Origin of the sequence: Vibrio sp. Y29_XK_CS5, from assembly GCF_024181835.1 — a bacterium.
Classification (GTDB): Bacteria; Pseudomonadota; Gammaproteobacteria; order Enterobacterales; family Vibrionaceae; genus Vibrio; species Vibrio harveyi.
In genome coordinates this window covers 115,343-173,013 of record NZ_JAMZAM010000002.1, presented here as the reverse complement: position 1 = coordinate 173,013, position 57,671 = coordinate 115,343, and the positions used below count along the sequence as shown (strand labels likewise).

Annotated in this window: 45 protein-coding genes and 1 pseudogene (2 of these 46 running past the window's edge); 13 read left to right on the top strand and 33 right to left on the bottom strand. The window is 45.7% G+C overall.

The window, feature by feature from the left end; translation table 11 throughout:
• Nucleotides 1-328: the start of a Tim44 domain-containing protein gene (locus NL647_RS11030; protein WP_005446611.1), read on the bottom strand. Its footprint begins 545 nt before the window's first position; the window shows 328 of its 873 coding nt (coding positions 1-328); its start codon is at nt 326-328; its stop codon lies off the left edge, out of view.
• A 256-nt stretch (nt 329-584) separates the two neighbouring features.
• On the opposite strand from NL647_RS11030, the gene NL647_RS11025 reads away from it, so the two are divergent.
• The 3 genes from NL647_RS11025 (at nt 585) to NL647_RS11015 (ending at nt 4,129) form a co-directional block, all read left to right on the top strand.
• Nucleotides 585-1,175 (top strand): TetR/AcrR family transcriptional regulator, encoded by a 591-nt coding sequence (locus NL647_RS11025; protein ID WP_005446609.1) that lies wholly within the window; start codon nt 585-587, stop codon nt 1,173-1,175.
• Nucleotides 1,176-1,188: 13 nt separating this feature from the next.
• Nucleotides 1,189-3,063: an MFS transporter gene (locus NL647_RS11020; protein WP_253650153.1), complete on the top strand. Its 1,875-nt coding sequence runs from the start codon at nt 1,189-1,191 to the stop codon at nt 3,061-3,063.
• A 160-nt stretch (nt 3,064-3,223) separates the two neighbouring features.
• A complete protein-coding gene (locus NL647_RS11015) occupies nt 3,224-4,129 on the top strand; it encodes a YeiH family protein (RefSeq protein WP_047513154.1) in 906 nt (301 codons plus the stop codon).
• Here NL647_RS11015 and NL647_RS11010 read toward each other — a convergent pair.
• Both NL647_RS11010 and NL647_RS11005 read right to left on the bottom strand, forming a co-directional pair.
• On the bottom strand, nt 4,115-4,315 hold the full coding sequence (locus NL647_RS11010) for a hypothetical protein (RefSeq protein ID WP_253650152.1): 201 nt from the start codon (nt 4,313-4,315) through the stop codon (nt 4,115-4,117). The genes NL647_RS11015 and NL647_RS11010 overlap by 15 nt on opposite strands.
• Before the next feature lie 355 nt (nt 4,316-4,670).
• Nucleotides 4,671-5,555, bottom strand: a complete 885-nt coding sequence (locus NL647_RS11005; RefSeq protein WP_005446602.1) for a LysR substrate-binding domain-containing protein — start codon at nt 5,553-5,555, stop codon at nt 4,671-4,673.
• A gap of 156 nt (nt 5,556-5,711) precedes the next feature.
• Here NL647_RS11005 and nagE point away from each other — a divergent pair, with 156 nt between their 5' ends.
• A complete protein-coding gene (nagE, locus tag NL647_RS11000) occupies nt 5,712-7,166 on the top strand; it encodes an N-acetylglucosamine-specific PTS transporter subunit IIBC (protein ID WP_253650151.1) in 1,455 nt (484 codons plus the stop codon).
• A gap of 50 nt (nt 7,167-7,216) precedes the next feature.
• On the opposite strand, the gene menE is transcribed toward nagE, so the two are convergent.
• From menE to NL647_RS10970, 6 genes are all read right to left on the bottom strand, one after another.
• Nucleotides 7,217-8,650 (bottom strand): o-succinylbenzoate--CoA ligase, encoded by a 1,434-nt coding sequence (menE, locus tag NL647_RS10995; RefSeq protein ID WP_110415482.1) that lies wholly within the window; start codon nt 8,648-8,650, stop codon nt 7,217-7,219.
• On the bottom strand, nt 8,635-9,624 hold the full coding sequence (menC, locus tag NL647_RS10990) for an o-succinylbenzoate synthase (RefSeq protein WP_253650150.1): 990 nt from the start codon (nt 9,622-9,624) through the stop codon (nt 8,635-8,637). Before menC ends, menE begins: the two co-directional genes overlap by 16 nt.
• 128 nt (nt 9,625-9,752) lie before the next feature.
• Nucleotides 9,753-10,619: a 1,4-dihydroxy-2-naphthoyl-CoA synthase gene (gene menB / locus NL647_RS10985; RefSeq protein WP_005446595.1), complete on the bottom strand. Its 867-nt coding sequence runs from the start codon at nt 10,617-10,619 to the stop codon at nt 9,753-9,755.
• A 26-nt stretch (nt 10,620-10,645) separates the two neighbouring features.
• Nucleotides 10,646-11,440 carry a 2-succinyl-6-hydroxy-2,4-cyclohexadiene-1-carboxylate synthase gene (gene menH, locus NL647_RS10980; RefSeq protein ID WP_253650149.1) on the bottom strand — a complete coding sequence of 265 codons (795 nt, stop codon included), beginning with the start codon at nt 11,438-11,440 and terminating at the stop codon, nt 10,646-10,648.
• Complete coding sequence (gene menD, locus NL647_RS10975; RefSeq protein WP_253650148.1) at nt 11,427-13,145, bottom strand: 2-succinyl-5-enolpyruvyl-6-hydroxy-3-cyclohexene-1-carboxylic-acid synthase; 1,719 nt, start codon at nt 13,143-13,145, stop codon at nt 11,427-11,429. The genes menH and menD overlap by 14 nt, the downstream gene beginning before the upstream one ends.
• Nucleotides 13,142-14,449, bottom strand: a complete 1,308-nt coding sequence (locus NL647_RS10970) for an isochorismate synthase MenF (protein ID WP_017188355.1) — start codon at nt 14,447-14,449, stop codon at nt 13,142-13,144. The genes menD and NL647_RS10970 overlap by 4 nt, the downstream gene beginning before the upstream one ends.
• Nucleotides 14,450-14,666: 217 nt before the next feature.
• Here NL647_RS10970 and NL647_RS10965 point away from each other — a divergent pair, with 217 nt between their 5' ends.
• The 3 genes from NL647_RS10965 (at nt 14,667) to NL647_RS10955 (ending at nt 17,887) form a co-directional block, all read left to right on the top strand.
• Complete coding sequence (locus NL647_RS10965; RefSeq protein ID WP_005446588.1) at nt 14,667-15,881, top strand: pyridoxal phosphate-dependent aminotransferase; 1,215 nt, start codon at nt 14,667-14,669, stop codon at nt 15,879-15,881.
• 83 nt (nt 15,882-15,964) lie between these two features.
• On the top strand, nt 15,965-16,549 hold the full coding sequence (yfbR, locus tag NL647_RS10960) for a 5'-deoxynucleotidase (protein ID WP_069218874.1): 585 nt from the start codon (nt 15,965-15,967) through the stop codon (nt 16,547-16,549).
• Nucleotides 16,550-16,552: 3 nt separating this feature from the next.
• Nucleotides 16,553-17,887 (top strand): anti-phage deoxyguanosine triphosphatase, encoded by a 1,335-nt coding sequence (locus NL647_RS10955; RefSeq protein WP_253650300.1) that lies wholly within the window; start codon nt 16,553-16,555, stop codon nt 17,885-17,887.
• 20 nt (nt 17,888-17,907) lie between these two features.
• Here NL647_RS10955 and NL647_RS10950 read toward each other — a convergent pair whose 3' ends face one another.
• Nucleotides 17,908-18,525 carry a tRNA-uridine aminocarboxypropyltransferase gene (locus tag NL647_RS10950; RefSeq protein ID WP_253650147.1) on the bottom strand — a complete coding sequence of 206 codons (618 nt, stop codon included), beginning with the start codon at nt 18,523-18,525 and terminating at the stop codon, nt 17,908-17,910.
• A gap of 3 nt (nt 18,526-18,528) precedes the next feature.
• On the opposite strand from NL647_RS10950, the gene rrtA reads away from it, so the two are divergent.
• Nucleotides 18,529-19,080, top strand: coding sequence for a rhombosortase (rrtA, locus tag NL647_RS10945; RefSeq protein WP_005446582.1), 552 nt, complete (start codon nt 18,529-18,531; stop codon nt 19,078-19,080).
• 152 nt (nt 19,081-19,232) lie between these two features.
• Here rrtA and NL647_RS10940 read toward each other — a convergent pair whose 3' ends face one another.
• The 8 genes and pseudogenes from NL647_RS10940 to NL647_RS27245 all read right to left on the bottom strand — a co-directional run bounded on the left by NL647_RS10940 (nt 19,233) and on the right by NL647_RS27245 (nt 28,575).
• Complete coding sequence (locus NL647_RS10940) at nt 19,233-19,532, bottom strand: helix-hairpin-helix domain-containing protein (protein WP_005446580.1); 300 nt, start codon at nt 19,530-19,532, stop codon at nt 19,233-19,235.
• Nucleotides 19,533-19,677: 145 nt separating this feature from the next.
• Nucleotides 19,678-21,537 carry a peptidylprolyl isomerase gene (ppiD, locus tag NL647_RS10935; protein WP_253650146.1) on the bottom strand — a complete coding sequence of 620 codons (1,860 nt, stop codon included), beginning with the start codon at nt 21,535-21,537 and terminating at the stop codon, nt 19,678-19,680.
• A 215-nt stretch (nt 21,538-21,752) separates the two neighbouring features.
• Nucleotides 21,753-22,025 carry an HU family DNA-binding protein gene (locus tag NL647_RS10930; RefSeq protein WP_005430934.1) on the bottom strand — a complete coding sequence of 91 codons (273 nt, stop codon included), beginning with the start codon at nt 22,023-22,025 and terminating at the stop codon, nt 21,753-21,755.
• 191 nt (nt 22,026-22,216) lie between these two features.
• Nucleotides 22,217-24,568, bottom strand: coding sequence for an endopeptidase La (gene lon, locus NL647_RS10925; RefSeq protein WP_005446574.1), 2,352 nt, complete (start codon nt 24,566-24,568; stop codon nt 22,217-22,219).
• A 130-nt stretch (nt 24,569-24,698) separates the two neighbouring features.
• Nucleotides 24,699-25,979 (bottom strand): ATP-dependent protease ATP-binding subunit ClpX, encoded by a 1,281-nt coding sequence (gene clpX, locus NL647_RS10920; protein WP_005430932.1) that lies wholly within the window; start codon nt 25,977-25,979, stop codon nt 24,699-24,701.
• 71 nt (nt 25,980-26,050) lie between these two features.
• Complete coding sequence (clpP, locus tag NL647_RS10915) at nt 26,051-26,677, bottom strand: ATP-dependent Clp endopeptidase proteolytic subunit ClpP (RefSeq protein WP_005430931.1); 627 nt, start codon at nt 26,675-26,677, stop codon at nt 26,051-26,053.
• Nucleotides 26,678-26,782: 105 nt separating this feature from the next.
• Nucleotides 26,783-28,087, bottom strand: coding sequence for a trigger factor (gene tig / locus NL647_RS10910; RefSeq protein WP_009698344.1), 1,305 nt, complete (start codon nt 28,085-28,087; stop codon nt 26,783-26,785).
• 302 nt (nt 28,088-28,389) lie between these two features.
• Nucleotides 28,390-28,575, bottom strand: a pseudogene (locus tag NL647_RS27245) (hypothetical protein).
• Between the two features lie 39 nt (nt 28,576-28,614).
• Here NL647_RS27245 and NL647_RS10905 point away from each other — a divergent pair.
• The 3 genes from NL647_RS10905 to NL647_RS10895 all read left to right on the top strand — a co-directional run bounded on the left by NL647_RS10905 (nt 28,615) and on the right by NL647_RS10895 (nt 32,022).
• Entirely contained in the window at nt 28,615-30,408 is a 1,794-nt protein-coding gene (locus NL647_RS10905; RefSeq protein WP_253650145.1) for an ATP-binding protein, read from the top strand.
• Between the two features lie 15 nt (nt 30,409-30,423).
• Complete coding sequence (locus tag NL647_RS10900) at nt 30,424-31,761, top strand: sigma-54 dependent transcriptional regulator (RefSeq protein WP_009698346.1); 1,338 nt, start codon at nt 30,424-30,426, stop codon at nt 31,759-31,761.
• Nucleotides 31,762-31,839: 78 nt separating this feature from the next.
• Nucleotides 31,840-32,022 (top strand): hypothetical protein, encoded by a 183-nt coding sequence (locus NL647_RS10895; RefSeq protein ID WP_026000132.1) that lies wholly within the window; start codon nt 31,840-31,842, stop codon nt 32,020-32,022.
• A gap of 57 nt (nt 32,023-32,079) precedes the next feature.
• On the opposite strand, the gene NL647_RS10890 is transcribed toward NL647_RS10895, so the two are convergent.
• From NL647_RS10890 to NL647_RS10855, 8 genes are all read right to left on the bottom strand, one after another.
• Entirely contained in the window at nt 32,080-33,441 is a 1,362-nt protein-coding gene (locus tag NL647_RS10890) for a TRAP transporter large permease (protein ID WP_253650144.1), read from the bottom strand.
• Between the two features lie 3 nt (nt 33,442-33,444).
• Complete coding sequence (locus NL647_RS10885; RefSeq protein WP_253650143.1) at nt 33,445-34,116, bottom strand: TRAP transporter small permease; 672 nt, start codon at nt 34,114-34,116, stop codon at nt 33,445-33,447.
• Nucleotides 34,117-34,236: 120 nt separating this feature from the next.
• Nucleotides 34,237-35,232 carry a TRAP transporter substrate-binding protein gene (locus NL647_RS10880; protein ID WP_253650142.1) on the bottom strand — a complete coding sequence of 332 codons (996 nt, stop codon included), beginning with the start codon at nt 35,230-35,232 and terminating at the stop codon, nt 34,237-34,239.
• 214 nt (nt 35,233-35,446) lie between these two features.
• Nucleotides 35,447-36,916, bottom strand: coding sequence for a protein adenylyltransferase SelO (locus tag NL647_RS10875; protein WP_253650141.1), 1,470 nt, complete (start codon nt 36,914-36,916; stop codon nt 35,447-35,449).
• Nucleotides 36,917-37,132: 216 nt separating this feature from the next.
• On the bottom strand, nt 37,133-40,126 hold the full coding sequence (locus tag NL647_RS10870; protein WP_253650140.1) for a M6 family metalloprotease domain-containing protein: 2,994 nt from the start codon (nt 40,124-40,126) through the stop codon (nt 37,133-37,135).
• A gap of 231 nt (nt 40,127-40,357) precedes the next feature.
• Nucleotides 40,358-41,725, bottom strand: a complete 1,368-nt coding sequence (locus NL647_RS10865; protein WP_005446560.1) for a TrkH family potassium uptake protein — start codon at nt 41,723-41,725, stop codon at nt 40,358-40,360.
• A complete protein-coding gene (locus tag NL647_RS10860) occupies nt 41,722-42,384 on the bottom strand; it encodes a TrkA family potassium uptake protein (RefSeq protein WP_253650139.1) in 663 nt (220 codons plus the stop codon). Before NL647_RS10860 ends, NL647_RS10865 begins: the two co-directional genes overlap by 4 nt.
• 338 nt (nt 42,385-42,722) lie before the next feature.
• The gene (locus NL647_RS10855; RefSeq protein ID WP_253650138.1) at nt 42,723-43,958 is read right to left on the bottom strand and encodes a DEAD/DEAH box helicase; all 1,236 of its coding nucleotides are present in this window, start codon (nt 43,956-43,958) and stop codon (nt 42,723-42,725) included.
• Nucleotides 43,959-44,155: 197 nt separating this feature from the next.
• Between NL647_RS10855 and NL647_RS10850 the strand changes: the two genes are divergently transcribed.
• Nucleotides 44,156-45,478, top strand: a complete 1,323-nt coding sequence (locus NL647_RS10850) for a hemolysin family protein (RefSeq protein ID WP_020480884.1) — start codon at nt 44,156-44,158, stop codon at nt 45,476-45,478.
• A gap of 62 nt (nt 45,479-45,540) precedes the next feature.
• On the opposite strand, the gene NL647_RS10845 is transcribed toward NL647_RS10850, so the two are convergent.
• Nucleotides 45,541-47,502, bottom strand: coding sequence for a TonB-dependent receptor (locus tag NL647_RS10845; protein WP_253650137.1), 1,962 nt, complete (start codon nt 47,500-47,502; stop codon nt 45,541-45,543).
• On the opposite strand from NL647_RS10845, the gene NL647_RS10840 reads away from it, so the two are divergent.
• Nucleotides 47,471-48,349, top strand: coding sequence for a 4'-phosphopantetheinyl transferase superfamily protein (locus NL647_RS10840; protein ID WP_367618294.1), 879 nt, complete (start codon nt 47,471-47,473; stop codon nt 48,347-48,349). The two genes, NL647_RS10845 and NL647_RS10840, sit on opposite strands and share 32 nt — an antisense overlap.
• Before the next feature lie 15 nt (nt 48,350-48,364).
• Here NL647_RS10840 and NL647_RS10835 read toward each other — a convergent pair whose 3' ends face one another.
• The 6 genes from NL647_RS10835 to NL647_RS10810 form a co-directional block, all read right to left on the bottom strand.
• Entirely contained in the window at nt 48,365-49,306 is a 942-nt protein-coding gene (locus NL647_RS10835) for a hypothetical protein (RefSeq protein ID WP_222325754.1), read from the bottom strand.
• Nucleotides 49,299-53,246, bottom strand: a complete 3,948-nt coding sequence (locus NL647_RS10830; RefSeq protein ID WP_253650135.1) for an enterobactin synthase subunit F — start codon at nt 53,244-53,246, stop codon at nt 49,299-49,301. Before NL647_RS10830 ends, NL647_RS10835 begins: the two co-directional genes overlap by 8 nt.
• Before the next feature lie 33 nt (nt 53,247-53,279).
• Nucleotides 53,280-54,170: an isochorismatase family protein gene (locus NL647_RS10825; RefSeq protein WP_050921964.1), complete on the bottom strand. Its 891-nt coding sequence runs from the start codon at nt 54,168-54,170 to the stop codon at nt 53,280-53,282.
• A 66-nt stretch (nt 54,171-54,236) separates the two neighbouring features.
• Entirely contained in the window at nt 54,237-55,856 is a 1,620-nt protein-coding gene (locus NL647_RS10820) for a (2,3-dihydroxybenzoyl)adenylate synthase (protein ID WP_253650134.1), read from the bottom strand.
• Nucleotides 55,853-57,073, bottom strand: a complete 1,221-nt coding sequence (locus NL647_RS10815; RefSeq protein ID WP_017818985.1) for an isochorismate synthase — start codon at nt 57,071-57,073, stop codon at nt 55,853-55,855. Before NL647_RS10815 ends, NL647_RS10820 begins: the two co-directional genes overlap by 4 nt.
• A gap of 354 nt (nt 57,074-57,427) precedes the next feature.
• On the bottom strand, nt 57,428-57,671 hold the 3' end of the coding sequence (locus NL647_RS10810) for a hypothetical protein (protein WP_253650133.1). 863 nt of this gene lie beyond the right edge of the window; only the last 244 of its 1,107 coding nucleotides appear in the window; the start codon falls outside the window, past its right edge — the gene reads right to left on this strand; its stop codon occupies nt 57,428-57,430.

Genomic DNA, 57,671 nt, shown 5'->3' with positions numbered 1-57,671 from the left:
TCAATTTGAAGATAACAAATGCAATCAAACCGATGATTAGGATATCCATAAATTGGATACCTTCGAATGCACCACCAAAGAATGCTGCTAACAAACCACCAGCAAGAAGACCACCAAGTAAGCCGCCCATCAAACCTTTTTTGCTTGATGATTTAGCACCTTGTTCTTTACCAATGGTGTTTGTGTTTTGTTGCTGCTGTTTAGGAGCAGGGGCTGTTTTATAACTCTTACCGAAAGACTTACCACCACCGAACTTTTTCGCTTCCGCGATAGGCGTTACAGCAACAGTAAACATCAGTAGGGCGACAATCGAAAATAAACGTTTCATCGTTATCCTTAAAATTGACGATATGTACTTAATCGCGCTGCATGATAGTGAAATGAACGAGCATCTAATATCAGTAGCACGCTAAATATGAGATGTGTCCATCATACTCCGTCGGATTCAACAATGAAACAATCCGTAATAGAAGACATGTATCAGAATATTGCCAACCCACAGGTTTCTGACTTGTTTGCGTTATTGACGGTCAATCAGTAGCTGACTATCATATTGAACGTTGTTCAATAAGTAGTTTTAAATTATGGCGCGCAGAAACGATCACACTAGAGAAGAGTTAGTCAATTTGACTCTTACCACAGTCAAAGACTTTTTAGACGAAAACTCTTACCACGACCTGAGCCTTCGCAAGATCGCTAATATGATAGGTTACGTGCCAAGTACTCTCGTTAATATTTTTGGCAACTATAACCTACTGCTTTTACATGCCGTTGCACAGACATTGGATGAGTTGCAACAAGAAGCAGTAACCGCGACCAAAAACAGTAAGGATGCTCATCAAGCACTTTTTGAACTGGCATACTGCTACCATGACTTTGCGCAAAAACACCCTTACCGCTGGCAACTGGTATTTGAGCACAACATGAATGGTGCTGAGCTTCCAGAGTGGCACGCGAAGCGCATCGATGGTATGACAGGAATGTTGGAATCCTTATTGGCACAAATCGCTCCCCATCGTACTGAATCTGAAGTATTACAAGCGAGTCGAGTATTATGGTCAGGTGTTCACGGCATTACACTTCTGAGCGTCGATGACAAATTTTTCTCAAGCGAACCTATTGATGGTAAAGAGCTTATCGATAACCTGATTTCAAACTACCTGATCAGCTGGTAATAAAGGATTGTTCATGTCATCAGACAGCCAGTCGTCTTTGCTTAGGCAGCGAAAGTTCCTCCCCTACTTTATTACCCAGTTTTTTGGTGCTTTCAACGACAACATATTTAAGAACGTACTGCTGCTGTTTGTGGCTTTTGCTGGGTCAAGCGCGTTACCAATTTCTAGCAACCTTTTCATTAACTTAGCGGCAGGCTTGTTTATTCTTCCATTCTTCTTATTCTCTGCGTCAGCTGGGGTGCTCGCGGATAAGTACGAGAAGTCATGGTTTATTCGAAAGGTAAAGTTGTTCGAGATCGGCATCATGCTATTAGGCGCAATTGGTTTTATCACCGAAAGCTATGGCGTCCTGCTCTTATTGCTGTTTTTGATGGGTACCCAATCGGCGTTCTTTGGACCAGTCAAATATGCCCTACTTCCTCAACAACTTAATGAAAGAGAACTCGTCCCTGGCAACGCATTAGTCGAAGCTGGTACGTTTATCGCAATTCTGGTCGGTACTCTCGGTGCCGGTATTATTGCCTCAGCAGAGAGTGCCAAATATCTTGCTGCTTTCTGCGTTGTCATCTTTGCTGTTTTGGGCTACCTATCTAGTCGCTTTATTCCGTTTGCATCAGCCAGCGCACCGGACATTCAATTCAAATGGCAACCATATAAACAGACCAAGCACACACTCGCGATTGCTAAGTCTGATCGTATTGTCTTCCAATGCATCATGGCAATCAGCTGGTTTTGGTTCCTAGGTGCGGCTTATCTGACTCAATTTCCAAACTTCACCAAGGTGTATTTGAACGGTACCGAAAGCGCGGTTTCTTTCCTTCTAGCGCTATTCTCTGTGGGCATTGCGGTTGGCTCCATGGCGTGTAATTGGCTCTCAAATCATCGTATTGAAGTCGGCATCGTGCCGATTGGTGCTCTGGGTATCACAATCTTCGGTTTCTTGATGGCAACATCGATTCCGAGCGATCTGCCTCGCTTCCATACTTTCGCTGAGTTTGTTAGCTACGATGCATTCTGGCCCTTGTTCTTCTACTTATTAATGATAGGTGTATCCGGCGGTCTCTTTATCGTCCCCCTTTATGCCTTGATGCAACACCGAGCTAAAGAAACGGAACGAGCGCAGGTCATTGCAGGCTTAAACATCTTTAACTCTCTATTCATGGTAGGCAGCGCTGTATTAGGCATTGTTTGTCTAAGCATACTTGAAATGAGCATTCCTCAATTGTTTGCTCTTCTGGCGGTGCTTAATTTCCTCGTTGCAACGTACATTTTTTTGCAGATTCCTATCTTTGTGGTGCGCTTTGCAATGTGGGTGGTCACTCATACCATTTACCGAGTGAAGCACAAGAACTTACACCACCTACCAGAACACGGCGGGGCATTGATCGTCTGCAATCATGTCAGCTATATGGACTCACTGCTATTAAGTGCCGTTTGTCCTCGTCTCATTCGATTTGTGATGGAAGAAGACTATGCGAACCTTCCTCCTTTGCGACGATTTCTTCGCCGAGCAGGCGTGATCCCCATCTCGGCTAGCAATCGAACATCGATTCGCCGCGCATTTAATGATGTTGAGAAAGCACTGAGTGAGGGTCATATTGTGTGTATTTTCCCAGAGGGACGTTTAACGTCAGATGGTGAGATGAACGAGTTTATGCGTGGTATCGATATCATCCTTCGCCGCAGCCCTGTCCCTGTTATACCAATGGCACTGAAAGGTTTGTGGGGCAGCTATTTCAGCCGTGCAAAAGGTCGCGCATGTAAGGGGTTACCAACCCGTTTCTGGTCTAAATTAGAAATCGAAGCAGGAACACCCGTCGATCCAAAACAAGCCAGCGCGCAAGTTATGTTTGAAAAAGTAAGAGCACTTCGAGGCGACTGGCGTTAAACTCAGAGCAGCACTTTCATATTCTTGAACATGCGTTTAGTTTAACTGAACGCATGTTCAATTCATTAAGACTTTCTGACCAAAAGCGTTACTGTATACTCCACGCTTTAACTCATAACAACGAACGACACCCTTGAATACAAAGAATATCCCCTTTGGATTGGCACTGCTGTTTTGTTTAACCCCTTTCGTGTCCTCTCCTATTGCGCTTGTGATCGGTTTTCTATTGGCGAGTTTTAGCCTAGTACCGACAGAACTTCCTATTGCCTCTTTTACCAAGAAGTTGCTTTCCTATTCAATCATTGGCTTAGGATTCGGTATTCACTTTGAGCAGGCTCTAGCAGTCACTTCTGACGGTATTGGTCTTATCATCGCCACCATTCTTGGCACGCTTGTGATCGGTATGACGATCGCGAAGATGATTAAGTTAGAACGAACGACCGCTTACTTAATCGCTTCTGGCACTGCAATTTGCGGTGGCAGTGCAATTGCCGCTGTCGCTCCAGCGATTAAAGCGAAGGACGAACAAATCGGTCTTGCACTTGCAACGGTTTTCGTTCTGAACTCATTAGCACTATTTATCTTCCCAGTGATTGGTCACGCAATAGGCTTGGATCAGCATACGTTCGGAACATGGGCGGCGATTGCGATTCACGACACTTCTTCAGTTGTGGGTGCCGCGTCTGCTTACGGCGAAGAAGCACTTACAACAGCAACAACATTGAAGCTCGCCCGAGCATTGTGGATTATCCCTGTCGCACTGATCAGTGCTGTGATCTTTTCTCGAGGTAATGGAGAGGAAGGCAAAAGTAAGTTAGTGATTCCTTACTTCATTTTCTGGTACTGTGCTGCAATTGCATTCAGCGATTTCTTCCCACAATTTGAAGTGGTATATCAAGGCATCTTTGCCATTGCTAAGCAAGCTCTTGTGGTTTGTTTGTTCTTGATTGGTTGCAGTATTTCAGTCTCAAAACTCAAATCAGCAGGCGCAAAGCCATTACTGTTTGGCGTCACGTTGTGGGTACTGATTTCTACTACGTCTCTAGGCTGGTTACTTCTCAGCTAAACCTTGATCGATTTTCTGAGGCTGGGTTGGCTCGACTGTTCGCGTGCTTTGACTTTTGTGCACCAACACTAAAGCTATTGCAACCAGAAAGGCAGTTAACTCAGCCAATGAACGCATTAACCCCTCACTGCTGACAGCTACACCGATTTGCAATAATACCGCCGCTGCTAACGCTAATTTGATCATCCTGAACCTTATGCCTTATTCCTTTATCTTTGAGCATGATTATGATTCAGAGTTATAAGGATACGAAATTACCTTTTCGACTAATTCATTGCGAAATCAACTATACCCAAGTGACTTCAAGGTGCTGGATTCAGAGCGCTGTCACTGATTCAAGTTCAAGGAAAACAACGAAGCGTAATAGCAAGCTCTTTCCAAGTTGTTTGACGATGAAATTGTTTCAGTGACACGCTCCCAAAGGGCGAGTTGCCTTGGTTCGTATGCTCCGTTAACAACTTTTGATTTAGAACCACTAGATCTTCAAATTGTTGTCTCGCCTTCAAACCAAGTCATTCTCGCTGAACCAAGCATTTTGAGGTTACTTGGGTATATGACTTTCTATCCATGAAATAAAGGTTTTCACTTTAGGTCGATGTTCATAGCCAGATGGACAAATTAAATCGTACCCCAAGTTCGTATCCATTGTCGGATAAGGGCTAACCAATTCTCCTTTATCCAGTAGATCTTTGACGAATCGATACCGCCCCATCGCCACACCAACACTATTTCTCGCCGCGAGCACCGCCATATCTCGATGGCTAACACAATAAAAATGCTCAAAGATATCAACATCAAGTCCCACATGGGCAATCCATCGTTGCCATACATCCGAACCCAATGCATGGATAAAGTTGATACGATGAAGTGATGCCATCCCATCCTCTAAAATATTCTGTTCTTTCATGTACTCAGGTGTACAGACCGGGATGTACTTTTCACCAAACAGTCTTTGGCGATACACATCAACCAAATGCTCCGTATCATAAAAAATCGCAGCATCAATGTGATTCGTCACTAAATCTAATTGGTTTTCCTGTGCAAACAGGTTGAGGTTAAATCCCGGATAAAGACGTTTAAAATCCGCAATACGTGGCATCAACCATCCATTTAAGAATCCCGGAGATGCAGCGATATTCAGTTCACCAACTAAATCCGTTGATTTTATTTCTTCAATTTCATTAAAGATGGTGCTCAGTGACGATGATAATGTCTTTTGGAATCGGTACCCTTCTGCGGTCAAATCTAACTTCCGCGTACCTCGCACAAACAGAGAAAAACCAAGCTCCTGCTCTAGCACTTTGATGCGATGACTCACAGCGCCTTGAGTGAGGTGCAACTCTTTCGCTGCCTGCGTAAAGCTGAGGTGCTTCGCTGCGATACTGAAAGTATGAAGGTTTCTAAGCAGTAACTGTTGGTTAGCCATAACGCACCATGCATTAAAAATATTAATTCATGATAGTAGTGATTTCGTTTGTTTGCGTCGATAATTAAGTTTCAAATAGTCTCTAGAAACTAAATAAAAACACCACTTTCAAACATAGATCATGTTTTAGGTGGCATTAAAATTATAGGGGCAAATATGAATATACTCGGCTATATGCAAAAAGTCGGTAAGGCATTAATGGTACCCGTGGCGACCCTACCTGCTGCGGCAATATTAATGGGGATTGGCTACTGGATTGATCCGGTCGGTTGGGGCTCTGAAAGTGTTTTAGCGGCATTCCTAATTAAATCCGGTGGAGCCATCATTGATAACATGGCGGTACTGTTCGCCGTTGGTGTAGCTTTCGGATTAAGTAAGGATAAGAATGGCTCTGCCGCTTTATCTGGTTTTATCTGTTTTATGGTGCTAACCACATTACTAGCACCGGGTGCCGTTACTCAATTGATGGATATTAGTGCTGACGAAGTGCCTGATGCGTTCAACAAAATCAACAACCAGTTTATCGGTATTCTAGTTGGCGTGATCTCAGCAGAAATCTATAACCGTTACTCTGGTGTTGAGCTACCAAAGGCGTTGGCATTCTTCAGTGGCAAGCGTCTGGTTCCAATCTTAACCTCTATCGCTGGCATGGCTTTGGCTTTTGTCCTGCTTTACGTATGGCCTGTGATTTACGATGCATTAATTATTTTCGGGACTAAGCTCGAATCCATGGGGGCGTTAGGCGCAGGTCTCTTTGGCTTCTTTAACCGTTTGATGCTGACAATCGGCATGCACCACGCGCTCTACCCTGTCTTCTGGTTTGATGTGGTTGGCATCAACGACATTCCAAACTTCTTAGGCGGCGCACAGTCTATTGCCAATGGTACGGCTGTGATCGGCAAAACTGGTATGTACCAAGCTGGCTTCTTCCCAATTATGATGTTTGGCCTACCAGGTGCCGCTCTTGCGATTTATCACTGCGCTGATAAGCAAAACAAAACCAAAGTGTTTTCTATCATGCTGGCTGCTGCGATGGCGTCTTTCTTCACTGGTATCACAGAACCTCTAGAGTTCAGCTTCATGTTCTTAGCGCCAGTGTTGTACCTGATTCACGCAGTATTAACGGGGATCTCAATGTACATTGCGGCAAGCATGCAATGGATGGCAGGTTTTGGCTTCTCTGCAGGCTTCGTTGACTTCGTACTATCAAGCCAAAACCCGCTGGCGACCAAATGGTACATGCTGATCCCACAAGGTTTAGTTTTCTTCGCGATTTACTACAGCGTATTCCGCTTTGCGATTATTAAGTTCAACTTACGTACACCCGGTCGCGGCGAGGATATGGAAAAAGAAGTCACTGAGAACATTGGTGAATTGACGAAAGACTACATCGCAGCGATTGGTGGTGCAGATAACATTCTCGAGGTGGACAATTGTATTACTCGCCTTCGCTTGACTGTAAAAGACTCTTCTCTAGCCGATGAAGCTAAGCTAAAACAACTAGGTGCTGCTGGCGTAGTTATGATTGGTAAAGGTGGCTTACAAGTGATTATCGGATTGGGCAAAGTAGATAAAGTGGCTGAGCAGATGAAAGTCGCGCTCACTAACTAAAGAATTGTGGTGACTCACCATCACCACATCCCCCTGAAGTGCAATAACGCTTAGTCACCGTTTTGCACTTCATTTTTTAGCCAGTCTTTCACTGCTTTGCGCGACACTTTAATACCACCACCCAACAGAGTTTGAGGCATTGCGTAATACGCTACTGGCCATTTGAATTTCTCTAGCTTAGTTTTTAGGTATTGCTCGTACTGTACTTTGCTCAATAACGATTCAGTTTGAATCACAGCCACTGGTCGGTGTCCAAATTCCGCATCTTCTACTGGCACAACAATGCTTTGCGAAATACCCTCGATTTGGTTCAGTACTGCTTCAATTTCTTCGCAGTGAACATTCTCACCGCCAGAGATGAATTGGTTGTCTGCTCGTCCAATGATCTTAAGTTCATCGCCTTGCCACTCACCTAAGTCTTTACTGTCGAACCAACCATCATCATTAAGCAGAGAAGTAATACTTCCTTGATTGAAGTAGCCAGTTGCGAGAGTGAGCCCGCCAATATAAATGCGTTGCTCCTCCAGCTTAATATCTCGATTTTGCAATAGGTGACCTGCATTGCTGATGCTGTCTATTTGCTTTGCTGTCACCGTTGAAGCGGCTTCCGTCATGCCGTAACCTAGCCAAGTCTCAATGCCTTGTTGTGTCGCTCGTAGTGCGAGCTCATGTGCGACGTGGCTACCACCCAGTAATACATGCGTGAGAGACAATTCAACTTGTTCGTCCAGCAAACGCTTAAGCTGGGTCGAGACTAAAGAAGCATGAGAGACACCAACAATATCGTCCGTAAGGCTTCCACTTCCGACCTTAATGGTTGCACCAGCGAACAGCCAGCGATACACAATGGCAAGACCAGAAACATGATAAAGCGGCAGAGAGAGTAACCACGTACCTTGTTGGTCGAACCGAAACTCAGCCAACAGACCTTGAGCTGAAGAAAGGTGTTGTCTATGTGTATGAACAACCGCTTTGGGCGTACCGGTTGAACCAGAGGTAAATACGATAGATGCGAATCCATCATGCGAGTATCCGTCAGTAGAGAGCACTGATACATCATCGGTGTTAGTGTCTGGAATCGACAACAAGGTAGCACTAAGTTGTGATAACTGATTTTCAGAGTACAAACCAACGGCACCATCAGCAAACCAAACAAAGCGTTGCTGGTTCGGTTTGTATAATGTCGTTAGTTTGCCAGACAGAGCCTCAAAAGGCTGCGGCATGGTTAAAGCAACAGTCGCTCCTAACTGCTGAGCGGCAAGATAAAACCACAGGGTTTCAACTTGATTCTTACCGACTAACGTCACCACATCTCCATTCATCACACCTTGCTGTTGCAGGGAATGAACATAATGGCTAATCCGTGCCGCTAATTGCTGCCAATTGAGCGACGCTTTGTTTGTTTCAAGCGCAATAGAAAAAGGGCTCACTTGAGCCCAGTATTTCCACGGTGCAATCGCAATATCATCTACGCTGAATGCCACACTAACTCCTGCTCTGACAGCGGAATAACTGGAAGATCGCACTTCGGCCAGCCCTGCTCTAATTGCGCTTTAAACAAACCAATGGTATCCAAACCTGGGATCTCATTTGGTAGTTGCCATTGTGCTAAGCGCGCAAGTTGGTGGAGACCTAAGCTCGATTCAATGCTTGAGCTGATCACGGCTTTAATGCCCAGCGTCTTCGCCTTTTCAATCAGCTTAATACAGAAATCGACCGAGCCGATTAACGTTGGCTTGATGATGATGGTTTTCACACCAGTAAGATCTTCCAAGCTGAAATCTTCACGACGAACCGCATCTTGCAACGTCTCATCCCACGCGATAGCGATCCCCGTATTGATTGCAAAAGACAGACTGTCGCCAGGAGAGCGACATGGCTCCTCCAAGAAGGTGATGCGCTGGCGTAGTGATGGTGCAATGTATTTTGCAAACTGCTGCGCTTTTTCTGGCGTCCAAGCACGGTTTGCATCAAGACGAAGCGTTAGCTGTGGAATCGACTCAAGAAACAAGTTCACCAGCATACCGTCACGAATCGGTTCATACAGACCGACTTTTACTTTCGCGACTTTTTCGCCTTCCATTTCGTTCAGTTTTGGGATCAGATCGTCTGGGTCACCGTTACACAAAGGCGCGACTTGGTGCTTACCTTGCGCAGGTAAACCACCTTCAAGCTCCAGTTGTGCCATCGACAAACCAAACGCAACCGATGGATACATGTGGTTGTAATCCAAAGGTAAGTTCGCAACCCAGCGTTCAACCTGAGCTTGCAATTGAATACCGGCTTCTTCCACACCTTCCAAGCTAAAACCAACCAGTGGAGCGACTTCACCACGACCGATTTTATCACCTTCGGACAGTTCAACGATGTAACCTGTACGTTCCGTCAACTTGTTATCACGCAGTATCACGCCACTGTCCATTGGCAAGCAGTAACGATAAATCTTCGCTTTACGCATAATTCGAATCCTATGTAATGCCGTATATTCTGAGCTCTTTAGCGAGAAAACCCGCTGCCTCCCAGAGGGCGAGGCGCTCAGGACGAAAAACGAAATAGAGGAGCGCATGGCTCCTCTTCTTATACGGATTATGGGTTACGAGGGAATTTGTCGAAGTCTGGGCGACGTTTCTCGTTGAATGCGTTACGACCTTCTTGGCCTTCATCCGTCATGTAGAACATCATTGTCGCGTTACCAGCAAGCTCTTGCAGACCCGCTTGACCATCACAGTCTGCATTGAGTGCCGCTTTCAAACAACGTAGCGCCATAGGGCTATGTTGTAGAACTTCACGACACCAGCGAACGGTTTCTTTTTCTAGGTCTTCTAGTGGCACAACTGTGTTCACTAGTCCCATATCTACTGCTTCTTGTGCATTGTAGAAGCGACATAGGAACCAGATTTCGCGAGCTTTCTTCTGACCAACAATGCGAGCCATGTAAGATGCCCCCCAGCCACCATCGAATGAACCGACTTTAGGACCCGTTTGACCAAATTGTGCATTGTCAGCAGCAATCGTTAGATCACACATCATATGAAGAACATGACCACCACCGACAGCCCAACCTGCAACCGATGCGATCACTGGTTTTGGACAAGTACGGATGTCTCGTTGGAAATCCAATACGTTTAGATGGTGAGTGCCTTGGTCGTCTTTATAGCCGCCGTAATCGCCGCGGATCTTCTGGTCACCGCCAGAACAGAAAGCGTCTTCGCCTAGACCCGTTAGAATGATCACGCCAACACCAGAGTCGTAGCGTGCATCTGCCAACGCATCAATCATCTCTTTCACCGTTTGAGGGCGGAACGCATTACGCACTTGTGGACGTGCAATAGTAATTTTCGCGATACCGTCTTCAGACTTGTGGTAATGAATGTCCTCGTATTTCTCGCCGCAATCTTTCCATTGAACCGGAGCGTAAAGTTCTTCTTCAGAAATGCCTACTGTTTTAGCCATGGTGATTCCCATTGTTCTCGTTGCTCTCACCCAAAGTGAGAATGAAATATTCGATTAATGTGCATCGCAAATTGTTGTGGTTGCTCTTGATGGACATTGTGTCCAGCGCCCTCAACTTGTCGATACGCCAACCCGCTACTCTCAGCCAGTTGACTAAATTTCTTGTCTTCTGAACCGCAAATGTAATACAGCGGAATGGTTTGTTGTTGCAGCGCAGGCAGCAAGTAAGATTGCCTTGCTAAAGACGTCGCAAGCAACATGTCCGCAACTGCTGAACCAAGATTAGCACTTCGTTTCTCAATCAATGTTTGTCTTTGCTCATGGTTTAGTGAAGAAAAGACCAACTGTTGGTACCAATCGTTCAAAACACAGGCAAGAGGCTCTGTTTTGAAGCGTCTCGCCCAATGCGCATCGTTGCGAAACCGTGCTTGTTTTTCTGACTCGCTTTGCAGCCCGAAGTTTCCCCCTTCGATAATCGCACCGCAAATATTGAGATCCAGAAAACACTGGTGCGCAAGACCATGCATAGCAATGCGCCCACCCATTGAATAACCAATCAGAATAAACGGTTGTTGTGAGGGAAATAGTAAAGATAGTGTGGAATGGAGCAGTTTGCAGCAATCATTCAGGTCACGGCAAAAAATAGATTGGCTATGCCCATGCCCGGGTAAGTCAATCGTTACTCGGTCATACTGTGGCAAAGCTGCCATACACGTTTGCCAATCCTCACCACTGCCAAGCAAACCATGCAAAAACACCAACGTAGGTAATTCGCTACCTTGGTGTTTTTCCGTTGCAGGAAAGTGTTCAGAATAGAGCATGTAGATTCTTATTGAAGGATTTAAGATGCTCTACCGCTTGATTTGGCGGCGTTTGCACTTCGACCACCAATGCTCCACGACCTGTCGCCAAATGTTGTGATACTAACGTTTGGTACTCTGCCAGCGTGCTTGGTTTACTGTATTCTAATCCAAACTGCTTAGCGGCATGCTCAAACTCATAGCCATGGGGCATTTGGTAGAAAGACTCCCTATGCTCTTGTGGCACTGGCAGTAAATCAAAAATCGCACCACCATCGTTATTCGTGATCACTAAAACCGAAGGTAATTCACGGTGTGTAAACAGCGCTAGTGAGTTCAATCCATATAGAGCAGAAGTATCGCCAAGGAACATCAACATTGGATTTTGACGAGCTCGTTGCACACCACTTGCCGTAGCAAACAATCCATCAATACCCGAAGCGCCACGGTTAGTGAAGACTTCGGTATTGTCCAGTTTGCCAAACATATCGATTAGGCGAACAAACAAGCTATTACCAACAAACAAGTCCACCCCTTGAGACCGCTCCGCAACATCTATTGCCAAAGCAATTTCACTCAATTCACTCTTAGGATCGGAGACAAACAAACCTTTCGCATGCTGAGTCACCTGTTTGATGTCAGCAGCAAGGTCATCTGCCCAGCCGGAATACTCCGATTCAAACTCTGTAGTACGCTCTACCCACGCGCTTGGCTGCTCTGCCCAATGCCATTGAGGCAAGTGGCTTTGATTATCACGATCCAATCGTGGAGAGACATACCAATATTGAATATCCCCACCATGCTGATTGCGAGAAACATGTCTCTCTAACCAATGATTAAAACGCTTAGAAATGATTCGACTGCCGAACTGAACAATCAAATCGCAGTCATCAAGCTGGCTTGCCAACCTTGGGTTTTGTAGCCATAAATCAAAGTGCGCCCAATCAGAACTCACTCCACTTTGTGGGTCAGCAAGTATCGGCCACCCCATCTGTTCCGCAAATACACGAGCCGCTTGCGCTTGAACTAATGGCAAGCTTCCGATGACTACCACGCCTTTGTTATCGCCGCAACTTGGGATCGCACTGCTGGTTTTAGGGTTAAATCGCTGACAATACGTGACTTTGCTGTCTCTCCAACCTGCAACCGTGTCCAAGTAGCTTTGGTACGTACTCTTTTCAGTGTTCGAGTACAAAGGCTCGGGAAAGGCACAGTTAATGTGTACCGCACTGCCTCTTAGGCGTTGCGTAAACATCACTTCATCAACAGAAGTCAGCAACCAATTAAGAGGCGTTGATAATGTCGGACTCGGAAGGTTTAAACTGTCCGATACATGCTCAGCGAAAATACCCAATTGGTTGATGGCTTGGTTTGCACCGCAACCTACTAATTCAATAGGGCGGTCAGCGGTCAGTACCACCAGCTTTTCACCAGTCAACTTTGCTTCAGCAATCGCAGGCAATAAGTTCGCTACGGCAGTGCCAGAAGTCACAATCAATGCGACCGGCTCTTTGCTTGCTTTAGCAAGTCCGAGCGCCATGAAGCCTAATCCACGCTCATCAAAATGAGTATGAATAGTAAAATTGGGGTTATCTGCCGCTTCTACTGTTAAAGGTGTAGAGCGAGAACCAGGCGCAATACAAACGTGATTCACACCGAAGCGGTTCAATTCTGTCAGGATGGTTTCAGACCAGATGCGATTCAAAACAGCTTGATCGGCACTCATGATGCAACCCCAAGCGGTGGGTGATCTGAAATAAGAGAAAGTAACGTCGACATTTTTTTATCTAACTCGGCCCATTCATGTTCTGCAATGGAGCCTGGAACAATACCCGCGCCAGCAAACAGTTGAACTTGATCCCCTAAGATCAAAGCACTTCTGATCGCAACGCAAAATTCTGCACGTTCATGGCTAATATAACCCATCGAACCTGCATACCAACCACGAGCAAACGGTTCGTTATCCAGAATAAACTGCATCGATTCCTTGCGTGGTAAACCCGCTACTGCAGCGGTTGGTTGTAAAGCGGAAAGAAGCTGAACCCCATTGATTCCAGCTTTCAGTTCAGCGTGAATATTACGCTTCAAGTGCTGAACTTTTCTTAAACGTACTAAGCGAGGCTCGTTTTCGACCTCAACGCTTTCTGAATGCGGCGACAAACGATCGATAATGTCATCCACTACATATTGGTTTTCATTCAGATTTTTAGAATCTTGAGATAGCCAGTTTGCTAGCTCCATATCTTGCTTTGCATTATCGCCACGACCAATAGTGCCGGCTAAAGCTTCAGTATGAAGCTCATGACCAACGCGTGAATAAAGACGCTCAGGCGTTGACCCCATAAAACTGTGTTTACTGTCTAGACTCAATAGAAAATGAAAGCTGTGGTGATTATTTAAGTAGCTTGCTTTAAGTAACTGCGCAGCAGAAAGTGTCGAATCTAGTTGAACCACTGTTTTGCGAGCCAAAACCACTTTCTTGAAATCATCGTTTTCAATACCTGTCAGCACTTTTTCTACTAGCGTGTTCCACTCAGGCTCAGTTGGCGCGTGGTCAATAGATCGAATATGAGAAGAAATAGGCGCAAGGCTAGGCACATCACAAACCAGCTTTTTTAAGCCTGCTAATGTACGGGTTTTATCTTCTGAGATATTGACTGCGAGCGACCATTGTTGATCGAAGCGAATCAACTCGATTTGAGGAAGAAAAAAGAAAGATGGCATGCAGCGACGATTTTTCTCGTGCTGACCATCGAATGAACGGCCACCCCATACACGTTGACCTTCTCCAAGGATCGTATATGCAGGTCCCGGCTCAACAAAAGAATGGAGCTGACCTAGGGCAACAACCTCTTCACGAGTATCACGGGACTGCCAGTAAAACTTGGGAAAAAGTGGTTGTGCTTCAAGCCAGTCAATAAACGCGAAATTTGGTTTCTCGTTGAGTGGCTCGACTAAACGTGTTTGATTGCCTTCCGTTTGCTGAACTCGCTCGATAATTCTATTTACGGCTTGATGGAACTGTGACAAATCAACCTCGAAATATGTGAGGATTAGTGGTAACTGACGGCTACTCTAAGTTTAGACCCAAAGCAAATCAAGGTCGTATGCGATCTTTTGCAAAATCCTGTGATGGCGACAGGACAAAACTTAGCCACTAAACGGATAATTTACAGATTTATATTCTAATAAAAAACAAATTATTGTATTTTAATAAAGAAATTAACGATTTTTTAGGAATTAAACAATGCAAAATATCGGGATGTCGTCAAAACTCGACAATGTCTGCTACGACATTAGGGGTCCTGTACTCAAACATGCTAAACGCATGGAGGAAGAAGGGCATAAAATCCTAAAGCTAAACATTGGTAACCCCGCCCCATTTGGTTTTGACGCCCCTGATGAGATTCTAGTAGATGTAATCCGTAATCTACCAACTTCTCAAGGCTATTGTGATTCCAAGGGTATTTACTCAGCACGTAAAGCCGTCGTGCAGCACTACCAACGTAAAGGCATCCGTTCTCTGGATGTGGAAGATGTATACGTAGGCAACGGTGTTTCCGAACTCATCGTAATGGCAATGCAAGCGCTATTGAATAATGGCGATGAAATGCTGATCCCAGCACCGGATTACCCATTGTGGACGGCATCTGTTGCGCTATCAGGCGGTAAGCCTGTTCATTACTTATGTGATGAAGGTGCGGACTGGTATCCAGATCTAGAAGACATCAAAAAGAAAATCACGCCAAAAACACGCGGTATTGTTCTCATCAACCCGAACAACCCAACGGGTGCGGTTTACAGCCGTGATTTCCTTTTAGAAGTGATTGAGATTGCGCGTCAACATAAGTTGATGATCTTCGCCGACGAAATCTACGACAAAGTACTTTACGACGGTGCAACACACACTTCTGTCGCAACACTTACTGACGATGTATTGGTAATGACCTTCAACGGTCTGTCAAAAGCATACCGTGTTTGTGGTTTCCGCGGTGGTTGGATGTTCCTAACGGGTCCTAAACATTTGGCACAAGGCTACATCAACGGTCTCGAACTGCTGTCTTCAATGCGTTTGTGTGCCAACGTACCAATGCAACATGCAATCCAAACCGCGTTAGGAGGCTACCAAAGTATTAATGAGTTAATCCTGCCAGGTGGTCGTCTTCTTGAACAAAGAAACCGCGCTTACGAACTGATCAATCAGATCCCTGGGGTTTCGTGTGTGAAGCCAAAAGGCGCGATGTACTTGTTCCCGAAAATCGACACCAAGATGTACAACATCAAAAATGACCAACAAATGGTCTTGGATTTCTTAAAACAAGAGAAGGTATTGTTGGTACAAGGCTCTGGCTTCAACTGGCCAAAACCCGATCACTTCCGTATCGTGACTTTACCCCACGTAGAAGATCTCGAAACCGCGATTAGTCGCTTTGAACGGTTCTTAACAACGTATAGCCAGTAGTAATTACTACTGAACTCTCATATGCTTAGAGGAGCTCCTAGTGAGCTCCTTTTTTTGTATCAGAATCAAAATTGGAGACAGCAATGAAAGAAAGCCATTTTTTCGCCCACTTGGCACGAATGAAGCTCATCCAACGCTGGCCCTTGATGCGCTCGGTATCACCGGAAAACATTTCTGAACACAGCTTGCAAGTCGCGTTTGTCGCTCATGCCCTCGCCTTAATCAAAAACAAGAAGTTTGGCGGCAACCTCAATCCTGAACGGATAGCAATTCTAGCCATGTACCACGACTCCAGTGAGGTGTTAACTGGTGACTTGCCAACTCCTGTAAAATACTACAACCCAGAAATCTCTAAAGAATATAAGAAGATCGAAGCAGCTGCAGAACAAAAGTTACTGTCCATGTTGCCTGAGGAGTTTCAAGACGATTTTGCTCCCTACCTGTTGTCGCACTCTGCGCATGAAGAAGATGCATTGATCGTGAAACAAGCTGATTCCATCTGTGCATATTTAAAATGTCTCGAAGAACTTAGTGCAGGTAATCACGAGTTTGCTCTCGCCAAGAAGCGTCTCGACATCACTTTGCAAGAACGTAAAACACCGGAAATGGAATACTTCCTTCATACCTTTGCCCCAAGTTTTGAATTATCGCTGGATGAAATCAGTTAGTTGATGGAGAGAAATGTGTCGTTTGAATTAGATACTTCATGGCAAGAACGCCATGACGATGAACATAAAATCCGCCGTGACGATCATCGCAGCCCATATCAGCGTGACCGTGCGCGCATCTTGCACTCTGCGGCTTTCCGCCGCTTACAGGCGAAGACTCAGGTCCACGGCAACAGCTTAGAAGACTTCCACCGAACTCGCTTAACCCACTCTCTCGAAGCCGCGCAATTGGGAACGGGTATCGTAGCGCAGCTCAAGAAAAAGCAACCAGAGTTTCGAGGTCTTCTGCCGTCTGACAGCTTGATCGATTCTCTCTGTTTAGCACACGACATTGGTCATCCTCCCTATGGACATGGTGGTGAAGTAGCCCTCAACTACATGATGCGTGAGCATGGCGGCTTTGAGGGGAATGCTCAAACATTTCGTATCGTCACCAAACTAGAGCCATATACTGAGCACTTCGGTATGAACTTATCGCGACGCGCGTTACTTGGTTTGATCAAATACCCTGCGCTACTTAGCCAAACTCGTGCAGTCTGCTTACCTGACCCAGTCGAACACCAACGCAAGCTAAAAGCCAAAGACTGGTGCCCAGCAAAGGGGATCTACGACTGCGATAAGGATTTGTTCGATTGGGTTATTGCACCATTAACCGACAACGACAAAGCCTTGTTAAGCCAAATGCGCTGTCGTCCGGAATCAGAGTTTGAACACTGCAAAACTCGATTCAAATCGCTCGACTGCTCAATTATGGAGCTCGCAGACGACATCGCTTATGGCGTACATGATTTGGAAGATGCAATTGTGCTGGGCATGGTCACTCGCCAACAATGGCAAGAAGGAGCAGCAAGCCAACTGGCGGATTGTGGTGACCCGTGGTTTGAAGAGCACATTGGGTCAATCGGGCAGATGTTGTTTAGTGGCAAACATCATGAACGCAAAGATGCGATCGGCGGTATGGTCAATGCGCTACTTACCAGTATCTCAATTAAAGTCGTCGATGAACCATTTAACAATGCGCTGCTGGCTTGGAACGCCTGCTTAGAACCACAGATGGCAAAAGCGCTTGAAGTCCTCAAACACTTTGTTAGTAAGTATGTGATTCAAGTGCATCAGGTGCAGATTGTTGAGTATAAGGGTCAACAGATCATCATGGATTTGTTTGAGGCATTAAGTGCCGATCCTGAACGCTTACTTCCTACACACACCCAAACCTTGTGGCAAACTGCCACCACCGAGAGCGCAAAAATGCGAGTGATAGCAGATTACATCTCAGCAATGACCGATGGCCACGCACAAAAGCTGCATCGACAGCTGTTCTCTTCAATAGTCCTTTAGAGAAGTACTCTATCGCTTCGCTACTCGTCTTTCAGATAGTTCTTTTCAAATACGCCCGGAGGCATCTGGGCGATTTGGAACTCAATCATCTTCTCAAACGCCGCCAATAAAGGTGTGAAATCTTGGTTTGGCTCTAACAAGCTTAACGCATGATACCCAGCTTCTACCGTCGATAAGCTGTTTTCAGACGGTGCTTTACGAATGGTGTAGTGACCTTGTAGATTTTCCGGCAACTTCACCGTGGGGATAGACTGTAAATTGGTCGAAAGCTGCCACATCTTGTAAGCTTTCTTCCATGTCCCATCAAGTAAAATCAAACGAGTTTTCTTAGTAGAGTCAGATCGTTCATCTGCCAACTGAGAAAGACACAACGACTGCTCTGAAGGATACAGAATAAAGTGCTGGTACGTTGCATCCTCAAGCAAGGCATTTAAAACTGAATCGTCAGAAAAGTCTTCACCAATCAAGCAAGTACAATGATTTAAGCTTAAATTGAGAATCCGTGCCGTACCGAGAGGACGATGCTCTTCACTCGTATGCTGAAGGATGATAAGTTCAACCTCGTTTGCTAGCGATACAATCCATTGGCAGATACAAGCTTTGCGCGATTTTCCACACTGAGAACAATAACGAGACATAGAGTGAACCTTTATACATTGCTGAGCATCATCAGCGTCATCTGTTTAATACTTCAATTCGAGCCAATGGCAAGTCTAACTGAATGGCATGCATACAATATACGCCATGGCGAATGGTGGCGAATCGTAACAGGAAATTTGACGCATACCAACTTTGCTCACCTTGGTATGAACTTAGCTGGTCTATGGATTATTGGTTTTATTTTCCGCCCTACCGTGCGCAACTTTCTCATTGTGTTCATTGTCTTGTGCGCCTTTGTTGGTGCAATGAACTTGTTCACTAATATGTCGGTTTACGTTGGTTTATCAGGGGTACTGCACGGATTGTTCGGTTTCTGGGCTCTGAGTGAAGTTTTTGATGGCAGAAGAAGCAGCATGCTGCTCGTTGGTGGTCTAATTGCGAAAATCGCCTGGGAACAGTTCTACGGTCCTTCGACTAGTACAGCTGCAATGATTGGGGCTCGTGTTGCTGTTGATGCGCATTTATTTGGCGCAATTGGTGGTCTAGGTATGGCTGGGTTAGAAAAATTGCTACACCGTCGTCTCTTTGGTTAGCTCCCTTGGCAAAACGCTAAAAAGAGCTCTTCACACTCCATTTTCGCATTTAAGCTAACCAAACAAAAAAATCCCGAACCATTAAAGAAGATTGGTTCGGGAAAGCAGTAATAGGAAACAGAAACTTCGCTTTTTAATGGCAAGAACGTTGATTACAACAAAATACGCTCTTCATTCTTTTTCACCGTGGCATCGCCAATGCCCTTCACTTTGGTCAGATCCGCAACGGTTTTAAAAGGACCGTGTTCATTACGATATTCGACGATATCTTTCGCTTTCTTTTCACCAATACCCTTTAGCATGGTGGCAATCTCTTGCGCTGAAGCTGTATTTACGTTTACCGTAATCTCGATACCTTCGTACTTAGCTGCTTTTGTGTTAGCCGACTTACTCTCTTCTGCCCAGCTCATCGGTGCTAAGAGTAATAAGCACAGTGTTAACATCCATTTCATTTGAGCACCCTCCCTTGAGTTTTTGTATTAAAACGAAAACTACTCTATGCAAAGCGCTGTTTATGTTGAAGTTTATTCAAACAAAAATAAAACGGGCCGCGAATGCGACCCGTTTTAGTTAACATGCAAATTACATCAGTAATGCTTAGTTGCTCACAACAAAGTACTCAATGTCAGTGTTTGCGCGTAGTACAGAGATTACCGAAGTAAGATCTTGTTGAGCAGAAGCACGTTGCATTTGCATCGCAACTTGCTCTTCCAATGCGCTGTCTAGCTCAGCATGAACAGCATCAAGCTCAACAACAACAATGTTGCCTTCTAGATCTTTAGATTGACCAAACACTGGCTTGCCATCAACAGGTTTCGCCATTGCAAATACTGTTGCTGCTAGTGGAGAGCGACGATCAACAGACTCTTGCTCACCAAACGCCAAACCATTTTCAGCAAGAATAGCCGTGTTGCCTTCTTTCAGAGCAGCAACAACTTTCGTACCGAGTTCGATCGCACCTTGCTCGCCTTTAACGCGAGACAGTTCTGCAACCACTTGATCTTTCACTTCAGCTAGTGGAAGAACTGTTTCGTCACGAGCATCTTCGACACGAACAACAATGATGTGCTCAGGCGCCACTTCGATTGCTTCAGAGTTCAGACCATCTTCTTTCACTTCTGGGCTCATAATTGCCTGCATCACAGCTTGGTTCTTAAGAACTTCTGGCGCATCAACTTGAGAAATGAAGTCTGTCGTCTTCACTTTTTGACCAACCGCTTTAGAAGCGTCATCTAGCGAATCTGGGTATTCAAACGCTACTTTTTCAAGTTCGTTTTGTAGTTCATAGAACTGATCTACCGCTTTCTGGTCTACCATTTCTTGTTTAATTTCAGCTGCAACTTCAGAGAATGGTTTCGCCACTGCACCTTTTAGCTCTTCAAGCTTAATGATGTGGTAACCGAAATCTGACTTCACTAGACCAGTCATATCACCTGGGTTCTTAAGTGCAAATGCCGCTTCTTCAAAAGATGGGTCCATTACATCACGTTCGATCCAGCCTAGGTCACCGCCATTTTCAGCGCTACCAAAGTCTTCCGATTTTTCTTTTGCTAGTGTAGTAAAATCAGCACCTGCGTTTAGCTCGTCAAGAATTGCTTGCGCTTTCGCTTCATCATCACCTTCAACTAGGATGTGTGCTACGCGACGTTGCTCTTCTGTTGAGTACTTATCTAGGTGCTCGTCGTAGTATTTCTTAACTTCTGCGTCAGAAACTTGGATTTGCTTCTTAAGCTCTTCAGCAGAAAGCTCGATGTAAGCAACTTTAACTTGCTCAGGACGAGTGAAGTTATCTGGGTTTGCTTTGTAGTACTCTTGAATTTCTTCATCAGTAAGATCTACTTTCTTAGCAAACTCAGCCAAATCGATAGTGATTGTGCGAACGTCACGAGTTTGAGTGAACAGCTTGCCTTCTGCCTGAACTTCGCCAGGTAGCGTGAATTCACTTGTTTGCAGTGCGTTCAGCAGTTGCTCACGAACCAATTCACGGCGCATGTACTCTGCGAATGAGTCTGGAGAGAAGCCTGCGCGACGTAGAGACGCTTGGTAGATCTCTTGGTCGAATTTACCGTTAGATTGGAACTGAGGCATGTCTAGAATCATGCTGCGAACTTGTGCATCGCTAATGCGTAGACCTAGAGCTTCAGCTTGTTGGTCAAGTAGCACATCGTTGATCATGCGGTCTAGAACAGATTTGCGGAACGATTCAACGTATGCAGGGTCAGCCAGCATTTGAGAGAAGTAATCACCCAATTGAGCTTGCATGCGGTTACGCTCATTTTGGTATGCCATCTCAAACTCACCACGAGCAATCTCGGTGTTCCCTACTTTCGCTGCCGCGTTGTTGTTACCGCCAACAATGTAGCTACCTACACCAGCAAAAACGAAAGAAAGGATGATAAGTCCAAGGATAATTTTGACCGCGATGCTGTTCACGCCTTCGCGTAGTCGATCCATCATAATTTAACTGCTCTCCACAATTGAAGCCGACTGCTTCTAATAGAAAATGTAATGTCGCGATAATATCAGAAAAAGAAATGCGCATCAGTAGGATGCGCATAATTTAAGAAAGTTCGGCTCTTAGTTTGTAAAATTTTGTTCAAACCTGACTATTTGGACAAAAGTTATGCAATGGCCGTTAGCTGAACCAGCTCTTGTGTCTTCGACACAAAAAATTAGTTACAAGCGTCTTTTAGAGCTTTACCAGCTTTGAAAGAAGGTACTTTAGCTTCTGCGATTTGGATTTCTTCACCAGTTTTTGGGTTACGACCTGTGCGTGCTGCACGAGTACGTACGCTGAATGTACCGAAGCCAACAAGAGCAACTTGGTCACCAGACTGAAGCGTACCACTAACTGCTTCGATGAATGCGTCTAGAGCGCGACCAGCTGATGCTTTAGAGATGTCTGCGTTTTCTGCGATTTGTTCTACTAGTTGAGTTTTATTCACTGTGATTTCCCCTTTGTGTCATCTGTGATTATTTTTGTGATGACTTTCGTTCCATAATTAAAAAAATATGCTTCAACCCTTATCCTTCAAGGGCTGGAAGCTATCGAACTTAACTTAGCGTCCAAAAAAAACGCTGACAAGCCTTTTTAAGCCTATCAGCGTAAAGTTTTACTTATTTTTGCTACACATCACTATTTTTGAGACTGAAACTCAACGCCCGTCGGGTCTCGCTCAAGTGCAACTTTAAGAACTTCGTCGATCCACTGTACCGGGATAACCTTCAGATCCGCGATAACATTTTCTGGAATCTCTTCCAAATCACGCTCATTGTCTTTCGGAATCAGTACCGTTTTGATGCCGCCACGGTGTGCCGCAAGTAACTTCTCTTTTAGACCGCCGATAGGTAGAACTTCACCACGTAAAGTGATTTCACCCGTCATACCCACTTCTGCTTTCACAGGGTTGCCTGTCAAGCTAGAAACTAGCGCAGTACACATTGCGATACCCGCACTTGGACCGTCTTTTGGTGTCGCACCCTCTGGTACGTGTACGTGAATATCACGTTTCTCGTAGAAGTCTGAGTTAATACCCAACTTCTCAGCACGTGAACGTACAACCGTCATCGCCGCTTGGATAGACTCTTTCATTACGTCGCCAAGAGAACCTGTCTGCGTCAACTTACCTTTACCTGGCATCGCTTCCGTTTCGATCGTCAGTAGATCGCCGCCCACTTGAGTCCAAGCGAGACCAGTTACTTGACCAATACGGTTGCTGTCATCTGCCTTACCAAAGTCATGACGTTGAACACCTAGGTATTCTTTCAGGTTATCCATCGTAACTGTCACTGACTTCAAGCTTGAATCAAGCAGGATGTTCTTCACTGCTTTACGACAGATCTTAGAAATTTCACGCTCTAGGCTACGTACACCCGCTTCACGCGTGTAGTAACGAATGATACCGATGATTGCAGAATCTTCGATGGTAATCTCGTTTGGTTTCAAACCATTACGCTTAACTTGCTTATCAACAAGGTGGCGTTTTGCAATGTTTAGTTTCTCGTCTTCTGTGTAGCCAGAAAGACGAATCACTTCCATACGATCCAATAGCGGTCCAGGAATGTCCATCGAGTTCGATGTAGCAACGAACATAACGTCAGAAAGATCGTAATCTACCTCTAGGTAGTGATCGTTAAACGCATTGTTTTGCTCTGGGTCTAGAACTTCTAATAGTGCTGATGATGGGTCACCACGCATATCTGAAGACATTTTGTCGATTTCATCCAGAAGGAACAGCGGGTTTTTCACACCAACTTTCGACATTTTCTGAATTAGCTTACCCGGCAGAGAGCCGATGTAAGTACGACGGTGACCACGGATTTCCGCTTCATCACGTACACCACCCAATGCCATACGCGTGTATTTACGACCCGTTGCCGCTGCAATTGAGCGACCTAGAGACGTTTTACCAACACCAGGAGGACCTACAAGACAAAGGATTGGACCTTTCAGCTTGTTGATACGGTTCTGCACCGCTAAGTACTCAAGAATACGCTCTTTCACACGCTCTAGACCGTAATGGTCTTCGTTTAGAATCTCTTCTGCTTTCGCCAAGTTCTTCTTCACTTTAGAACGCTTGTTCCAAGGCACGCTTACCATCCAATCGATGTAGCTGCGAACAACTGTCGCTTCTGCCGACATTGGAGACATCATCTTAAGCTTTTGCAGCTCTTGTTCTGTCTTTTCACGTGCATCCTGAGGCATTTTCGATTCTTCAATCTTTTGCTTCAGCGTTTCAAACTCGTCAGGCGCATCTTCCATCTCACCAAGTTCTTTCTGAATCGCTTTCATTTGCTCATTCAGGTAGTACTCACGCTGAGACTTTTCCATCTGCTTCTTAACGCGACCGCGGATGCGCTTTTCTACTTGAAGAAGATCGATTTCTGATTCCATCTGACCCATTAGGAATTCTAGACGTTCAGTTACATCAATAATTTCAAGTACTTGTTGTTTGTCCACCAGCTTAAGAGGCATGTGCGCAGCAATGGTATCTGCTAGACGCGCAGCTTCATCAATACCGCTTAGAGAAGTCAGTACTTCTGGTGGGATTTTTTTGTTTAGTTTGATGAAGCCTTCAAATTGGTTAATCGCACTGCGAACAATCACCTCTTGCTCACGCTCATCCAATTCAGGTGTTACCACAAATTCCGCTTCAGCAAGGAAGAATTCGCTCTCTTTGAAATGGTTGATTTTAGCGCGCTGCTGACCTTCAACGAGCACTTTTACTGTGCCATCAGGTAGCTTAAGAAGTTGAAGAATGGTTGCAACTGTACCTACTTCGAATAGGTCTTCAACCGTCGGCTCGTCAGTGTCAGCTTGCTTTTGTGCCACAAGCAGAACTTGTTTGTTTGTTTCCATCGCTGTTTCTAGACAGCTAATCGATTTCTCACGACCAACAAACAATGGAATAACCATGTGTGGGTATACCACTACGTCACGTAGAGGTAATACCGGGATCTCGATACGCTCGGAACGTTCCAAGTTCATATAATTCTCTCTTCCGCTTTCACGTTTAACGTATTACTTAAGGCAGTATATGGGGGCTAATTATTTGGATTCAATAAAAGAAATAAAAAAAGGAGGTAATTACTTACCTCCTTTTTATTTATGGCTGAATTTATTCTGCTCCAGCTGCCTGATTATCGGCATTGCTGTAGATGAGCAATGGTTCTGATTCACCGTTAATTACTGATTCATCAATCACGACTTTACTTACGTCAGTCGCTGATGGCAGTTCATACATGGTTTCTAACAGAACGCTTTCTAAGATTGAACGTAGACCACGAGCACCCGTCTTACGCTCCATCGCTTTTTTAGCGATAGCACGCAACGCGTCTTCACGGAACTCAAGTTCTGCGTCTTCTAGTTCGAACAATGCTGCATATTGCTTGGTCAACGCGTTCTTCGGTTCACATAGGATCTGAATTAGCGCTTCTTCATCAAGCTCTGTCAGTGTTGTTGTTACAGGCAGACGACCAATGAACTCAGGGATCAAACCGTACTTCACTAGATCCTCAGGTTCTACCTGAGTAAATAGTTCACCAACGGTTTTGGTTTCGTTCTTCGAGCGCACTTCTGCGCCAAAACCAATACCTGTGCCTGTTGCTACACGTTGTTCAATCACTTTATCTAGACCAGCAAATGCACCGCCACAGATGAACAGGATCTTAGACGTGTCCACTTGTAGGAATTCTTGCTGTGGATGCTTACGACCACCTTGTGGTGGAACCGATGCAACCGTGCCTTCGATAAGTTTTAGTAGCGCCTGCTGAACACCTTCACCAGATACGTCACGCGTAATTGATGGGTTTTCAGCTTTACGAGAAATCTTGTCAATTTCGTCAATGTATACAATGCCGCGTTCAGCCTTCGCTACATCGTAATCACATTTTTGCAGAAGCTTCTGGATGATGTTTTCAACGTCTTCACCAACATAACCAGCTTCGGTTAGTGTGGTAGCGTCAGCCATTGTAAATGGCACATCCAGGAATCGAGCTAGTGTCTCAGCAAGCAGTGTTTTACCACTACCAGTAGGACCAATTAGAAGGATGTTACTTTTACCAAGTTCCACACCTTCGCTCGTTGTATCACCATTGCGTAAACGCTTGTAGTGGTTATATACCGCAACTGCGAGCACTTTTTTCGCGTAATCTTGTCCGATCACATAGTCATCAAGGTGTTCACGGATCTGTTTTGGCGTTGGTAACGCTTCAGATTCTTTCTTAGGGAGAACATCCTTGATTTCTTCGCGAATGATATCGTTACATAAGTCGACACACTCGTCGCAAATGTAAACTGACGGACCTGCGATTAGCTTGCGAACTTCGTGCTGACTTTTGCCACAGAAAGAGCAGTACAGCAATTTGCCGCTGCCGCTTTCTTTGCTTTTATCTGTCATTCGCTAACCTCTTAGCCTTTACTCTTTATGAATGAGTGTATATCAAATTTAGCCAAAATGCGCTGGCTAAATTACTCGCCGCGATGGCTCAACACTGCATCCACAATACCGTATTCTACTGCCTGATCTGCCGACATGAAGTTGTCACGATCAGTATCGCGCTCAATCACTTCAAGAGGCTGGCCAGTATGTTCTGCTAATAGGTTGTTTAGCTTCTGCTTGATAGTCAGGATTTCCTGAGCATGAATTTGGATATCAGAAGCTTGACCTTGGAAGCCACCTAGTGGTTGGTGGATCATCACACGTGAATTAGGCAGAACGTAACGCTTACCTGGCGCACCACCTGCAAGCAGGAACGCACCCATAGAGCAAGCTTGACCCATACATACTGTGCTTACATTTGGTTTGATGAACTGCATTGTGTCGTAGATAGACATACCTGCAGTCACGCTGCCGCCTGGCGAGTTGATGTATAGGAAAATATCTTTATCTGGATTTTCAGATTCTAGGAAAAGTAGCTGAGCCACGACAAGGTTTGCCATGTGGTCTTCCACTTGACCAGTTAAAAAGATCACGCGCTCTTTAAGCAAGCGTGAGTAAATGTCGTAAGAGCGTTCGCCGCGGGAAGTTTGTTCAACCACCATTGGCACTAGCGCGTCAATAATTGGCGACATTGCGTTTTTTTCTTGGTAGCTCATATTCTTATGTCCCTAAAATAAATGGCCCGGATGATGTGTATCATACGGACCATTGTTAGCAGAATAGTCGACGTTAAGTCAACCTTCTACGCAAGATATTGCTTATTAAGCAGCAGGTTGTTGGTTAAGTAGCTCGTTGAAGCTTACTTCTTTCTCAGTAACCTGTGCTTTAGCGATGATCGCGTCGATAGCTTGCTCTTCTAGAGCAACGTTACGCATGTTGTTCATCATTTGCTCGTTTTGCTCGTAGTAAGCAATAACTTCTGATGGATCTTCGTAAGCAGTTGCCATTTCTTCGATTAGCGCTTTCACTTTCTCGTCGTCAGCTTTTAGCTCTTCAGACTTGATTACTTCGCCTAGTAGAAGACCTACAACTACGCGACGTTTAGCTTGCTCTTCGAATAGTTCACGTGGAAGCTGTGCAGCTGCTTCTGGGTTACCACCGAAGCGTTGTGCAGCTTGTTGACGTAGAACTTGGATTTCTTGGTCGATAAGTGCAGCTGGTACGTCGATTTCGTTTTGCTCAACTAGACCGTCGATAGCTTGCTCTTTGATGCGGTTCTTAACAGCTTGCTTAAGTTCGCGCTCCATGTTCTTACGAACTTCAGCTTTAAGTGCTTCAACGCCACCTTCAGCAACACCGAACTTAGAAACGAACTCGTCGTTTAGTTCTGGTAGTTCACGAGCTTCAACTTTGTTCACTTTGATTGCGAACTTAGCTGCTTTACCTTTTAGGTTTTCAGCGTGGTAATCTTCTGGGAAGTTTACGTCGATTTCGAATTCCATACCTTTAGTTTTACCTTCGATACCGTCTTCGAAACCTGGGATCATGCGACCTGCGCCCATTTCTAGTGGGAAGTTCTCAGCTTTACCGCCTTCGAACTCTTCACCGTCGATAGAGCCAACGAAATCGATGCTTACACGCTTACCAGCTTCTGCAGCTTCTTCAACTTCTGCCCAAGTAGCTTGTTGCTTACGTAGAGTTTCGATCATCTCTTCTACGTCTGCATCTTTAACTTCTGTTGTTGGTTTTTCAACAGTGATGCTGTCTAGACCTTTAAGCTCAACTTCTGGGTAAACTTCGAAAGTTGCAGTGAAAACTAGGTCTGCGCCTTCGTTGTTTTCAACTGGAGCGAAAGTTGGAGCGCCAGCTGGGTTGATTTTCTCTTTTACGATCGCTTCGATGAAGTGGCGTTGCATAACTTCACCAAGAACGTCTTGACGTACTGCTTTGCCGTACATCTTAGCAACCATTTTTAGAGGCACTTTACCCTTACGGAAACCATCGAAACGACGGTTTTTAGCGATGTTGCGTAGTTCAGCTGTTACAGCGTCTTCGATGTTTGCAGCTGGAACAGTAATGTTTAGACGGCGCTCTAGGCCTTCTAGCGTTTCAACAGTAACTTGCATTATTTATAAACCTCTAAAGTGGCTCGGTTTGTCCGAGCGTATGAGCGAGACTCTCCGGAGTTCACGCTTCATCCTTGTGTAGTGTCCTGTCCGAACACCTAATTTAAAATCGAGTATCGATGCTGAAAATCAACATCGGACTAATCAGTGATATCTTCGGTGTCATCACCAAAGGTATCTCCTATTAGCCTCAGGACAGAATTTTTAGACGCGACATTCTAGCGATCTGTCGCTACCCTGTCGAGCCAATAGCCACTATGTGGACATTGTCTGCGCTAAATTCTCGAATACTGACCCCAAAATTAGCGAAAAATGCGATTTGAACACCGCTTCATCGCTGTCAGCATATCTAGAATGGGGACAATAGCGACTTTTTCAAGAGAATCGACAGCTTTTTTTATTGAAAAGCCTAAAAAGAGATCTTGCTCTTGTTTTACTCCACAGAGTTGGAAACTAAATCCCTATTCATCTCTACAAACTATTAACATTTTCTTACGTGACAAAAGGAAGGTGTCAAGGAGCGTGGGATGTCGCAAAGAAACCGTATTATACTGATTTTTTTCGCCTTCTATTTCCTCTGCGCGTTCATCGGTGGTCACTGGGTTTGGAGCCATAGCTACCAGTCATTACTCGACAAACATCAATCGCAGTTGGAGCGCTTTTCTAGCCATATTCAAAATAAGTTAGATAAATATGCTCACATCCCACACCTGCTTTCTAAGGATGAACCTTTGGTCGAAGCGCTGCTTAACTCAGAAAACAGCGCACAACTTGAAATCACCAATCGATACTTAGAATCGGTCAATGGCGTCATTGAAGCGGCTGACACCTATTTAATAGATAAATGGGGAACAACGATCGCTGCAAGCAACTGGCGTAAAGAACGTTCTTTCGTCGGACGCAACTTCGCCTTTCGTCCCTATTTTAAACAAGCGATTACAGGGCAACGCAGCCAATATTACGCGCTGGGTTCAACATCGGGTAAGCGTGGTTATTACTACTCTTACCCTATTGTCTATGCTGGGGGGGTGATCGGCGTCGTCGTGGTTAAAATGGATCTGAGTAAGATAGAGGACAACTGGCAACAACCCAACAGCGTTTTCGTAGCAAGTGACCCGAACGGTATTGTATTTATGAGCAGTCGCAATGACTGGTTGTTCAAAAGCCTGCAGCCTCTCGAAGAGCCAACTGCAGCAGAGGTGTGGGCAAGCAGGCAATATTTGAACACCACCATCGACTCACTTGGATTCGTCGGTGACATGAGCTTAGCGCATACCGAAGCGAAGCAAGGCTACCCCTATAACAAAGGGACACTAGTGGTTTCATCCTTACCTTTAGAAAACCTCAAACTCACTATCCGAGTGCTTTCTCCTAAGCAATCTGTCATCTGGTTCACTATGGGCTATTTGCTTGTTCTCACGCTTGTTTTTACTGTGCTCTTTCTCGTTGGGCAGCTCATTTATCATCGCCAGCAGCGGCATCGACAAATCGAACGCATTCAGCAAGAAGCAAATCAGAAATTGGAATATCAGGTAATGGCTCGCACCGCTGAATTGCAAGCAGAGATAGCACAACGTATCGAGACAGAGCAAACCTTACGCGTTACCCAAGACGAGCTGGTGCAAGCCGCAAAACTTGCTGTGCTGGGACAAATGTCGGCAAGCATCAGTCATGAACTCAATAATCCCCTCGCCGCCATTCGCAGTTTTGCTGAAAACGGTAAGCTTTTCTTGCACAAAGAGAAATATGAACGGACGGAAGATAACTTAACGCGTATATCCGCCCTGACCGACAGAATGGCGAACATCAGTCAGCAGCTGCGCTCTTTTGCTAAGAAGACCAGTGGGAACGAGCTGGCGCAAACTCACCTTCTGCCCGTTATTGCCTCCGCAAAAGAACTGATGAAGCCGGCACTCAAATCAGCCCGAGTGACATTAAATACCAAACTCATAGAACAAGACGTAGAAGTACAGATCAACACAATTCAACTCGAACAAGTGCTGGTGAACTTATTGACCAACGCTATAGAAGCGACCAAAGGGCAAGAAAACAAGCAAGTCCATTTGTCTATCGAAAAAGATATAAAAGCCGAACTCGTATGGATTTATGTCGATGATAATGGCACGGGGCTCGGTGAGTTCACCTTTTCACAGCTATGCGAACCCTTTTTAACCACCAAGCAAAATGGCTTAGGTTTAGGGCTCTCGATATCGCAACAAATTTTAGCTGGTATGAATGGCAAATTAAGCGCCCAGAATCGAGAGCAAGGCGGAGCTCGATTCTCCATTTGCTTACCTCTTATTTCATCACACACCACATAACAAAAGGATTGAACTATGTGTCAGGTGTTTTTTATTGATGACGAAGCCGATCTCAGACTGGCGATCGAACAAACCTTTGAACTGGCAGACATAGAAGCCAAGTTTTTTCCGGATGCAGAGTCGGCTTTGATCGCGATGCAACAAGGAGAAGGCTCGGGCGTGGTCGTCACCGACATCTGTTTGCCGGGCATTTCTGGTATGGATTTACTGACCACATTAACCCAGCGCGACCCAAACTTACCCGTCATCATGATCACAGGACACGGCGACATTTCAATGGCAGTTCAAGCTCTTCATCAAGGAGCCTATGACTTTATTGAAAAACCATTTGCACCTGAGCATCTGGTAGAAACCGTCAAACGCGCAATTGAGAAACGCAAACTGACGAATGAAAATGAGAAACTGCGTCAATCCCTGAAAGCCAGTCAAACCTTGGGACCACGTATTATTGGAGAAACCGAAAGTATCCAACTGCTACGTGAAACCATCACTCACATTGCTGACACCGATGCGGATATATTGCTGTTTGGAGAAACGGGGACAGGTAAAGAACTGATAGCTCGCTCTCTGCACGAACAAAGCTCTCGTCGGAACCAAAACTTTGTCGCGGTAAACTGTGGGGCAGTACCTGAGAACCTCATCGAAAGCGAGCTTTATGGTCACGAAAAAGGGGCGTTTACCGGAGCAGAAAGTCGTCGCATCGGTAAGTTTGAATTTGCACAGGGTGGCACGTTATTTTTGGATGAAATCGAATCTATGCCAGTTCAAGCACAAATCCGTTTACTGCGCGTTTTGCAAGAAAGAGTGATTGAGCGGGTTGGCTCCAATGAGTTATTGCCATTGGATATTCGAGTGATTGCAGCAACAAAGGTGGACTTAAAGCAAGCCTCTGAACAAGGCACATTTCGCCAAGACCTCTATTATCGCCTCAATGTGGTAACACTGGATTTACCGCCGATGCGCGAGCGTAAGGAAGATATTCCCGCACTATTCCACCACTTTTTACTGGTTGCCGCATCACGCTATGGGAAAACCTCCCCTAGCCTCTCCTCACAAGATTTGGCTCAGTTAATGGCACATGATTGGCCGGGTAATGTGCGTGAGTTACGTAACGCGGCAGAACGATTTGTTTTACTTGGGAAACTGATACAGCTAGGCGACGCTTCGTGCACATCTACATCCCCATCGAGCCTTTCTGAACAAGTGGCAGAGTTTGAAAAAGCAGCCATAGAGAGTGCTCTACTGGAGAACAGCGGGAGTATCAAGCAAACGATGGAACAATTGAATGTGCCTCGAAAAACCCTGTATGACAAAATGCAACGCTATCAGATAGATAAAGATCTATATAAATAAAACGCCGTTTGCGGTTTGTCGTTATATCCAACTTGAATCATACTTTTTACTAACGAGAGTTTAATGGTTCATATGGATATGACAGAGAAAATCAGGATACCCGTTATCACAGATACCGTGATGGTCGACGGGCATTATCAGGAAGAAAGGCGATCCGGTGAAGATCGGCGCAAAAATAGAAAGAAGTGGCTTGGTTACGAGCGCAGAGTCAATCCCGACCCTCGTAGACCTTCCTATAAGTCAATAAACGAAGAGGTGTGAATCGTCACACCTCTTTTGTTTTAACTGTTTCGGCTCTTACCGTTCACTTGCTCGCCGCTACTTAGTAATGATTTCCGGTCCCATCAGCGTCGTTGGCAACCAAGTTGACACCCAAGGAACGTACGTCACGATAATGAGGAATAAGAACATCACCGCCACCCACGGTAGCGCCGCTTTAACCACATTCATCATCGACATTTTGGCGACCCCAGCAGTCACAAACAAGTTAAGTCCAACAGGTGGCGTAATCATGCCAATTTCCATGTTAACGACCATCATGATGCCAAGGTGAATCGGATCGATGCCCAGAGCGATCGCTATTGGGAACACTAGCGGTGCCACAATGATCAACAAGCCAGAAGGTTCCATAAACTGACCACCAATCAACAGCAGCACGTTCACGACAATCAAGAAAGTAATAGGACCTAGCCCCGCCGACAGCATAGATTCAGTGATCATTTGCGGTATGCGTTCTTCTGTCAGCACATGCTTAAGAATCAAAGCGTTGGCAATGATAAACAGTAACATGATGGTCAGCTTGCCTGCTTCATACAAGGTGTGTTTGGTGTCTTTATGAACGAAAGTCTGAAACACTTTAACTAAGGCTGGTTTACTATTTTGCTTATCAGCAAAGGGACCCATGTCTTTGTAAACGAAGTTGGCAATGAAGAAGGAATACACCGCCGCCACTGCCGCCGCTTCTGTTGGGGTAAAGATACCGCCGTAGATACCCCCCAAAATGATCACCACCAACAACAGACCCCAGCTCGCATCTTTGGCGGCATTAAAGGTTTCTTTCCAACCCACGAAAGGCTGTTTGGGTAAGTTCTTGATCCGTGCGGCAATGTAAATGGCGATCATCAACATCACTCCTGCAAGTAAGCCTGGAATCACACCACCGAGAAACATACGTCCAACCGACACATCAGTTGCAGCGGCGTACACCACCATCACAATCGAAGGAGGAATCAAAATACCCAGCGTACCCGCATTACAGATCACGCCTGCAGCAAACTCTTTGGAGTAACCGTTTTTGATCATACCAGCGATAACGATACTACCGATCGCAACCACCGTCGCAGGGGACGAGCCAGAAAGTGCAGCAAACATCATGCAAGCCACAACTGATGCCATCGCTAACCCACCGCGGAACCAACCTACAATGGCAATCGCGAAGCGGATAATGCGCTTGGCAACGCCACCCGTAGACATAAAGCTAGAGGCCAAAATAAAGAAAGGTATCGCTAACAAGGTGTAGTGGCCAGCAAACGCGTTAAATAAGGTTTGTGCTACCGATGCAAGAGAAGCATCTGAGTGCATCAATAAGAAAAGAATACTGGACAGACCCAGTGAGACAGCAATTGGCACACCAATCAACATGAAGCCAATGACCATCAAGAATAACAACAGAATATCCATGATTTATTGCTCCTTGCGATCTGATGACGAAGAGCCGTTTGGAATCGCATCAGCGGCTTCGCTCAGTTCTTCTTTAAGTGCTTCCAACTCTTCTTCTGCTTCATGACCTGCAATCAAACGGTCTAACTTACCCGTCGCGATCTGCCATGTGATTTGTACAAAACGAAAAGTCAGAAGTACCATACCAAGAGGTAAAGCAAAGTAAGGAATAAAACGAGGAAGCTTCTCATAGCGTTCCCCTTCGTTGAGCCAGTCCGCTAGAAACTGAAACATCTCAGGCATAGGAATATCGTCGGTTTCATACCATGCACGCTCAGTGACAAACGGATACCAGTAATTCCAAGAGCCGATTAACAGTAGAATGGAAAATGCCAAACAACACACAGCAGCAAGCAGTGCGAGGATCTTACGTTTGCCTTCAGGGACCATGTTAATGATGACATCAACACCGATATGAAAGTGCTTCTTCACACCGTAAGAGGCACCGACCAGAACCATCCATGCGAACATGAATACCGTCAACTCAAGTGCCCAAAGGATGTTGTCGTTAAAGACATAGCGGAAAATAACATTGGCAAAAGTCAGCAACGTCATTGCACCAAGAAAGAACGCGATCAGCGTTTCTTCAATCGCATCGGTGACTCGTCCTGCCTTGGAAAAAAAAGTCTGTTCCATAATTACATCACGTCATTATTGGGATAAAAGGGTCCCCCTCCTCCATATTGGAGTACGCGAGGACCAATCGTAGTGCTTAGTGCTTTTTACTTATGAGCCCAAAGAACTTGGGCTGTTTGATTATTGGTTGGAAGCAAGAGCGGCATCGATAAAATCTGAACCAATGTCTTTCTCAAATTTCTTCCACACAGGTTGCAGTGCCGTCACCCACTCTTGACGCTGCTCAGGCGTTAAAGTACGAACCACACCACCGGCTTCAATGATGTTGTTCTTATTCGCAAGGTTCACCTTGGTTGACTCGGCATTACGCTGAGCCGTCACTTCTTGAATAATGGTATTAAGCTGTTCGCGCTGATCGTCTGGTAACTTTTTCCAGAAATCGTTCGATGTCACAACTAAGTAATCTAGGATGCCGTGGTTGGTTTCAGTAATGCCATCTTGTACTTCGAAGAACTTCTTACCGTAAATGTTCGACCATGTGTTTTCCTGACCATCGATAACTTTGGTTTGAAGACCGCCATACACTTCTTTAAATGACATTTTTTGAGGGTTTGCACCAAGCTGTTCGAACTGAGCCACCAATACGTCGGAAGCTTGTACACGGAACTTCAAACCTTCTGCATCGCTAGGCAACATCAATGGCTTGTTAGCAGACATTTGCTTCATACCGTTATGCCAAAATGCCAGACCTTGCAAGCCACGACGCTTCATTGCATTTTTCAGCTTTTCACCGGATTCCGAGTTTTGGAAACGGTCGACAGCCGCCACATCCTCAAAAAGGAAAGGAAGGTCGAAGATGCGGTACTTCTTGGTGAATTTCTCAAACTTAGAAAGAGAAGGGGCAGCGAGTTGAACATCACCATTAAGCAGAGCTTCAAGCACCTTGTTGTCGTCGTAAAGCGTCGAGTTAGGGAAGACCTGCATGCAAACTTTGCCGTTCATCTCTTCATTTACACGCTTTTCCAGTAGCGAGGCAGCAATGCCTTTAGGGTGTTTATCTGTGTTCGTTACGTGACTGAACTTGATCACGGTTTCACCAGGGTCACAGTTTGCAGCAGCATTAAAGCTGGTGATGGCTAGAGCAGATACAGACAAAAGGGTTAGAGGCTTGAACATTATTATTCTCCTTGTTGAATCACATCCCATCCTTTCCATGAATACCAAACGGGCAGAGGGTGATGGGTACAGATGTTCAACAAGGAGCAAGTTGTAGACCAACTCAATTATCAACTTAAAATCAGTAAGTTAAATTAAATTCAAAAGTTAGCCAGTGCAAAAAGGGGTTAAATCCACCCATGCTAATCTGCGTGATGGGTGGAGAATGACACATTTAAGAAGAGCAGCTAATTTCCATCTTTTTCCCCCATTCTGGAGGCAGTTTGGCGTAGTCATCCAACTCTGGCTGCTCGTCATAAGGACGCTTGAGCAATTCAGCCAGACGGCTTACTTCACTGAAGTCTCCTTCCTCTGCCTTATCAATGGCAAGTTGAGCTAGGTAGTTACGCAAGATGTATTTTGGATTCGCTCGACGCATCTTTTCACAGCGAGTTTCTGCTGATACGCACTCACCGCGCTCGTCCACTTCCAACTCACAGCGGGCAAGATATAAGTCTACCCATGCACTTGCAGCTTCTCGATCAATAAACAAATCAATCACAGCTTGGGACGAGTTAACGTCTAAGTTAGACAACTCACGGAAGAATCGCGTGTAGTCCGTTTTGTTTTGGTTTAACAGCTCAAACATGGCTTCGAACAAGCGTCCGTCTTCTTCTATTTTAGCCAAAAGACCGAGCTTGGCGCGCATCAATTCACTGAACTTCTGGCTAAGGCGCATTTCAAACTTTCCTAGTGCTGCCTCCAGATCTTCCCGTTGCACAAGCGCTGACAAAGAATGTGCTAAAGCCGAAAGGTTCCAAAGAGCGATACGTGGTTGCTGTTCAAAGGCATACCGCCCTTGGTAGTCCGAATGGTTGCAGATGTAATTAGGATCGTAGTCGTCGAGGAAGCCAAACGGTCCATAATCAAAAGTTTGCCCGAGTATCGACATGTTGTCGGTATTCATCACACCGTGGGCAAAACCATAGGCTTGCCAGTACGCAATCATCACTGAGGTTTTCTCCACGATGGTCTCGAACATGGCAGCATATGGTTTCTCCACTTCTAAACAATCTGGGAAATACCACTCGATGACTTTATCAGCGAGGTACTTTTGCTCACTAAGTTGGTTGGTGTAGAAAAAATGCTCAAAGTGACCGAAGCGAATGTGCGTTTCAGCGATTCGAATCAGTAGCGCGCCATATTCCATCTTCTCACGGTAAACCGGCGTATCGCTGTCCATCATGCCAAGCGCTCTGGTCGTAGGAATGCCTAACCCGGCCATGGCTTCACTGCACAGATATTCGCGGATCGTAGAGCGCAATACTGCCCGACCATCCCCCATCCGTGAGTACGGCGTGAGCCCTGCTCCTTTGAGGTGAATATCAAACCAAGTGCCATTTTGGTGTTGCATCTCAGCCAGTAACAACCCGCGACCGTCACCTAAATCCGGGTTGTACACGCCAAATTGATGCCCTGCGTACTTCATTGCCAAAGGAGCAAATGATGCAAATTCGTTTTGCCCTGCAAACACATTCAACAACTCTTCATTCGCGCTTTCTGGTAAGCCAAATTGCTTCGCTAATTCTCCGTTCCAAACAACCCAACGTGTGTTATCTAAAGGCTGTGGCGTGACATAAGTGAAAAACGCAGATGGCAGGTCACTGAAGCGATGGGTGAAATTAACACCTTCCCAGATGGACATAGTAGTTCCTTAATAAAACGACTTCCTAAACGTGAGTATAAGCGCTGAACAGGTTTCTCTTCAGCCACGAATTATTCATGGGTATTTACGAAATACCGATAACGACAGACCAACATGAGATGACTTCACAACGCGTCACTGTACTACGGGACGAGACAACTAAAGAAATAAAAAAGCCACTCGGCTGAGTGGCTTTAATGAATGAACAAGAGACGCTTATTGCTCGCGACGACGCCAGCCAAACAGCCCCAATAACAATAGTGCCCAGTAAGACAAAGCACCACCGCCACTATCCGAATTGTCAAAACTTAAGCTGCTTACCGAAGCCACCACTGACACATTCACTGAGCCAGTCGCCAAGCCACCATTCCCATCCGACACGGTGTATTCCAGTTGAACATTCGTCACTTGATCTTGAGGTGCTTGGTATTGGATCTTTCCATCCACCACACTTGCCGTTCCCACGCCGGATGGATTACTCACGCTCTGCAACACTAAGCGATCTTCATTGAAATCTGAATCATTGGCGAGCACGTTGATCATAATGCTCTTTCCAGACTCAACACTGGCGCTATCTTGATTAGTAACCGGCGGCGTGTTCTCAACATCAACACTAACCGTCGCGGTTGCAGACAAACCGCTAGGGTCCGTGACCGTCACTTGGAAGGTAAGCGTCTCGCCCGCCTTCGTTCCTTGCGCCACAGTAAACTTCGCGTTCACACTATTCGCATCTGAAATAATGGCTTTAGTACCCGTCGTTTGCTGCCATCTATAGTTAAGCGCATCACCATCAGGGTCAGAGCTTGAAGAAGCTGACAAGCTGCCTTGCCCGTTCGCTGTCATGCTACTGGAATCAACTTCGGCATTGGCTGTTGGCGCCTCATTTTGACCATTCACACGCACTTGCACCGTCACTGGCAGCGATTTCAGCGCACCATTTGAAGAAACAAGACGATATTGGAAACTGTCATTACCCACGAAGTTTTCTTTAGGTGTGTATTGGGTGCCGCTCAATGTGCCATGCGTAGGTTGTTGAGTGTATTCCACATTGAATTGATAGCCAGGGGCAATAAAGTCATTCGACATAAGCGCAAGCGTTACAGGCACATTTTTGTCCGTCGTCACCGTGTCCGTTTTAGCCTCTACGATATTGCTTGAATCAATATCAAACAGCGCGCCAAAAGGAATGTAAGAGAAGTTTTGACGCATTAAACCTGAAGAGTAAATACGTTCACGATCTCCTGCCCAAATCGTTGGCACTGCTTCTTGTTCCGTCGCTAAGGTGCTTCTAAAGTTATAGTTAGATTCAAAACGCCCGTTCTCAATTTCAACCACAAGCAAATGCTTACCTGCCGTTATGCGACTTGGTTGTTCAAACAGAATACGAGTGCTGCTACGAAGTGAGCCTGCTTGCAGAAGCTGCGCCTCATTTTGATCGAACTGCAAACTGAACGATTCAAATCCAGGATGTGGGAAACGCCATACCTTGTAGTTCATCACCCCAGCATTGTCATTAGGTGTCACATAAAGTTGCAAGCCATCCAATTCTGAAGCCACTTTAAGATCCAAAGAGACAGCCAAAGCGTCATCAGAGCTTGGGTAAACATATCCTCGATGAAACGAGTTTTGCCACGCCGACTTGTTTGGCTCACTTGGCATGGTTAGTGAAAACGTTGCCGAGTTTGATTCACTTGAGATATTTGAGATACGAACGCCCGTGTTGAAGCCTGCTATGCCGGTCAAACTAGGGTTGGAATCGTCAGAAATGCTCGTGCCACCATTTGGATAAAGATCTCGATCGTCGCTAGGAAAACCGGCTTCCAATTGTTTGCGTCCGTCAGCTTGCATGATCTGCACCTGCATATCACCGACATCGTTGAATCGATTTAAGATATTCACCGACGTTGCCAACACCCCTTCTGATACCAATGCTCGGTCGTACCCTTCAAACCGTCTATTCTCAAGGTAGATACGAGGACCGAACTCTTTAAGATAAGGATCAAGATAAACGAGCTTCACTTGCCCATTTTCAACCGAAGCAGATTCATCGCTGGATTGCGCAATGTCCGGCAGTACAAAGCCCGCAGCATGCTTACTCCAAGCACTCATGTTGACCGGTGTATCTCCAGCATAACGGTCGCCTTCTTTCTTCGCCCAAGAACCACCACCCATCACGCCCCACTGACCAATAGATGCATCGCTGTTGTAAGAGTACAAATCCGGTAACCCAAGCATCAGGTGACCAAGTTCATGGACGATCACCCCCAATGTGGATTGATGCGTCTGCTGAAAGTCAGCAAACACACAGTAGTCTCTGATGGTAGTTCCGTCGATTGACACCGTATCATGTGAGTATTTGTGCGGCCATATAGAAGGACGATCTAGCTGGTTTGCCGCCAAGTCCCCACCAGCAAAAACAAACATAACCGAGAGCTCTGTTGGTTCGACACGACCGCTGCTGTCGGTGTCGTATTGAGCTAAGTTGATGTATTGGTCTAGCTTTTGGTACGCCTCAGAAAAAACCGCCTTAAGCTTGGTATTACAAGCATCACCGCTGGTTTTGGTGCTACAGTTAGGATGGTTTTGGTTCACCGTGACACTAATAACGCCATCATCCGCAGTGCCATAGCTTTCCTTCGCTGGTACGACGCGATACTTCCCATGTGAGTTCTTGTCATAATAATCCACCACGCTTTGACGATTTTCGCCAAACACCAACTGTTGAAAATCGTTAACCATAGTCTGGTTATTAAACGACACCTCAACCACCAGCAAAGGCTGTTGAACCACACTCGATGAACTCATTGCTCGGTATCCTTGCTGAGCTTGGCGCATCAAGTTTGCACGAGTTTGGGGTTCTAGTGTTCTCAAAGAAGAAAGAGAAGGTTTTAATAGTACATCAGGGCGGTTTTTCGATACTTGTGGAGCGATTGCAGATTGTGTTTTTTCTACTCCAGTCGAGACAAGTAGCGGCTGATCCGCTTCTCGCTTGATTTCAGCAAAAAACCAAGTATCGCCGTCTTTGATTAACGCATTTCCTTGCTTATCTTCATGCCAGTAGAAACTAGCGGTACCGCGAACCAGAATTTCACTGACCGTCCCATCACTGAGAGTCACGGGTTGCCAAATAGGAGACGGGGGTGTGGTTGCCATGCTGTGACCAGAAATCAGCGCGGTCAACATGGTGAGTGCGAGAGTCTTTAACTTCAAACTACGGCTCCATGAGTTCGATGTGTAAGCCATGCATCTCATATGCAAATGATTACAACAAGTTATATATAGTGGAGCTATGAAATAGTACAGAAATCGAGAAGGAATGAAATGCTGTGACAGGAGTAGATCGAAATTATTTGCATTCGCTCACTAATTTTATAAAAAACGCGAGAGCCGAATAATCAAAACTCTCGCGTAAGCTATTAATATTAAAAGATTAAAATGCAATTAACCTGTTAAAACGTTATCTTCTGGGTATTTAATTAATGTCGGTTCTGGTCGCGCCAGCATGTAGGCTAGTGTCAATGGACCAATACGACCGATGATCATCACAACGATCATGATGTACTTACCTGGTTCCGACAGTTCTGCTGTCAATCCAGCCGTCAAACCTACCGTCGCAAAGGCAGAAATGGTTTCAAACATTACCTTATCAAACGCGGCTTTCTCAGTAATCATCAACAAAAACATCGCAGTGGTGAGGATAGCGCCACTTACCACGATAATCGCTAATGACTTGGTTACGGTTTGCCAATTCACCGTGCGTTTAAAGATCACAACATGCTTTTTCTGGCGCAAGAACGCCCATGTTGCCATAAATGCCACTGCAAAAGTCGACACTTTAATACCACCACCTGTAGAGGTTGAGCCCGCACCAATCAACATCAGTACGATCATCACTAACAAAGCAGGTTGGGTAAACTGAGCCAAATCTACGCTGTTAAACCCAGCGGTACGTGCACTTGCCGATTGGAAGAAAGCCGCTAACCATTGCCCCGCAACAGGCAAAGACGCCATGGTATTTGGGTTATGTCTTTCCAGTAGCCAAAACAAAATAGTACCGACACCAAGCAATGCAGGTGTCGCGATCAACATGATTTTGGTGTGCAGATGCAAAAAGTGAAAGCCTTTACGCCAATGCAGCCATAAATCACCGATCACGGTGAAGCCCAAGCCACCGAAGATAAACAAACCCGCTAGGGTGAAAATCACCACCGGGTCGTTAACAAAGCTCATCATACTATCGGAGAACAACGCAAATCCTGCGTTATTGAATGCTGAAATAGAATGAAACAGCGCATAAAACATGCCTGTTTGCCAGCCCATTTCTGGCACCCAGCGGAAAGATAGGAAGATAAATCCAATGGTCTCAGCAATCAGAGCAAAGACAACGATTTTCTTGACCAATTTACGTAAGTTGACTTGGCGATCTTGCCCTAACGCATCTTTCGCAAGTGCTTGTTGACGCAAACTCAAACGAACACCAAACATATACAGCAGCACCGCAGACAGCGTCATCTGCCCTAGCCCACCAATTTGCATTAAGAACATCAATAGCACTTTACCCGCCAAGGTAAAGTGCTGCCCGGTATCTACGACACCAAGCCCCGTTACACTGATAGCCGAAGTCGCGGTGAACAAAGCGTCAGTGATAGAAAGCCCGGTTACAGAAAAAACCGGCAGGGTCAGCAAAACAGCAGAAGGCAATAACACACCGAGAAAGCTCAGCAATATAATGCGCGGTTCGCCACCTTTCGCTTTATCTCGTTTGCCATCTGGGGCGTAAAACACGCCTCTCTGATGAAATTGCTTCATAGTGATTTCAACTTGCTCGCAAGTTTGTCTTGGGGTCCCACAACAATGATGAGATCGCCGATCTCCAGCGTTGAATTGAGATCCGGTGCTTTGGTGATTTCTGGACCGCGTTTAAAGCCAAGCACTTGTACACCTTCCACCTTACATAAGGCTAAATCGCCAAGTGTTTTGCCCATCCAACGAGAGCCAATCACAAACTCTGTCATAGCTAATCCACTGCCTAGTGGATGAAACTCCAACACACGTTTGTCCAGCATCTTACGCGCCACACGAATACCCATATCACGCTCTGGCATGATGACGTAGTCTGCACCGATTTTTTGTAGAACACGTGCTTGGAAGCGATCATTCGCTTTTACCCAAACCGATTTCACACCCGCTTCTTTTGCGATAAGTGTTGCGAGGATGCTGGCATTGACGTCTGCACCGATAGCAATCATGACCATGTCATAATCATCAAGCTTGAGTTCTGCGACTGTCTCTTCATGAGTACAGTTCGCTACGATGGCTTGGCTAACAAATCCCGCCGCTTCTTTCACTCGGTCTTCGTTAATGTCTACCGCCAAAACTTGTGAACCTGAATCCTGCAGTTCTTTACAAACGGCCAAGCCGAAACGACCTAGACCAATTACAGCAAATTGCTTATCACCAGTTTTCATTCGTGCCTCATTTATGCGTTGAATAGCAGGCGCGAAAGTCTGCGCCTATTCCTCACCATCTGCAAACATGACGACAAAAAATTGACAAAACCCTAACTCAAACCTTCGCGCAAGATCTAACCAAAGCGTAAGACACATTGAACGAGTTTTCCTAATTATTAGCAATTAAATCAAAAGAATAACTACATGCTTCACACTTCATCTGTGCATGGTTTTCGCTATCAAATAAAGAAAGAAAACTGAGACCACGTTGAACAAAAAGCCAGAGAGAAAAGAAAAAAGTAAAAAATAAGCCGCATCGAGGTGCGGCTTATCATGTAGAAAAGAGCTATCAAACGTTATTTAGCGTTACGTTTATCACCATTTTCGCGACGTGGACGCTGATCTTGCAGCTTACGCTTGTTCTTCGGAACATAGTTCAGAATCGAAATTGGCACAGGTTTTCTCGGTGCAAAACCTTCAATTTCTACACGCTCTAGCAAATGACCAAGGCGGCTTTCGATCATGCACAGGTTTTTGAAATCGTCTTTCGATACCAGTGAAATCGCCTCGCCCTCTGCACCAGCACGACCAGTACGACCAATGCGGTGTACATATTCATCGGCTGGGTAAGGTAGATCGTAGTTAATCACGACAGGCAAGTTATCAATATCGATACCACGTGCCGCCACACCCGTTGCTACTAAGTATTGGATTTCACCGGCTTTGAACTTCTCAATCAGTTCTTGGCGAACACGTTGGTTACGACCACTGTGGAAAGCTTCAGCCACAATGCCACGCTTCTCTAATTGAGTAACCAGTTTCGCTGCGCCATGTTTTGTCTCGATGAACACCAACACTTGCGACCAGTCGTTCTCATTCAACATGTGGCTCAGTAGTGAGGATTTCATGTCTTTATCAACGGTGGTGATCCATTGCTTAATGTTTGACTTAGACGCGCTGTGTTTTGCAATGGTGATTTCTTCAGGGTCAACAATTGCATTCTTTGCCAAATCACGAACTGGGTTAGATAAGGTCGCGGAGAACAGCAAGCTTTGAATATCTTCCGGCATGCAATCGATGATCTTATCAATCGAATCAATAAAGCCCATATCCAACATTTTGTCAGCTTCATCTAGGACCAGCATTTCCACTTCATCAAAGTGAATAGCACGCTGACCGTATAGATCAATCAAACGACCTGGAGTGCTTACGACAATGTCTACGCCTTCAATCAACGCTTGTTTTTGCGGTGCGTAATCCACACCACCGAACATCGCCATAGAACGCAATGGTAGATTTTTGCCATACGCTTCAATGCTCTGATGAACCTGAAGAGCCAATTCGCGCGTTGGCGTTAGGATGATCGCACGTGCACGCTTTTTACGTTGCGTTTCGCCGTGGCTCAGTTTTTCTAAGATTGGTAATACAAAGCTGGCAGTTTTACCTGTCCCCGTTTGTGCTGCGGCAATTAGGTTACTACCACGCAGAACAATAGGAATGGCTTTTTGTTGGATAGAAGTCGGTTTTTCGTAACCCAGCGCCTTCACAGCATCTGTGATAGAAGCACTTAAACCAAGCTTAGAAAATGGCATACAAACGTCTCAACGAAGAAATGGGCGCGTAGTGTATCAGAATCCGAACTAAGTAACAGAATCTATCTGTCTCCAGCAGAGGCTTACTGAAATCTACTCGTGGCGACAAAGAAATTCTATCCTTTTAATAAGTCATTCAATTGTTACAGCGTGATGATTTATTCGCCACTTCACGTTTCTTGTATTTGAACCTCGTTATGCTGCTAGGGTGTGCATCACTGGAAAACTTCATGGACATTTTATTACTGGTTGGATTAATCGCGCTCAATGGTGTGTTCGCCATGTCTGAGATTGCATTAGTGACTGCCAAAAGCGGTCGACTGAAAAAGTCAGCCGAACACAGCTCTTCCGCTCGTCTTGCTTTAGAGCTTAAGAATAACCCCACTCAATTTCTCTCTACTATACAAATCGGCATCACCGTCATTGGCATCCTCAGCGGTATTTTTGGTGAAGCAACCCTCTCAGTTCCATTCGGGCATTGGCTCGTCGCACAAGGTTTAGAGCGTGAGATAGCAAATATCCTTGCAACGGCAATTGTGGTGGTCATGATCACTTACTTCGCCATCGTGATTGGTGAGCTCGTGCCAAAGCGTTTTGCACAAAACAATGCCGAACGCATCGCTGTCATCGTTGCCTACCCAATCCACTGGCTAGCAAAACTGACCACGCCATTTGTCATGCTACTGACCGTTTCGACCGACACACTGCTTAAGCTTCTACGCCAAAACAACGCAGGCGAAATCGTCACAGAAGAGGACATCTTTGCTGTCGTTAGCGAAGGTTCCGAATGTGGTGCTATTGAGCCTCAAGAACAATTGATGATCCGTAACTTGCTCCACCTTAATGACCGACTAGCACTTTCACTCATGACACCGAGATGCGATATCCATTATCTCGATTTAGATTTACCTCTCGATGCGATTTTGAGGAATCTACGTCAAACTCAGCATTCTGTTTGGCCCGTCTGCAAAGGAGGGTTAGATAACATTATCGGCACCGTTTCCTCTAAGGCGTTATTAGATGAATACGATGAGCTATCCATTTCTCGCTTAGCCAAGCTGTTGAAACGGTCGCGCTTCGTACCCGAATCAATGAAAGGTCTACCACTGCTCAATTACATGCAACAAACCAGTACCGAGATGGTGTTTATCGTCGACGAATATGGCGATGTGCAAGGACTAGTAACTCACTACGATCTGCTTAAATCCATCGCTGGTGAATTGGGCATGGCACCACAGCAACTCTGGGCAAAGAAACAGAAAGATGGCAGTTGGATCATGGATGCGCTGATCCCACTTAACGAGTTGAAGTACAAACTAACGTTGAACCATATTGAAGGCGAAGAAATAGAAGGATTCCAAACATTGAATGGTTTTCTGACGTGGTTAATTGGGCGCGTGCCGACTCAAGGAGAAACCGTCGAATATCAACAATGGCAATTTGAGATACTACACGTGAAGAATAATCGCATTGTCCAAGTCAAAGTCACCGAGTCGCTCTGTGAAATGAAAAGCGATTAAAGCGGAATAAAAAAGCAGCTTCCGGCTAGGAGGCTGCTTGTTAGATCAAACCAGTATTCGCTTTAGAATAGGTAAGTTGCACTTACGTATGCACTGCGACCTTTCTCTGAATAACCGTAGTAGTCGTCTTCATCATCAAGCTCGACATCAAAGATGTTGTTCAAGCCAGCTTTAAGATTGAGCTGTTGGAAGTCATAAGCAACACCAAGACCGACAAGCGTGTAGCCATCTACTGTTTTGTTCTCACGGCTTAGGTTTGTGATCACCTGTTCACCAACGTAGTTTACTCGCGCAAACGTAGTGAATGCGTCAAACACTTCCCAGTTCAAATCAAGATTTGCAAGATGCTCTGGCGTCTTCATGAGCGTATCATCCGTGCTCTTGTCTTTCGCGTCCGTGTAGGTGTAGTTACCCTTTAGGTTGATGCTGTCAGTAATGTCATACCAACCTTCAAGCTCGATACCTTTGATCTCTGCTTTACCGATGTTTTGGTAAGTGAAGATAGGCATTTTACCAACCGCACCAACTGGCTTGGTTAGGTCGCGTTCAATCTTGTTCTTAAAGTCCGTGTAGTAGTACATCAAGCCAACACCCATAGACGTGGACTCATAAGCAAAACCGGCTTCGTAGCTTTCTGATTCTTCAGGTTTTAGATCGTCGTTACCCGTTAACCAACAACGGTTACCACAACTGATTACACGTACTTGATCGCTGCTTTCCATCATACCCGGCGCGCGGAAACCACCACCCGCACCACCTTTGAACACAAATTCATCGGTGAAGCTATAAACTGCATATGCTCTTGGACTGAAGTGACTACCATACACTTCATGGAAGTCTTGACGACCACCAAGTGTCAGCGCCAATTTATCGAGATCGAACTCACCCTGAACAAAAACCGCGCCTTGATAGTTATCGATGTCGCCTGATGGTACATCTCGGCTGTTTTCCAATTCAGAAGTACGGTATTCGCCACCAAACACCCACTCATGTGAGTCACGCCACAAACCAGAAACTTTAAAATCAAGCGTGTTGTTTTGTAGCTCAACATCAGCAGCGCCATTGGTGTATGCCGTACTTGCATCATCAAGCTTCATATTTTCGCCATACAAACGTACTTGTGTATCCACAGACTCCCATGCACCTTCATGCGTCAGTCCGTAGTTCCAACGCGTTGAGTCTTGAGAATTTGTTTGCGCACCCGAACGAGGATGGACCCAATCCGCTTCACGCTCATCGTTGGTGTAAATCACATCGGCGATCAAACGCTGTTCATCAGTAAGCTGCCAAGCCATCTCACCAAATACATTGGTGGTGTCTTTCTTTTCTAATGCATCAAAGGTCGGGTTAGTATCGGTACGCCACGGATCTCTTGAAGAGCTTTCAACAATGATGCTGCCTTCAAGGTTTTGTGCGAGTTCACCACTAGCGTAAGCATGACCTTTAACACCATCACCACCGTCGCCTTCAAGAATGCTTTCGTATTCCAAACCAACAGAACCTGATGTCTCTTTGGTTGGCGACTTCAAGATAACGTTGACCACACCACCCATCGCTTCAGACCCATACAGGGAAGAAACCGGACCGCGAACCACTTCAATTCTCTGAACCGCAGTCAGTGGGATGCTTGATAAGTCAAAATCGTTACCACGAATCAAAGCATCTTGAGAGTTAATACGACGACCGTTAATCAAAACCAAGGTGTGCTTAGAATCCAGACCACGAATACGAATGGTGTTACGACCGTAAGCTGTACGACTCAACACACTCACCCCGGTAGCACTACGCACCGCTTCTGAAATGTCTTTTACCGGCATCTTAGCGAGATCGTCAGCGGTAATCACCGACACTGATGCCGGTGCAGTCAACTCTGAATGCTGTGTTAAAGACGCTGTCACGACCATGCGTTCCATTTCCACAACATCATCTTTATCGTTAGCAACTGCATGACCACTGAGTGCCGTCAAAAGTGCACCGGCAAGCACTGTCGGCATAAATGCGGGCTTTTTAACTAAACTATTCACTGCATATCCTTATATCTATTTTATAAATAAATTGAGCTCGCAAACTCTAATAAACGAATGTATAAATGACAATCATTACTACTCGTATTTACATTTAGATTTGAGCTGGGCTATATTTTTGAACTGCAACACATTGAAAAGCACCGAGTTGGGTAACATTCTCGACCCTTTCTGTCTTCAATTAGAAAGTGTCAGTCCAAGGGTTCACATCGTAAAAGCCACACCGGAGATGTATTCCAAATTGGGCTTTCCCGAGGAAGAGCAACAAATTCATAAGTCGATAGCTAAACGCCAGCGAGAATTCAGAGCAGGACGCAACGCGGCTCGTGCCGCCATACAAATGCTCTCCTTGAGCCAAGATAACGGGAACTCCCCGCTCATTTTGACGGGAAAATCCAGAGAGCCTTTATTCCCTCAGCCAATCAGTGGCAGCATCAGTCACACTGATGGTATTTGCCTCGCGGGTTGTGCATTAAAAAGTGACATCGCAAGCTTAGGGATCGACGTAGAACGCAATGTCCCCCTCGCCTCACACCTTTTTACAAGCATCTACACAGGTGACGAACAGAACTTAATCAAATCGTCTAGCCACCTACCTGATGCTCTGATATTCAGCATCAAAGAGAGCTTGTTTAAATGCTGCTTCCCCTTTGTTCAGGTGTATTTCGATTTTCTAGAAGCACAAATCACGCTGCTGCCTGAGAGTAGAAACTCAGGACAATTTCGCTTCGAACTGATTGGAAATAACCAAACCTCTTTAACCGCCAAATTGCCCGACCTTCCATTTCATGGCTACTACTGCTTCAACAAGCAGTTTATTTTCTCACTGTGCTATTTCTCCTCATGAAGTCGTCATTCATTTCTATTCGATGACCTTTTTGATCACCATTTGCTGTCGTTCATTAACCAGCGGTAAGCGCTGCTCTAAACGCCACTTCCACATTTGTGGGATTGAAATACCTACTGTATCGAGTTGCCTTGTCTGCGGACCCAAGTACCAATAAGCATCAACCAATTCATCTAAGCAGGTAAAAGCATATGGATTCACGGGAGGCTTTTTCGGGATCAGTTCAAGAAACGAGCGCTGTTTTAGTAAAGGCTGATCCGTCGGGTAAATGCCATGTTCAGGGGCATTCAGTTCGCTAGATAAGATGTGTGGCCAAACTGATACATACTGCTCACCAAACTTGTGTTTCGCTAGCTCACCGAAGGTGCTGTGTTTTGCCATAAAGCCCAGCGTTGGCGAGCACTTTAGAATGTGTCTCGCGCCAACTAACACCACCACACCAAGCCCACATTTCGACGTTTGTTTTTCTACTCCTTCTGCCAAAGCTTGATCACGTTGTGCACTGAGCTTTGCTAACTCTTTCGAATGTTGGATGTCTTCCCAGCTGAACGATGGTTCGGTCAACACTATCTTGATCGGCACCTTACGCGTGCTATTTACAGCACGAACTCGCTCAAAGAAAGCACCGTAACAAGGATGCAACCAAGCGGGAAATGCGACTGAGTCCAACCACACCGCCGCTAATTCAGCTTGGGTAACCGTCTCTCCCGATAAGTAGTTATTGAGTAATGCTTGATGCTTGGCATTCCCAAATTCAATGAACAAATGGGAAAACGAGCCATCCAATTCAGGTGCAAGTAAGGCTTCCGTTATCTTCTCGAACAGTTCGCTAAACCAATGAGCTTCACCGATGGCAACTACACTGCCAGCGTTAAGTTTGCTTTTGAGAAAAGCCAGAGGGGAAACCACCCCCTCCAACAAATCCTTAGTTTTTGCTTTGGTTGAGGTATCAAACATCAAATCTCTCTCTCAGTTCTTCAACCATATGTGAACCAATCAAACGCAGCATATCTGGGCGCATCATTTCACGATGAACACACGCGACATCGATCACTTTGAGCTCGCCATCCATGTATTTGAACCATCCATTGCGATCAAGAAATGCCTCTTCTGGTGGCTTCTCCGCATTGAAAAACAACACATCACCTTGATACTGATAATTGACGCTATCGCGTACGCGATGGTTGTTGTTAATGACCACTTCCACCATTGCCGTAATGGTTTCAGCACTCAGGTGCGCCATTGATGATCCTGCATCTTGTAAGATGTCGATCACTTCAGGTCGCGTTAGGCTAGAATGCAACGATTCATCAAACTCTACCCCAGCCATACGAATTAAGGCGCCAAGCGCTTTCTCTTCGCCAGGCGGGTGCATACTTTGCCATTGCTCCGTTGGGTAAGAGTCCAACAAGGTGACTAAGCCAACTTCTTGACCTTGCTGCTGTAAGATACCCGCCATTAAATGCGCAATCATGCCGCCAATAGACCAGCCTAGTAGGTGATATGGACCAAAGGGTTGTTCTTCTCGAATCGCCGCCACGTAATCCTCAGCCATTTCGGTCATTGATTTAGGCAGCGGAGAAGAAGGGTCACCGAGGTTTTTCGCTTGTACGCCGTAAAGAGGCACATTGGATGGAATAATCGGAGTCAAAGCCGCATAGCACCAACTCAAGCCACCAGCAGGATGGACACAGAAAATAGCTGGCTTGCCCTCTCGTTTTCGCAGAGGCAGTAAGATATTGAGCGCTTCATCGCTTTCACTGCCATTTAACTTGGCGGCAATACCGGAAACCGTCGGAGACTCAAACACCGCCGCAAGCGATAGCTCAATTCCCATGATCTCTTTCACATGAGCAATCAACTGAGCAGCAAGCAACGAGTGTCCGCCTAATTCAAAGAAGTTGTCATCCACGCCAACCGCCGGTAAATCAAGTAAGCGGCAAAATAGTTTGCATAAACGCTCTTCAACAAGGTTACTTGGTCCTTTTGTGCTCACTTGAGCAGACAAATCTGGCTTGGGTAACGCATCACGATCCAATTTACCATTCGGTGTTAAAGGGAAGCTTTCAAGCTCAACAAAATAGCTTGGCACCATGTATTCCGGTAATGGCTCAGCAAGGTACTTTTGTAGTGCGTTAGTATCAATTCCCTGCTCAAGATCCTCTGCCGACACATAAGCAACAAGGCGTTTATCATTCTCAGTATATTCCTGAGCTAACACGGCAACTTGCGCAACACTTGGGTGGTTTGCTAAGGCATTTTCAATCTCTTCTAACTCGATTCGGAAACCACGAATCTTGACCTGAAAATCGCTTCGCCCACAGTATTCAATCGCACCATCTTCGCGCCAGCGCGCTAAATCACCAGACAAGTACATTCGGCTACCTTGTGGACCAAAGGGATTGTCGATAAAGCGCTCTTGAGTCAGTTCTGGCTGACCATAGTAGCCCATCGCCAACTGTCGACCTGCAATGTATAAGTTACCCACCACACCAGGAGGTACAGGATTAAGTTCGTCATCAAGAATATAGATTTGCGTGTTCCATACAGGACGACCTATAGGAATCGAATTCCCTTGCGTATTCGCCTCACTTGGCCAGTAAGTTACGTCCACCGCAGCTTCTGTCGGACCGTACAAATTATGCAATGGTGCATCAAACTCTTGGTAATAGTGATTGACTAGCTCCATTGGCAACGCCTCCCCGCTACAAAAGACTTGGCGTAGACTTTGGCACAATCTGGCATCTGCTTGTTGTACGAAAATTTGCAGCATTGAAGGCACAAAATGCAAGGTGGTGATCTGCTCTTTATGAATCAAATCTTGTAGGTATATTGGGTCTTTGTGTCCGTCTGGTTTCGCAATAACAAGGCACGATCCGACCATCATTGGCCAGAAGAACTCCCATACTGAAACATCGAACCCTGCTGGCGTTTTTTGTAATACCCGGTCTTTCGCATCAATTGGATATTGGTCGTGCATCCACAAGAGTCGATTGACAATCGCATCATGCGTAACGACGACGCCTTTTGGTTTCCCGGTCGAGCCCGAGGTATAAATCATATAAGCTGGTGAATGAGGTTCTGGCTTAACTTGAGGAGGCAACGGTTCTACCACTTTATATATCGTAGGCAGCGTCTCATCATCCACTAGCTTTACATCCACCTCTTGCGGCAGTTTGTCTTGAAGCGTCTTGGTTGAGAAAACAAATTTCGGTGAAGAAGATTCGAGCATGTAGTGGATACGCCCCTCGGGGTAGTCAGGATCCACAGGCACATAAACCGCGCCAGCCGCTAAAATGGCTTGCTGTACTACAATCAGCTCTTCGCTTCTTGGGACACACACAGCAATGCGGTCACCAAGCTCAACGCCTTGCGCTGTTAACCAGTTGGTGAGTGAATACACTTTGCGAGCCAGTTGCTCGTAACTCAACGTCTGACCTTCAAAGATCAAAGCCAGAGCGTGTGGTGTCAAAATACGTTGGCGAGCCATGATGGCGGACAGCGTCGTTTCCGGTACTTCGTGAGCGGTATCGTTCCATGTCTCGACAACCTTCTCTCGCTCACCAGCCAGTAAAATACTGACATCACTCACTTGGCAATGAGAAGGATCTTGAGCTTCTGCGCTTGTAAAAAAGTCACTCATAAAATGGAACAAGCGTTGTTGATGCTCATGAATCTCTTTCTCTGAATACAGCTCTGGATTCGCATCCATATCGATGTGTAATTGCCCAGCTAATTCATAGCAATAGAAAGAAATGTCATCGACCGGTCCGGCTGATAAATTGTGTGCTTTTGAAGTGAGGTCACCGAATTTATGCTCGTACTCAAACGGCATAATATTCACCAATGGACCAAATAGATTACGATGATCTTTTACCAAATTTAGCTCGCGATGAAGCTCTTCATAGCGATAGCTTTGATGACGGCGAACCGATGCAAATTCTTGGTTAACTTGCTTCACCAACGTTTTGATATCCAGTCCTGATTCAAAACTGACTCGTACAGGAAGAATACTGACGCGCATCGCCGGAGTTTGAATGGCTACCGAGCCCAAACGCCCCATCAGAGGCACACCAATCACCACTTCATTGGAGCGTGTCATACGGTGTACATAAGCCGCGATAGATGCGATAAGTACGCTATACCAGTGTGTTCTGCACTGTTTAGCTAACGACTCCATTCTCTGAAAGTCAGAGGCTGCCATTGCACCTTTTAGGCGAAGGAAATGGTCTGAAGTCACTGTCGGCTTACCCGCAAGGTTTACAGTGTCAGAATGGTCGGCATAACGCTGTAAATAAAATGCGCGATCTTTTTGGTATTTCTCAGAAGCTTTATAGTCGTCATCTTCTTTCAAAAGAGCCTGTTGGTCTGCAAATTCAAGCTTCTCAAAGTGCTCTCCTTTAACCAACTGACCATAAACATGCGCCACCCGCCCCGCGACCAGCGACATGCTGTAACCGTCTATCGCAATGTGATGCAGTGAAAGGAACCAAACGTATTGATCATCGGAGAGCTTAAGCAATGCCATGATGAATAAAGGACCTTGTTCCAAATCGACAGGTTGCTTTAACTGATCTTTCATCCAAGTCACAGCGGCATCAAGCGGTTTAACGTGTTGCGAAAAGTCGATACGTTCAACTTGCCAGGTTTGTCTATCTATCACCATTCGCGGTCCTTCGGTGGTGGTAACAAACTTAGCGTGCAACGAGTCGACTTCATCAATTGCCGTTTTGACTGCTTCAACAAAACAAGGCTCATCCACCTCGCCTTCAATAACCAGGTATTCGCCAGTCTTATAAATTGGGTTTTTAGGGTCACGTAACTGAGCAAACCAAATCCCAGCTTGGGCATCCGTAAGCGGCAACAACTGCTCTGCCGTATAAGGTAAATCGTACATGTTCATTCCTTTGTCATTCTTCCGCTTTGGCTGTTAGGTCAGCTTCTTCTCGATCAATCTCCACCAATCCTGCAAACTCGGTTTCGCTGCTAATTCCATAAAACTCACATCAAGGCCCGCCTGTTGCCAATCTCCGACCAGCGACATCATGCGTACCGAATCCAAACCAAAATCAAGCAAACTATCCTCTGGCGTCATCTCATCGGCCGGTACCTCTAACAGCGCCGCTAACTGTTGAGTAAGTTGCGGTTGCGACTGAGGAATCACAAAATCACCAGCTGCGAGTTCGTTCGCACTTGCCACTTGTTCGAGCAATTGCTGCTTGTCCAAGACATAACCGCATCGACCCGCCACATAGTTGAGCGCCATGTCATGATCGCTCGCTGAGAAGTCAGCAACGGCATCGGAAACCATGAAAGCTTTAATGTCTGTCATGAACGCTTCTGCCGCGGTTTGTAAACAACCGATGTGAGCATAAATACCCACGATAATTAGCTGATCACGCTCCGTTTCATCCATCATGGATTTAAGTGGCGTACGTTGAAACGCACTGTAACGCCATTTGGTGTAAACGGTGTCCTGCTCCGTTGGGGCAAGTGCTGGGGAGATTCGAGTAATGTTGTCATCCGCTTTTAAACCGGGACCCCAAAAATCGGTCAATAAAGCGCGATCTTCTTGGCGTTGGTCACCGGGCTGCGCGGTATAAACCACTGGAATGCCGGCATCAATACATGCTTGTTTGATCTCTTGAATGTTGCGAGTCAACGTTTGAATCAGCTCGCTGTCTGCATCGTAGAAATTGAGAAAGTACTGCTGCATATCGTGGATTAACAAGACGGCACGATGTGGTTCTACTGACCAGTTAACGCGATTTTCTGGCTTCACTTTCGTTAGTGAGTAACCAGAGATAGATGGAATGGCCATTGGGCTTATCTCCAAAGTAATCAAAATGCCAAGCACACCAAATCAACCTTGGTGTTTCGACCTTGGTTAAACGAGTTCGAGTAATTTATTTTTATTCACTTTACCTACTGGCGTTTTGGGTAATACATCAACAAAAACGACCATATCTGGGATCTTAAAATCAGCCAGCCCACGCCCTCGTAAGAAACGCTTTATCTCGATCGGTTTCGGGGCTTGCTGCGGGCAAACTAAGGCAGCACAACTGCGCTCCCCAAGGTAATCATCTGGGATGGCAATAACAGCAGCATCATGGACACAATCGTGCGCCAGCAAATGGTTCTCGACCTCTTCTGCTGCGATTTTTTCACCCCCTCGGTTAATCTGATCTTTGTCGCGACCAACAACTTTCAAATTGCCCTCTTCAGTCAGCAGTACCACATCGCCAGTACGGTAGTAGCCTTGCTCGGTGAATGAACGCTGATTGTGCTCAGGAGCCCGGTAGTAACCTTGAATGGTATAAGGTCCACGCACGAACAAAATACCTTCCGTACCTTGCGGGACAGGGTTACCCATTTCATTGAGTATCAACAGCTCATCAGCAGGTGACATTGGGCGACCTTGCGTCGTGACAATCACGGACTCAGGATCATCTAGACGGGTGTAGTTAACTAGCCCTTCAGCCATGCCAAATACTTGCTGTAAGGTACAACCAAGTTCAGGTTTGATACGCTTTGCCGCTTCCTCACTAAAACGAGCCCCCCCAACTTGCAGCACTTCTAATGAAGTAAGGTCATGTCGAGTTCTTGCGGCTTCATCGAGCCACAATAGTGCCAACGGTGGCACTAAAGCGGCTACGGTAATTCGGTACTTTTCAATCAAAGAAAAGGCAGTTTGAGGGCTTGCGTCTGGAGCAAGTACAACGGTGCCACCCGCCATAAAACAGCCCAACGCACCGGGAGAACTCAATGGGAAATTGTGGGCGGCCGGTAAAACACAAAGGTAACGCGTATTTGGCGAGAATTGGCAAACCTCATTGCTCGCTCGCACACTGTATAGATAGTCGTAATGTGTGCGAGGAATAAGCTTAGGTGTGCCAGTCGTACCACCCGATAATTGGAAAAAGGCAAAATCTTCACCGCGATGAACTTGAGGTTCAACATTGTCTAGCAAGAGCGCTCTAAGGGCTACGCTACCAATCGGCATGGCACTCATGTCACCCGCCCAAACGATGTTCTTTAAGCTTGGTAATTCAGACGCTACTTGCAGCGCAATATCAGCCGTATCGACGCCGAGTTGAGGAGCAGTGATTAACGCTTTTGCCTGTGTAAAATGACAAAAGTATCGAATCTCCGAATAACGATGAGCGGGTAACGCAAGCACAGGTTGAACGCCAATTTTAAGCAGTGCAAAAAAGCTAATGTAAAACTCGCCTATGTTAGGCAAATGCAAAACGACCTTGTCGCCAGATTTAAGATTCAGAGTCGATTGGAAACCAGCAGCTAACTTATCAACATGCTCAAGTAACGATTGGTACGTCCACTGTCGCTCCCCGTCAACTAGAGCAACATGGTTAGGAGAAATAGAGACGCTTGCCTCAAGCATCTCTGGAATGGTTTGCTCTGTCCAAAAACCCGCTTGGCGGTATTGCTTTGCTAAACCTTCTGACCAAGGTGTAAAACCAGAGGCATTCATGCTTAAGCAAGTCATTGAACTACCTCCATATTCTCACGGATTTCAATACCCAGCGCGTTCAATACAGTGCGCATTTTATTTCCTGTTTCTTCAAGCTCACTTTGTGGCTCAGATCCGGAGACGATCCCAGCTCCGGCATAAACTCGAATACGCTTCTTCTCAACTTCAGCGCAGCGGATAACAACAACCCATTCGCCATTACCACGAGCGTCTACCCAACCAACAAGACCCGTGAAATAGCCCCGATCAAAGGGCTCCACTTGACTGATGAAATCGTAAGCTTGAGCCGTAGGATAGCCACACACGGCAGGCGTTGGGTGAAGCGCACTCGCCAATTTCAGAACGCTGGTATTGGCATCGGACACCGTCCCTTCAATACGAGTCGAAAGGTGCAACATGGCTTTGGTTTCAATAACCGACGGCACCATAGGCACATAAAGGTTATGACACCAAGGTTGAAGCGCTTTTTCTACCGCATCGACCACTACCGCATGCTCATGAAGATCTTTGCTACTCTCCATCATGAGCTCGCCTTGCTGCTGATTCATTGATGCATTTTCACAACGTCGACGAGAACCTGCCAGAGGATTTGAGCACACATGAGGACCTTTGCGGGATACCAGTAATTCAGGGCTGGATCCCATCAAATAAGCGTCAGAATGACCACCGCCGATACGAGTAGAAAAGGTATAACCACCAGGATTTTGCTTGAGTAAGGTTTTGAGGAAGCGAGCTCGATCGATTTCATCTTGTGTATCCACTTGCATCGTGCGTGACAACACCACTTTATCAAGAGCGATGTTTTCTTGGCTGCAACGATGAGTGGCAAGCTCAACACTATGCATGTATTCAGTAGGCGTCGGGATAGGTTGAATAGAAGAAGGATGACAGTCGTTGCAACCATCGACATCTAATACTTTATCCGGTCTGATCGGCGACGTCGTGATCAAACGCTCAGGGACGATAAAGTGCACAGGATTATGTTCAGAAAACGGTATTACACCAACGGCAATAGGGTTGTCATTCCCCTCTTCCTTCGCCGATTCTAGTAATTTGCTAATGTGAGTATCTAACTCTGAGAATTTAACTTGTTGGGAAAATTCTGCAGCAATGCCTTGTGTAAGCAACGTCACCGTCGGTGAGCTAAAGAAGAACGAAGCGTCATCCGTATGGGCGTTGAGAAACTCTGTGAGCATAGTACTGCTTCCCATGGAGTTACGAAGCATAATCATCTCTCAAACTGTATTAAACATAGCGTCCTAAATGAGATTCCTTCTCATTTGAAGAATGAGACTACACACCTAGTTACAATTATTCAATCATTTTTGATAATAATTATCATTCGCATAACTTATAGTTTTATAAATTAATATTCTTAAACAAATAGAACCTCAAACAAACAATTCACCATATTTATATCTAAGTAACTTCAAATCTAAGCAACTTCAAGGTGGAGGATTCAGAGCGAGTTACCTTGGTTCGTATGCATCGTTAACAATTTTTGATTTGGATCCATAGCCAAAAAGAAAGGGCTAACGCCATCAGCCGTCAGCCCTTTCTCAATCTTTATTTCAATTAACAGCGCATCAGTTGTTATCAACAAAGCCGTACTTCTTATCACTTAATGAGCGAATCTCATTGAAGCGGTCTTGCGTCTTCCCACCGATAATATCGACGCGTCTTTGCATCTCATTTACCCACTCCCGATCTTCCATCACATCACGAGGGAATACCGTTGTTCGTTGGTTATCACCCAGATAAAGAAAAGCATCAAACAAACCACCGACTTGGGCGTCCATGTCGTCCATCGCAGCAAGCTTATAACGGGCT

What these genes read in the sequence shown, in the direction of transcription:
- NL647_RS11025 (WP_005446609.1), top strand. Translation starts at nt 585, where the DNA reads ATGGCGCGCAGAAACGATCACACTAGAGAAGAGTTAGTCAATTTGACT.
- NL647_RS11020 (WP_253650153.1), top strand. Translation starts at nt 1,189, where the DNA reads ATGTCATCAGACAGCCAGTCGTCTTTGCTTAGGCAGCGAAAGTTCCTC.
- NL647_RS11010 (WP_253650152.1), bottom strand. Translation starts at nt 4,315, where the DNA reads ATGATCAAATTAGCGTTAGCAGCGGCGGTATTATTGCAAATCGGTGTA.
- NL647_RS11005 (WP_005446602.1), bottom strand. Translation starts at nt 5,555, where the DNA reads ATGGCTAACCAACAGTTACTGCTTAGAAACCTTCATACTTTCAGTATC.
- nagE (WP_253650151.1), top strand. Translation starts at nt 5,712, where the DNA reads ATGAATATACTCGGCTATATGCAAAAAGTCGGTAAGGCATTAATGGTA.
- menC (WP_253650150.1), bottom strand. Translation starts at nt 9,624, where the DNA reads ATGCGTAAAGCGAAGATTTATCGTTACTGCTTGCCAATGGACAGTGGC.
- menB (WP_005446595.1), bottom strand. Translation starts at nt 10,619, where the DNA reads ATGGCTAAAACAGTAGGCATTTCTGAAGAAGAACTTTACGCTCCGGTT.
- menH (WP_253650149.1), bottom strand. Translation starts at nt 11,440, where the DNA reads ATGCTCTATTCTGAACACTTTCCTGCAACGGAAAAACACCAAGGTAGC.
- menD (WP_253650148.1), bottom strand. Translation starts at nt 13,145, where the DNA reads ATGAGTGCCGATCAAGCTGTTTTGAATCGCATCTGGTCTGAAACCATC.
- NL647_RS10965 (WP_005446588.1), top strand. Translation starts at nt 14,667, where the DNA reads ATGCAAAATATCGGGATGTCGTCAAAACTCGACAATGTCTGCTACGAC.
- yfbR (WP_069218874.1), top strand. Translation starts at nt 15,965, where the DNA reads ATGAAAGAAAGCCATTTTTTCGCCCACTTGGCACGAATGAAGCTCATC.
- NL647_RS10955 (WP_253650300.1), top strand. Translation starts at nt 16,553, where the DNA reads ATGGAGAGAAATGTGTCGTTTGAATTAGATACTTCATGGCAAGAACGC.
- NL647_RS10950 (WP_253650147.1), bottom strand. Translation starts at nt 18,525, where the DNA reads ATGTCTCGTTATTGTTCTCAGTGTGGAAAATCGCGCAAAGCTTGTATC.
- NL647_RS10940 (WP_005446580.1), bottom strand. Translation starts at nt 19,532, where the DNA reads ATGAAATGGATGTTAACACTGTGCTTATTACTCTTAGCACCGATGAGC.
- ppiD (WP_253650146.1), bottom strand. Translation starts at nt 21,537, where the DNA reads ATGATGGATCGACTACGCGAAGGCGTGAACAGCATCGCGGTCAAAATT.
- lon (WP_005446574.1), bottom strand. Translation starts at nt 24,568, where the DNA reads ATGAACTTGGAACGTTCCGAGCGTATCGAGATCCCGGTATTACCTCTA.
- clpX (WP_005430932.1), bottom strand. Translation starts at nt 25,979, where the DNA reads ATGACAGATAAAAGCAAAGAAAGCGGCAGCGGCAAATTGCTGTACTGC.
- clpP (WP_005430931.1), bottom strand. Translation starts at nt 26,677, where the DNA reads ATGAGCTACCAAGAAAAAAACGCAATGTCGCCAATTATTGACGCGCTA.
- tig (WP_009698344.1), bottom strand. Translation starts at nt 28,087, where the DNA reads ATGCAAGTTACTGTTGAAACGCTAGAAGGCCTAGAGCGCCGTCTAAAC.
- NL647_RS10905 (WP_253650145.1), top strand. Translation starts at nt 28,615, where the DNA reads ATGTCGCAAAGAAACCGTATTATACTGATTTTTTTCGCCTTCTATTTC.
- NL647_RS10900 (WP_009698346.1), top strand. Translation starts at nt 30,424, where the DNA reads ATGTGTCAGGTGTTTTTTATTGATGACGAAGCCGATCTCAGACTGGCG.
- NL647_RS10895 (WP_026000132.1), top strand. Translation starts at nt 31,840, where the DNA reads ATGACAGAGAAAATCAGGATACCCGTTATCACAGATACCGTGATGGTC.
- NL647_RS10890 (WP_253650144.1), bottom strand. Translation starts at nt 33,441, where the DNA reads ATGGATATTCTGTTGTTATTCTTGATGGTCATTGGCTTCATGTTGATT.
- NL647_RS10885 (WP_253650143.1), bottom strand. Translation starts at nt 34,116, where the DNA reads ATGGAACAGACTTTTTTTTCCAAGGCAGGACGAGTCACCGATGCGATT.
- NL647_RS10880 (WP_253650142.1), bottom strand. Translation starts at nt 35,232, where the DNA reads ATGTTCAAGCCTCTAACCCTTTTGTCTGTATCTGCTCTAGCCATCACC.
- NL647_RS10875 (WP_253650141.1), bottom strand. Translation starts at nt 36,916, where the DNA reads ATGTCCATCTGGGAAGGTGTTAATTTCACCCATCGCTTCAGTGACCTG.
- NL647_RS10865 (WP_005446560.1), bottom strand. Translation starts at nt 41,725, where the DNA reads ATGAAGCAATTTCATCAGAGAGGCGTGTTTTACGCCCCAGATGGCAAA.
- NL647_RS10860 (WP_253650139.1), bottom strand. Translation starts at nt 42,384, where the DNA reads ATGAAAACTGGTGATAAGCAATTTGCTGTAATTGGTCTAGGTCGTTTC.
- NL647_RS10855 (WP_253650138.1), bottom strand. Translation starts at nt 43,958, where the DNA reads ATGCCATTTTCTAAGCTTGGTTTAAGTGCTTCTATCACAGATGCTGTG.
- NL647_RS10850 (WP_020480884.1), top strand. Translation starts at nt 44,156, where the DNA reads ATGCTGCTAGGGTGTGCATCACTGGAAAACTTCATGGACATTTTATTA.
- NL647_RS10835 (WP_222325754.1), bottom strand. Translation starts at nt 49,306, where the DNA reads ATGTTTGATACCTCAACCAAAGCAAAAACTAAGGATTTGTTGGAGGGG.
- NL647_RS10830 (WP_253650135.1), bottom strand. Translation starts at nt 53,246, where the DNA reads ATGTACGATTTACCTTATACGGCAGAGCAGTTGTTGCCGCTTACGGAT.
- NL647_RS10825 (WP_050921964.1), bottom strand. Translation starts at nt 54,170, where the DNA reads ATGGCCATTCCATCTATCTCTGGTTACTCACTAACGAAAGTGAAGCCA.
- NL647_RS10820 (WP_253650134.1), bottom strand. Translation starts at nt 55,856, where the DNA reads ATGACTTGCTTAAGCATGAATGCCTCTGGTTTTACACCTTGGTCAGAA.
- NL647_RS10815 (WP_017818985.1), bottom strand. Translation starts at nt 57,073, where the DNA reads ATGATTATGCTTCGTAACTCCATGGGAAGCAGTACTATGCTCACAGAG.